General features: G+C 44.3%; 74 protein-coding genes and 8 pseudogenes (1 of these 82 only partly in view). 26 read left to right on the forward strand and 56 right to left on the reverse strand.

The genetic code is table 11. From position 1 onward, the window contains the following. The 9 genes and pseudogenes from V3224_RS23080 to traU (V3224_RS23120) all read left to right on the forward strand — a co-directional run. On the forward strand, positions 1-206 hold a 206-nt coding region (locus tag V3224_RS23080), incomplete at its 5' end, for a hypothetical protein (RefSeq protein ID WP_334472961.1). Between the two features lie 4 nt (positions 207-210). Continuing rightward, positions 211-597: a hypothetical protein gene (locus tag V3224_RS23085; RefSeq protein WP_334472963.1), complete on the forward strand. Its 387-nt coding sequence runs from the start codon at positions 211-213 to the stop codon at positions 595-597. Continuing rightward, positions 591-1,121: a type IV conjugative transfer system lipoprotein TraV gene (gene traV / locus V3224_RS23090; protein ID WP_334472964.1), complete on the forward strand. Its 531-nt coding sequence runs from the start codon at positions 591-593 to the stop codon at positions 1,119-1,121. The genes V3224_RS23085 and traV overlap by 7 nt, the downstream gene beginning before the upstream one ends. Beyond that, the gene (gene traC, locus V3224_RS23095; protein WP_334472965.1) at positions 1,121-3,706 is read left to right on the forward strand and encodes a type IV secretion system protein TraC; all 2,586 of its coding nucleotides are present in this window, start codon (positions 1,121-1,123) and stop codon (positions 3,704-3,706) included. The genes traV and traC overlap by 1 nt, the downstream gene beginning before the upstream one ends. 15 nt (positions 3,707-3,721) lie before the next feature. After that, on the forward strand, positions 3,722-3,886 hold the full coding sequence (locus V3224_RS23100; RefSeq protein WP_334472966.1) for a hypothetical protein: 165 nt from the start codon (positions 3,722-3,724) through the stop codon (positions 3,884-3,886). A gap of 106 nt (positions 3,887-3,992) precedes the next feature. After that, positions 3,993-4,334 (forward strand): TrbI F-type domain-containing protein, encoded by a 342-nt coding sequence (locus V3224_RS23105; protein ID WP_334472967.1) that lies wholly within the window; start codon positions 3,993-3,995, stop codon positions 4,332-4,334. After that, entirely contained in the window at positions 4,327-4,950 is a 624-nt protein-coding gene (gene traW, locus V3224_RS23110; RefSeq protein ID WP_334472968.1) for a type-F conjugative transfer system protein TraW, read from the forward strand. The genes V3224_RS23105 and traW overlap by 8 nt, the downstream gene beginning before the upstream one ends. Before the next feature lie 35 nt (positions 4,951-4,985). Beyond that, positions 4,986-5,630, forward strand: a complete 645-nt coding sequence (locus V3224_RS23115) for a thioredoxin domain-containing protein (RefSeq protein WP_334472970.1) — start codon at positions 4,986-4,988, stop codon at positions 5,628-5,630. Beyond that, positions 5,630-6,379 (forward strand): annotated as a pseudogene (gene traU / locus V3224_RS23120) (conjugal transfer pilus assembly protein TraU); the annotation flags it as partial. The gene V3224_RS23115 and the pseudogene traU (V3224_RS23120), both read left to right, overlap by 1 nt. Before the next feature lie 572 nt (positions 6,380-6,951). Here traU (V3224_RS23120) and V3224_RS23125 read toward each other — a convergent pair. The 3 genes and pseudogenes from V3224_RS23125 to V3224_RS23135 all read right to left on the reverse strand — a co-directional run. Beyond that, on the reverse strand, positions 6,952-7,521 hold the full coding sequence (locus V3224_RS23125; protein WP_334470793.1) for a plasmid pRiA4b ORF-3 family protein: 570 nt from the start codon (positions 7,519-7,521) through the stop codon (positions 6,952-6,954). Between the two features lie 69 nt (positions 7,522-7,590). Further along, positions 7,591-7,779 (reverse strand): annotated as a pseudogene (locus V3224_RS23130) (ATP-binding protein); the annotation flags it as partial. Between the two features lie 2 nt (positions 7,780-7,781). Beyond that, positions 7,782-8,189, reverse strand: a pseudogene (locus V3224_RS23135) (recombinase family protein); the annotation flags it as partial. 164 nt (positions 8,190-8,353) lie between these two features. Here V3224_RS23135 and V3224_RS23140 point away from each other — a divergent pair. Beyond that, on the forward strand, positions 8,354-8,938 hold the full coding sequence (locus tag V3224_RS23140) for a gp53-like domain-containing protein (protein WP_334467938.1): 585 nt from the start codon (positions 8,354-8,356) through the stop codon (positions 8,936-8,938). 10 nt (positions 8,939-8,948) lie between these two features. Here the strand turns inward: V3224_RS23140 and V3224_RS23145 are convergent, their stop codons facing one another. The 5 genes from V3224_RS23145 to V3224_RS23165 are packed head-to-tail and all read right to left on the reverse strand — an operon-like array spanning position 8,949 to position 12,587. Beyond that, positions 8,949-9,962 carry a phage tail protein gene (locus V3224_RS23145; RefSeq protein ID WP_334472972.1) on the reverse strand — a complete coding sequence of 338 codons (1,014 nt, stop codon included), beginning with the start codon at positions 9,960-9,962 and terminating at the stop codon, positions 8,949-8,951. Beyond that, on the reverse strand, positions 9,949-10,539 hold the full coding sequence (locus tag V3224_RS23150; protein WP_334472974.1) for a YmfQ family protein: 591 nt from the start codon (positions 10,537-10,539) through the stop codon (positions 9,949-9,951). Before V3224_RS23150 ends, V3224_RS23145 begins: the two co-directional genes overlap by 14 nt. A 5-nt stretch (positions 10,540-10,544) precedes the next feature. Continuing rightward, on the reverse strand, positions 10,545-11,615 hold the full coding sequence (locus tag V3224_RS23155) for a baseplate J/gp47 family protein (RefSeq protein WP_334472975.1): 1,071 nt from the start codon (positions 11,613-11,615) through the stop codon (positions 10,545-10,547). Next, complete coding sequence (locus V3224_RS23160; RefSeq protein WP_334472977.1) at positions 11,605-12,015, reverse strand: phage GP46 family protein; 411 nt, start codon at positions 12,013-12,015, stop codon at positions 11,605-11,607. Before V3224_RS23160 ends, V3224_RS23155 begins: the two co-directional genes overlap by 11 nt. A gap of 5 nt (positions 12,016-12,020) precedes the next feature. Then, positions 12,021-12,587: a phage baseplate assembly protein V gene (locus V3224_RS23165; RefSeq protein ID WP_334472979.1), complete on the reverse strand. Its 567-nt coding sequence runs from the start codon at positions 12,585-12,587 to the stop codon at positions 12,021-12,023. Between the two features lie 47 nt (positions 12,588-12,634). Between V3224_RS23165 and V3224_RS23170 the strand changes: the two genes are divergently transcribed. Continuing rightward, positions 12,635-13,015, forward strand: a complete 381-nt coding sequence (locus V3224_RS23170; RefSeq protein WP_334472981.1) for a hypothetical protein — start codon at positions 12,635-12,637, stop codon at positions 13,013-13,015. Here V3224_RS23170 and V3224_RS23175 read toward each other — a convergent pair. The 19 genes and pseudogenes from V3224_RS23175 to V3224_RS23265 form a co-directional block, all read right to left on the reverse strand. Further along, positions 13,012-14,074 (reverse strand): annotated as a pseudogene (locus V3224_RS23175) (phage baseplate assembly protein). The gene V3224_RS23170 and the pseudogene V3224_RS23175 sit on opposite strands and share 4 nt — an antisense overlap. Continuing rightward, on the reverse strand, positions 14,071-15,393 hold the full coding sequence (locus tag V3224_RS23180) for a DNA circularization protein (RefSeq protein ID WP_334472982.1): 1,323 nt from the start codon (positions 15,391-15,393) through the stop codon (positions 14,071-14,073). The pseudogene V3224_RS23175 and the gene V3224_RS23180 overlap by 4 nt, the downstream one beginning before the upstream one ends. 52 nt (positions 15,394-15,445) lie before the next feature. After that, positions 15,446-15,697 (reverse strand): hypothetical protein, encoded by a 252-nt coding sequence (locus V3224_RS23185; RefSeq protein ID WP_334472983.1) that lies wholly within the window; start codon positions 15,695-15,697, stop codon positions 15,446-15,448. Positions 15,698-15,702: 5 nt separating this feature from the next. After that, positions 15,703-15,954, reverse strand: coding sequence for a hypothetical protein (locus V3224_RS23190; protein WP_334472984.1), 252 nt, complete (start codon positions 15,952-15,954; stop codon positions 15,703-15,705). A 22-nt stretch (positions 15,955-15,976) separates the two neighbouring features. Further along, positions 15,977-17,860, reverse strand: coding sequence for a phage tail tape measure protein (locus V3224_RS23195; protein ID WP_334472985.1), 1,884 nt, complete (start codon positions 17,858-17,860; stop codon positions 15,977-15,979). An 84-nt stretch (positions 17,861-17,944) separates the two neighbouring features. Further along, positions 17,945-18,268 (reverse strand): phage tail assembly protein, encoded by a 324-nt coding sequence (locus tag V3224_RS23200; protein ID WP_334472987.1) that lies wholly within the window; start codon positions 18,266-18,268, stop codon positions 17,945-17,947. After that, entirely contained in the window at positions 18,265-18,630 is a 366-nt protein-coding gene (locus V3224_RS23205; protein ID WP_041866670.1) for a phage tail tube protein, read from the reverse strand. Before V3224_RS23205 ends, V3224_RS23200 begins: the two co-directional genes overlap by 4 nt. Continuing rightward, positions 18,630-20,129 carry a phage tail sheath subtilisin-like domain-containing protein gene (locus V3224_RS23210; RefSeq protein WP_334472989.1) on the reverse strand — a complete coding sequence of 500 codons (1,500 nt, stop codon included), beginning with the start codon at positions 20,127-20,129 and terminating at the stop codon, positions 18,630-18,632. Before V3224_RS23210 ends, V3224_RS23205 begins: the two co-directional genes overlap by 1 nt. Next, entirely contained in the window at positions 20,126-20,401 is a 276-nt protein-coding gene (locus V3224_RS23215; protein WP_334472990.1) for a DUF2635 domain-containing protein, read from the reverse strand. Before V3224_RS23215 ends, V3224_RS23210 begins: the two co-directional genes overlap by 4 nt. Then, positions 20,398-20,937: a phage tail terminator protein gene (locus tag V3224_RS23220; protein WP_334472991.1), complete on the reverse strand. Its 540-nt coding sequence runs from the start codon at positions 20,935-20,937 to the stop codon at positions 20,398-20,400. The genes V3224_RS23215 and V3224_RS23220 overlap by 4 nt, the downstream gene beginning before the upstream one ends. Next, entirely contained in the window at positions 20,927-21,460 is a 534-nt protein-coding gene (locus V3224_RS23225; protein WP_334472992.1) for a hypothetical protein, read from the reverse strand. Before V3224_RS23225 ends, V3224_RS23220 begins: the two co-directional genes overlap by 11 nt. Next, positions 21,447-21,830, reverse strand: coding sequence for a phage head closure protein (locus V3224_RS23230; protein WP_334472993.1), 384 nt, complete (start codon positions 21,828-21,830; stop codon positions 21,447-21,449). The genes V3224_RS23225 and V3224_RS23230 overlap by 14 nt, the downstream gene beginning before the upstream one ends. After that, positions 21,827-22,144, reverse strand: a complete 318-nt coding sequence (locus tag V3224_RS23235) for a head-tail connector protein (RefSeq protein WP_334472994.1) — start codon at positions 22,142-22,144, stop codon at positions 21,827-21,829. The genes V3224_RS23230 and V3224_RS23235 overlap by 4 nt, the downstream gene beginning before the upstream one ends. A gap of 63 nt (positions 22,145-22,207) precedes the next feature. After that, on the reverse strand, positions 22,208-23,479 hold the full coding sequence (locus V3224_RS23240) for a phage major capsid protein (protein WP_334472995.1): 1,272 nt from the start codon (positions 23,477-23,479) through the stop codon (positions 22,208-22,210). Between the two features lie 12 nt (positions 23,480-23,491). Then, entirely contained in the window at positions 23,492-24,349 is an 858-nt protein-coding gene (locus V3224_RS23245) for a head maturation protease, ClpP-related (RefSeq protein ID WP_334472996.1), read from the reverse strand. Positions 24,350-24,364: 15 nt separating this feature from the next. Beyond that, complete coding sequence (locus tag V3224_RS23250) at positions 24,365-25,693, reverse strand: phage portal protein (protein WP_334472997.1); 1,329 nt, start codon at positions 25,691-25,693, stop codon at positions 24,365-24,367. Then, positions 25,693-27,441: a terminase large subunit gene (locus V3224_RS23255; RefSeq protein WP_334472998.1), complete on the reverse strand. Its 1,749-nt coding sequence runs from the start codon at positions 27,439-27,441 to the stop codon at positions 25,693-25,695. Before V3224_RS23255 ends, V3224_RS23250 begins: the two co-directional genes overlap by 1 nt. After that, a complete protein-coding gene (locus tag V3224_RS23260) occupies positions 27,392-27,859 on the reverse strand; it encodes a phage terminase small subunit P27 family (protein WP_334473000.1) in 468 nt (155 codons plus the stop codon). Before V3224_RS23260 ends, V3224_RS23255 begins: the two co-directional genes overlap by 50 nt. Positions 27,860-28,021: 162 nt before the next feature. Then, on the reverse strand, positions 28,022-28,360 hold the full coding sequence (locus V3224_RS23265) for an HNH endonuclease signature motif containing protein (protein ID WP_334473232.1): 339 nt from the start codon (positions 28,358-28,360) through the stop codon (positions 28,022-28,024). Positions 28,361-28,432: 72 nt separating this feature from the next. On the opposite strand from V3224_RS23265, the gene V3224_RS23270 reads away from it, so the two are divergent. Both V3224_RS23270 and V3224_RS23275 read left to right on the forward strand, forming a co-directional pair. Further along, positions 28,433-28,936: a hypothetical protein gene (locus V3224_RS23270; RefSeq protein WP_334473001.1), complete on the forward strand. Its 504-nt coding sequence runs from the start codon at positions 28,433-28,435 to the stop codon at positions 28,934-28,936. Position 28,937: 1 nt separating this feature from the next. Further along, positions 28,938-29,060, forward strand: a complete 123-nt coding sequence (locus tag V3224_RS23275) for a hypothetical protein (RefSeq protein WP_334473002.1) — start codon at positions 28,938-28,940, stop codon at positions 29,058-29,060. A 2-nt stretch (positions 29,061-29,062) separates the two neighbouring features. Here the strand turns inward: V3224_RS23275 and V3224_RS30290 are convergent. From V3224_RS30290 to V3224_RS23335, 13 genes and pseudogenes are all read right to left on the reverse strand, one after another. Further along, positions 29,063-29,191 (reverse strand): annotated as a pseudogene (locus tag V3224_RS30290) (hypothetical protein); the annotation flags it as partial. 105 nt (positions 29,192-29,296) lie between these two features. After that, positions 29,297-29,698: a hypothetical protein gene (locus V3224_RS23280; protein ID WP_334473003.1), complete on the reverse strand. Its 402-nt coding sequence runs from the start codon at positions 29,696-29,698 to the stop codon at positions 29,297-29,299. A 226-nt stretch (positions 29,699-29,924) separates the two neighbouring features. Beyond that, entirely contained in the window at positions 29,925-30,338 is a 414-nt protein-coding gene (locus tag V3224_RS23285; RefSeq protein ID WP_334473005.1) for a lysis protein, read from the reverse strand. Between the two features lie 41 nt (positions 30,339-30,379). Beyond that, positions 30,380-30,556, reverse strand: coding sequence for a hypothetical protein (locus V3224_RS23290; protein ID WP_334473006.1), 177 nt, complete (start codon positions 30,554-30,556; stop codon positions 30,380-30,382). Between the two features lie 13 nt (positions 30,557-30,569). Next, the gene (locus tag V3224_RS23295; RefSeq protein WP_334473007.1) at positions 30,570-30,707 is read right to left on the reverse strand and encodes a hypothetical protein; all 138 of its coding nucleotides are present in this window, start codon (positions 30,705-30,707) and stop codon (positions 30,570-30,572) included. Positions 30,708-30,753: 46 nt separating this feature from the next. Next, a complete protein-coding gene (locus tag V3224_RS23300) occupies positions 30,754-31,326 on the reverse strand; it encodes a Rha family transcriptional regulator (protein ID WP_334473008.1) in 573 nt (190 codons plus the stop codon). A gap of 211 nt (positions 31,327-31,537) precedes the next feature. Next, positions 31,538-32,035 carry a lysozyme gene (locus V3224_RS23305; RefSeq protein ID WP_334473009.1) on the reverse strand — a complete coding sequence of 166 codons (498 nt, stop codon included), beginning with the start codon at positions 32,033-32,035 and terminating at the stop codon, positions 31,538-31,540. After that, on the reverse strand, positions 32,028-32,219 hold the full coding sequence (locus V3224_RS23310) for a phage holin family protein (RefSeq protein WP_015873861.1): 192 nt from the start codon (positions 32,217-32,219) through the stop codon (positions 32,028-32,030). The genes V3224_RS23305 and V3224_RS23310 overlap by 8 nt, the downstream gene beginning before the upstream one ends. Positions 32,220-32,276: 57 nt before the next feature. Then, on the reverse strand, positions 32,277-32,453 hold the full coding sequence (locus tag V3224_RS23315; protein ID WP_334473010.1) for an ANR family transcriptional regulator: 177 nt from the start codon (positions 32,451-32,453) through the stop codon (positions 32,277-32,279). Further along, positions 32,450-32,827 carry a RusA family crossover junction endodeoxyribonuclease gene (locus V3224_RS23320; protein WP_334473011.1) on the reverse strand — a complete coding sequence of 126 codons (378 nt, stop codon included), beginning with the start codon at positions 32,825-32,827 and terminating at the stop codon, positions 32,450-32,452. The genes V3224_RS23315 and V3224_RS23320 overlap by 4 nt, the downstream gene beginning before the upstream one ends. Before the next feature lie 4 nt (positions 32,828-32,831). Continuing rightward, a complete protein-coding gene (locus tag V3224_RS23325; RefSeq protein ID WP_334473012.1) occupies positions 32,832-33,017 on the reverse strand; it encodes a hypothetical protein in 186 nt (61 codons plus the stop codon). A gap of 3 nt (positions 33,018-33,020) precedes the next feature. After that, entirely contained in the window at positions 33,021-33,527 is a 507-nt protein-coding gene (locus V3224_RS23330; protein ID WP_334473013.1) for a phage N-6-adenine-methyltransferase, read from the reverse strand. Between the two features lie 2 nt (positions 33,528-33,529). After that, complete coding sequence (locus tag V3224_RS23335; RefSeq protein ID WP_334473014.1) at positions 33,530-33,769, reverse strand: hypothetical protein; 240 nt, start codon at positions 33,767-33,769, stop codon at positions 33,530-33,532. A gap of 117 nt (positions 33,770-33,886) precedes the next feature. Between V3224_RS23335 and vapB the strand changes: the two genes are divergently transcribed. Both vapB and V3224_RS23345 read left to right on the forward strand, forming a co-directional pair. Next, a complete protein-coding gene (vapB, locus tag V3224_RS23340; RefSeq protein ID WP_334473015.1) occupies positions 33,887-34,123 on the forward strand; it encodes a type II toxin-antitoxin system VapB family antitoxin in 237 nt (78 codons plus the stop codon). Positions 34,124-34,134: 11 nt separating this feature from the next. Beyond that, positions 34,135-34,521 carry a type II toxin-antitoxin system VapC family toxin gene (locus V3224_RS23345; RefSeq protein ID WP_334473017.1) on the forward strand — a complete coding sequence of 129 codons (387 nt, stop codon included), beginning with the start codon at positions 34,135-34,137 and terminating at the stop codon, positions 34,519-34,521. A 220-nt stretch (positions 34,522-34,741) separates the two neighbouring features. On the opposite strand, the gene V3224_RS23350 is transcribed toward V3224_RS23345, so the two are convergent. The 5 genes from V3224_RS23350 to V3224_RS23370 form a co-directional block, all read right to left on the reverse strand. Continuing rightward, positions 34,742-35,593, reverse strand: a complete 852-nt coding sequence (locus V3224_RS23350; protein WP_334473019.1) for an ATP-binding protein — start codon at positions 35,591-35,593, stop codon at positions 34,742-34,744. Beyond that, positions 35,590-36,486 carry a replication protein gene (locus V3224_RS23355; RefSeq protein ID WP_334473021.1) on the reverse strand — a complete coding sequence of 299 codons (897 nt, stop codon included), beginning with the start codon at positions 36,484-36,486 and terminating at the stop codon, positions 35,590-35,592. The genes V3224_RS23350 and V3224_RS23355 overlap by 4 nt, the downstream gene beginning before the upstream one ends. Before the next feature lie 80 nt (positions 36,487-36,566). Then, positions 36,567-36,794, reverse strand: a complete 228-nt coding sequence (locus tag V3224_RS23360) for a hypothetical protein (RefSeq protein WP_334473023.1) — start codon at positions 36,792-36,794, stop codon at positions 36,567-36,569. 1 nt (position 36,795) lies between these two features. Further along, positions 36,796-37,020 carry a hypothetical protein gene (locus tag V3224_RS23365; RefSeq protein WP_334473024.1) on the reverse strand — a complete coding sequence of 75 codons (225 nt, stop codon included), beginning with the start codon at positions 37,018-37,020 and terminating at the stop codon, positions 36,796-36,798. 248 nt (positions 37,021-37,268) lie between these two features. Beyond that, a complete protein-coding gene (locus tag V3224_RS23370) occupies positions 37,269-38,060 on the reverse strand; it encodes a BRO-N domain-containing protein (protein ID WP_334473026.1) in 792 nt (263 codons plus the stop codon). A 116-nt stretch (positions 38,061-38,176) separates the two neighbouring features. Between V3224_RS23370 and V3224_RS23375 the strand changes: the two genes are divergently transcribed. Beyond that, positions 38,177-38,551, forward strand: a complete 375-nt coding sequence (locus V3224_RS23375) for a DUF1640 domain-containing protein (RefSeq protein WP_334473027.1) — start codon at positions 38,177-38,179, stop codon at positions 38,549-38,551. Positions 38,552-38,556: 5 nt separating this feature from the next. On the opposite strand, the gene V3224_RS23380 is transcribed toward V3224_RS23375, so the two are convergent. Both V3224_RS23380 and V3224_RS23385 read right to left on the reverse strand, forming a co-directional pair. Then, complete coding sequence (locus tag V3224_RS23380) at positions 38,557-39,081, reverse strand: hypothetical protein (protein WP_334473029.1); 525 nt, start codon at positions 39,079-39,081, stop codon at positions 38,557-38,559. A gap of 34 nt (positions 39,082-39,115) precedes the next feature. After that, a complete protein-coding gene (locus tag V3224_RS23385) occupies positions 39,116-39,703 on the reverse strand; it encodes a DUF669 domain-containing protein (RefSeq protein WP_334473031.1) in 588 nt (195 codons plus the stop codon). Between the two features lie 78 nt (positions 39,704-39,781). Between V3224_RS23385 and istA the strand changes: the two genes are divergently transcribed. Continuing rightward, positions 39,782-40,822 (forward strand): IS21 family transposase, encoded by a 1,041-nt coding sequence (gene istA, locus V3224_RS23390; RefSeq protein WP_334471107.1) that lies wholly within the window; start codon positions 39,782-39,784, stop codon positions 40,820-40,822. After that, entirely contained in the window at positions 40,809-41,570 is a 762-nt protein-coding gene (gene istB, locus V3224_RS23395; protein ID WP_334467780.1) for an IS21-like element helper ATPase IstB, read from the forward strand. The genes istA and istB overlap by 14 nt, the downstream gene beginning before the upstream one ends. A 68-nt stretch (positions 41,571-41,638) precedes the next feature. Here istB and V3224_RS23400 read toward each other — a convergent pair whose 3' ends face one another. The 5 genes from V3224_RS23400 to V3224_RS23420 form a co-directional block, all read right to left on the reverse strand. Continuing rightward, positions 41,639-42,268: a YqaJ viral recombinase family protein gene (locus V3224_RS23400; protein ID WP_334473032.1), complete on the reverse strand. Its 630-nt coding sequence runs from the start codon at positions 42,266-42,268 to the stop codon at positions 41,639-41,641. Further along, the gene (locus V3224_RS23405; RefSeq protein ID WP_334473033.1) at positions 42,255-42,761 is read right to left on the reverse strand and encodes a hypothetical protein; all 507 of its coding nucleotides are present in this window, start codon (positions 42,759-42,761) and stop codon (positions 42,255-42,257) included. Before V3224_RS23405 ends, V3224_RS23400 begins: the two co-directional genes overlap by 14 nt. Then, positions 42,761-43,048 carry a hypothetical protein gene (locus tag V3224_RS23410; RefSeq protein WP_334473034.1) on the reverse strand — a complete coding sequence of 96 codons (288 nt, stop codon included), beginning with the start codon at positions 43,046-43,048 and terminating at the stop codon, positions 42,761-42,763. Before V3224_RS23410 ends, V3224_RS23405 begins: the two co-directional genes overlap by 1 nt. Positions 43,049-43,097: 49 nt before the next feature. Beyond that, positions 43,098-43,481, reverse strand: a complete 384-nt coding sequence (locus V3224_RS23415; protein ID WP_334473035.1) for a hypothetical protein — start codon at positions 43,479-43,481, stop codon at positions 43,098-43,100. Between the two features lie 172 nt (positions 43,482-43,653). After that, a complete protein-coding gene (locus V3224_RS23420; RefSeq protein WP_334473036.1) occupies positions 43,654-43,926 on the reverse strand; it encodes a Cox family DNA-binding protein in 273 nt (90 codons plus the stop codon). Positions 43,927-44,139: 213 nt separating this feature from the next. Between V3224_RS23420 and V3224_RS23425 the strand changes: the two genes are divergently transcribed. The 3 genes from V3224_RS23425 to V3224_RS23435 all read left to right on the forward strand — a co-directional run bounded on the left by V3224_RS23425 (position 44,140) and on the right by V3224_RS23435 (position 45,550). Then, a complete protein-coding gene (locus tag V3224_RS23425; protein ID WP_334473037.1) occupies positions 44,140-44,457 on the forward strand; it encodes a helix-turn-helix transcriptional regulator in 318 nt (105 codons plus the stop codon). A gap of 194 nt (positions 44,458-44,651) precedes the next feature. Then, on the forward strand, positions 44,652-45,281 hold the full coding sequence (locus V3224_RS23430; protein WP_334473038.1) for a ParA family protein: 630 nt from the start codon (positions 44,652-44,654) through the stop codon (positions 45,279-45,281). Then, positions 45,278-45,550 carry a hypothetical protein gene (locus V3224_RS23435; RefSeq protein WP_334473039.1) on the forward strand — a complete coding sequence of 91 codons (273 nt, stop codon included), beginning with the start codon at positions 45,278-45,280 and terminating at the stop codon, positions 45,548-45,550. The genes V3224_RS23430 and V3224_RS23435 overlap by 4 nt, the downstream gene beginning before the upstream one ends. A gap of 61 nt (positions 45,551-45,611) precedes the next feature. On the opposite strand, the gene V3224_RS23440 is transcribed toward V3224_RS23435, so the two are convergent. Next, positions 45,612-46,517, reverse strand: a complete 906-nt coding sequence (locus V3224_RS23440; protein WP_334473233.1) for a replication initiator protein A — start codon at positions 46,515-46,517, stop codon at positions 45,612-45,614. An 860-nt stretch (positions 46,518-47,377) separates the two neighbouring features. Between V3224_RS23440 and V3224_RS23445 the strand changes: the two genes are divergently transcribed. After that, positions 47,378-47,845, forward strand: a complete 468-nt coding sequence (locus V3224_RS23445) for a hypothetical protein (protein ID WP_334473040.1) — start codon at positions 47,378-47,380, stop codon at positions 47,843-47,845. Positions 47,846-48,016: 171 nt separating this feature from the next. Here V3224_RS23445 and V3224_RS23450 read toward each other — a convergent pair whose 3' ends face one another. Continuing rightward, positions 48,017-48,568: a recombinase family protein gene (locus tag V3224_RS23450; RefSeq protein WP_334473041.1), complete on the reverse strand. Its 552-nt coding sequence runs from the start codon at positions 48,566-48,568 to the stop codon at positions 48,017-48,019. 164 nt (positions 48,569-48,732) lie between these two features. Between V3224_RS23450 and V3224_RS23455 the strand changes: the two genes are divergently transcribed. Further along, positions 48,733-49,317 carry a gp53-like domain-containing protein gene (locus V3224_RS23455; RefSeq protein ID WP_334467938.1) on the forward strand — a complete coding sequence of 195 codons (585 nt, stop codon included), beginning with the start codon at positions 48,733-48,735 and terminating at the stop codon, positions 49,315-49,317. Between the two features lie 10 nt (positions 49,318-49,327). On the opposite strand, the gene V3224_RS23460 is transcribed toward V3224_RS23455, so the two are convergent. Next, complete coding sequence (locus V3224_RS23460) at positions 49,328-49,840, reverse strand: phage tail protein (RefSeq protein ID WP_334473043.1); 513 nt, start codon at positions 49,838-49,840, stop codon at positions 49,328-49,330. A gap of 167 nt (positions 49,841-50,007) precedes the next feature. On the opposite strand from V3224_RS23460, the pseudogene V3224_RS23465 reads away from it, so the two are divergent. The 3 genes and pseudogenes from V3224_RS23465 to V3224_RS23475 all read left to right on the forward strand — a co-directional run. After that, positions 50,008-50,415: pseudogene (locus V3224_RS23465) on the forward strand (recombinase family protein); the annotation flags it as partial. Between the two features lie 2 nt (positions 50,416-50,417). Further along, positions 50,418-50,606: pseudogene (locus V3224_RS23470) on the forward strand (ATP-binding protein); the annotation flags it as partial. 69 nt (positions 50,607-50,675) lie between these two features. After that, positions 50,676-51,245: a plasmid pRiA4b ORF-3 family protein gene (locus V3224_RS23475; protein WP_334470793.1), complete on the forward strand. Its 570-nt coding sequence runs from the start codon at positions 50,676-50,678 to the stop codon at positions 51,243-51,245. A gap of 572 nt (positions 51,246-51,817) precedes the next feature. Here the strand turns inward: V3224_RS23475 and traU (V3224_RS23480) are convergent. Then, positions 51,818-52,185, reverse strand: a pseudogene (gene traU / locus V3224_RS23480) (conjugal transfer pilus assembly protein TraU); its annotated part runs 382 nt beyond the window's last position; the annotation flags it as partial.

The following is a 52,185-nucleotide window of genomic DNA, read 5'->3' on the forward strand; positions in this document are numbered from 1 at the left end:
TGATGTTTTTTTATGTGGGGCATTTATCAACGGATGAAGTGTTTAAATTTAGCGAAGTAAGCCAGGTGATGGATGCCGGCTGGCAACTGCTTGAACAGGTTTTTCGCTTGTCGCTTTGTATCACGCTGATACTTTGTGTTTTGCAGCTTGCTATCGGTCTTTTTCGTCGAAATTCCGACCGGACGCCATTAACCAAAGAGGAATAACCTGATGAATACGTTAGCGCAGAAACCCATTATCAAACATCCATTCCTTAATGGGGTGAGTACAAAAAACCCCGCGATGCTGCCGATTAAACAAAAGGCGTCAATCGTTAAAAAAATCGCCCTGCATGGCTTGCAACTGATAATGAATGTCAGTTTTTATTTTCCCATGACGTTTATTTGGCTCACGGTGGCGTTTGCATTAAACGGTCATTTTTCAATGACCTATCCCTTTGAACCTGAGGCGGTGGTTTTAACGTTCGATAAGGTCGCCGACCTGCTTTTCCCTGTTTTTCGTCTGTCACTTGCTATCACCTTAATGCTTAGTTTTTTGAGGCTGGCTATCGGGGTTTTTCAAAAAAAATCTAACAAGAAGGACTCAACATTATGTTGAAGTATCGCATAGCGCTTATCAGTAGCATTGTGTTGCTCTCCGGCTGCGCTGGCATGAATAGTGAGTTTGAATTTGGCAAACCTGCCAAAGACTCCGGTTACTGGATGAGCGAGGCGGATGCGATGACCGATACCGCCAGTCACTTAGTCGCCCAATATAAAGGCGAGGTCGTCAAGTCCGCTAAAGGATTTACGCTATCGGCTTATCGTTTAATTCAATTAAACCCGATGCAAACAGCTGTAACATTTTTAACTGAACGACCTCAGAACATAAACAACCCATTACCGTCACCCGCTAAAAATCTTTCTTCACGCTGGCTAACGAATAACGCCCTCACACAGTCCAGTACTGCCTGTCCGGCAAGTCCTTGTCTGTCTGAAATCAGCGCACCGTCTCGGCAGGTGGAGCGGATAACGCGTGCATGGATTGCGCCTTATGTTTCACCGGATGAAGTCGTTCATGCTGGTGAAGTGGTTTATTTCGTGACCACCCCGTCCAGCTGGGCAAATGTGGAGAAGGTGTGATGTTAAAACACGTCAATCCACTCAAAATTATTGAACTGGTGGGCAACGCCTTGATGGAAAAAGACACCACCCGTGAAACGGCAAAAAAGCTCGAGTCGATGGATTATCCGCATTTACGCGATCTGTTGCCCTATCGGGATTATGACAGCGACCATCAGTTGTTTATTAATCAGCACTCACTGGGCTTTTTGCTAGAAGCGCAGCCCCTAATCGGTGCCAATGAAAAACTGGTCGAATCACTCGAAGAACTGGTGAAAAACAATCTACCGCGCGATATGCCACTACAGGTGATTTTACTGTCCAGTCAAACGGTGTATGAAAAATTAGCTAACGGATTGCGTGATTTTAGCTGGCAGGGCAATCGTGCTGATGAATGCAATCAAATCACGCAGGGGTTTTATCTTGATGCGACGCGCCATCAGTTTGCCAATCCCCAAAATCTGCCGTTGACGCTCAGAGATTATCATCTGTTTTTTGCGTTCTGCCAGCCGTGCAAGCGGGTAACGGAAAGGGAAATCATCAAAATCCGTGAAACCCGCCGTAATCTGTTAAGTGCACTTAATGCTTCGGATATTCATGCGGACAATGCGTCAATTACCCGCTTTTTGCAGATGATGCGCGAAATGATTAATTTGGACACAGAAAGATTGAAGCCGTATTTAGCAGAGTGGATAGAAGACAAAGCGATTAATCAGCAGATTGTGCAGAACAATACCTGCTACTGGTTTAAGCCTGGGTATGTCGAAATCACGGGGCGCAATGAAGAAGATAACCCGTTTTCCACCCGAGCCATTCACTTTAATCTCGACAGTAATCCCAGAGAGCACTACCTCTGGCAAAACGGCAACATCATTTCTAATTTACTCAATCCGCAAAACGGCATCCGCTGCCCATTTGTGATGAGTTTTATTATTCAAACTGAAGACCAGTCACGGAGTCAGGGTGAAGCCAATAAGCAGTTTCTGGATTTGGAGCGGAAAGTCTCCTCGTCTTATGCCAAATATATCCCCTCAACCAAACGCCAGCACGCGGAATGGAAGAGTTTGCGCGAAGGCTTGCTGTCCACCGCGACGTCACTGTCCGGTTATTACTTCGGGGTTACGCTCTTTTGTCGTGATGATGAAGAGGAGGCCGCTAAAGAAGCGGAGCGCACCAAAAAAGCGTTTGCCATGCAGGGGCTTAATATGGTCAGAGCGGATTTAATGCAGATGCGTAACTTCCTGGGGCACCTACCTTTTGCGGTAGGCGATAACCCGAAGCTCTGGAAAGACTTCTTAAAAACCGGAGCCATTCAACGAGCCGAATCTTTTCAGGCGGTCAATCTCATGCCGATTATCGCCGATAACAAGCTCAGTCAGGCAGGGATAGTCTTCCCGAGTTACCGCCATCAACTGGCGTTTCTCGATATTTTTGACGCAAGTTTGCCCAATACCAATTTCAACTGGTTTGAATCGGGCACCTCCGGCGCAGGGAAATCGGTGTTGGCACAAACGATTGCCAGACAGGTATTAGATAGCGGCGGTTATTTGTCTATCTTTGATATCGGTGACAGCTACAAGGCGTTTTGCCAGAGTGTGGGGGGCACCTACATTAACGGCGAAACCTTGCGCTTTAATCCGTTTGCCAACATTACCGATATCACCTTGAGCGCTGAGCGCATTCGTGACCAGTTGTGCATTCTGGTAAGCCCCAATGGATTGATGGATGAAGTGCATGAATCACTGATACTCGAAGCCATCACCGAATCCTGGCCTAACAAAAAACAGGATATGCGTATTGATGATGTCGTTAACTATCTAAAAAAACATCGCGGTAAAATCGAGACGGCTAGCCGTATCACCGGTCGCATTGATGAAATTCTGGTACTGCTAAACAAATACACCACCAAGGGGATATACGGCAAATACTTTAATAGCAGTGAGCCGACCTTAAAGCCGGATATGCGCTTTGTGGTCACCGAACTCGGTGGCTTAAAAGCCAATCGGGATTTGCTCATGGCAGTGTTATTTACGCTCATGCTCTGGTCAGAAAACCTGATGTACAACACGCCACGCAGTTTACGCAAGATGAACATCATTGATGAAGGCTGGAAACTGCTGGATGCCAAAAGCCCTAAAGTCCGCGATTTCATCGAAGAAGGTTACCGTACTGCCCGTCGGCATAATGGCTCATTTGGCACTGTAACACAAAGCATCCGCGATAAAAATTTAAGTACGGCAGCGCTGGCCGCTTATGACAACAGCAGCTTTAAATTCACGCTGATGCAGGATGCAAAAGCCTTTACCACCTTCCAGAAAGAAGAACCTTCCACCTTCAACGAAATGGAGTGGGCATTAATTCAAAAGTTTCCCCCTGCCAGCCGTGCCGGATTTAGTGCCGTGCATTTAAGTGTGGGCGGTTACAGCAGTTTTCATCGATTGATGCTCGACCCGTTAAGTAATGAGCTTTTCTCTTCCCGAGGTGACGACTTCACCTATCGGGAAAAACGCCTAAAGGAAGGGGCAAGCATCAATGACATTATTTTTGAAATGGCGCAACAAAAAGACCCTGCGTTATTGGCGAAATTAAAGCAGGTGAAACCATGAGAGAGGTGGTGTGAATTGGACATCATAATCATCATGGCGTTGATAATCATCGCATTGTTGTGTGTGCTTCTCAAGTTACATCCGCAGTCAAGGTGGCGCTGGGTGATTCAGGTGGTGCTGGTAGTTGCGATGACCACTGAGTTTTTCATGATTTCAACAAGTATTCGGGGTATTACCTAGGTATGTCATGGGATAAGGCTTTAGTTAGCGTTTGTCATATCGATTAACTGTTTTTGGAGTACAAATAAATGCAAAAAATAGTCGCATTACTCAAAGGCATAGCCGCATGAAAAAGACCGCCATCATCAATTTTATCACGGGGAGCTTATTAAGTGCTCTGCTGATGATTTCCGTACACCACTGTCTTTGTCCTCGGACGAACATTATCACCTTTGATATGAAAAAGACCCCTGATCGCTTTTTACTGCAGGTCAGCAAACTGGACTTGTCAGATGAGAAAAAAGACCAGCTGATAGAACGATATAACAACACCTTAAAGCGGGTACTAGAAAAAAATAGTAAAAGTAACACTGTAATACTGGTCAATAGTGCGGTGATGGCAGGGGCAGTCGATAAAACCGCTGATATCCAGCAACAAATTGCCGAGGCAATGAAAAACCATGAATAAGTGGCTGCCTTGTATCGGTATTTTGATGAATTTCAGTGCAGGAAGTCTAGCCACTGAAATCGGCACGTTTGGCGATGTTTGGGCGATAGCCGAACAAAATTTGCTGACGGTGATTAAAGAACAGGTGGAAAGTGCCTTTTTAGGCAATGAGGAAAAAATTCAGCAGGAATGGCGGCAACGGGTAACAAAAAATGCCGAGCGACCTGAACCGGTGCAGGGACTCACCAAAGCGGTAAAATATACCACACGAACGTTTGACCCCAGTTTCACCGTCACCAAAGATATTCGTGACCACAACGGCACGGTGTTTGCGCGCAAAGGGCAGAAGATAACCCCCTTTGATATCACCCCTTTTAATGAAACGCTTTATTTCATCGATGGCGATGACGAAAAACAACTTGCCTGGGTCGTGGCGCAAAAACCCAAGACTGCCATCCAAAAAATCATTTTGGTGAACGGAAATATAAAAACCACGGCAAAGACCTTAAATCAGCGTATCTACTTTGACCAAGGTGGCGTTTTGGTTAACCGGTTTGGCATTGAGAAATTACCCAGTGTCGTGGATGAAATGCCAAATCAATCCTTGCTACGGATAACCGAGGTTGCGGTACAATGAAACTCCAAAACACGCAAAATGGAGAAAAGGGAATAATGAACAAACATCTCATTATCGGATCACTACTGGGTGCATTTTTGTTGCCAATCATTTCATTGGCAGAGGAGTTAACAGGGCTAGAAAATCTAAAAATGCTTGGGGAATATTACGACAGTGATAAGGGTGATATTACCCCTGTTGTCAATCCTGCTGGCAAAGTCAGGGTCATGGTGCTTTATCACTATCAATGTGCCGACTGCGCAAAGATGGCGCCGATGATTTTAAAGTTAGCCAAAAACCACCCTGATATTCGATTTGTTTTTAAAAATCTGCCAGATGAGTCAAAACAATCGTTGTTGGCGGCGCAAGCCGAATTGATGGTATGGCTAAATGGTGGCGAAGTAGCATTTTTAAATTATTACGCGGATTTATTTAGTGGCATCAGTATTGATGAGAGCTTTAGAAAAAACGGTGTTCCTTTGCTGGACAAAGAATCTCAACTTAGGGGTTTTCAAAATGCTAACGAAAAACTGGCAACAACGATCGCATTTTTTGCTGAGCAATTTAATATACAAACATTACCCGCGTTAATTATTGCTAGTAGCGAAAACCCCGTTGCACAGAATAATTCAATATTAACCGGTGTGGTCGATGAAAAAACGTTATTAGCTGCTGTTGAAAAAGCGAAGCGAGGCAAATGATGAAAACGCGACGCTTGCACTTATTGTTTGCTTTTTTACTACTCAATCCGATGCTAGCAAAAGCATCGTTGTGTGAGGGTCGCTGGGTTAATCCCATTACCGATATCTGCTGGCGTTGTCTGTTTCCAATCAGCCTTGGTGATATCAGTTTAAATAGCAGTAGTCTACCGGATACGCGTAATCCTTCATCACCGATTCAGCTATGTCCTGCGTCACCGCCGTTATTTCAGCGTATTGGTCTTGCGATAGGTTTCTGGGAGCCGTTTGCCATGACCGATGTGACGCGCTCACCGATGTGTATGGTCAATATGGGTGGTTTCACCATTCCGATAGGACAAATTGGCATGGGAAAAGGCACCAAAGGCGCGAATGAAAATCCAGGCGGCATGTACCACGTTCACTGGTACAAATATCCGCTTATCAGCTGGCTTAATATCTTAACCACCATCGGCTGCATGCAAGGCGGGGAATATGACATTGGCTATCTCTCGGAACTTGACCCGATGTGGATGGACGACAATCTGGCGCTCTTTACCAATCCAGAGGCAATGCTGTTTGGCAACAGTATTGCCCAGTTAGCCTGTGCTGCCGATGCGATTGCCAGCGAAGCCCGCTTGCCACTCGATGCGCTCTTTTGGTGCGCGGGTTCACACGGCTCGATGTATCCGTTTACGGGGACGGTTTATTCCGAAAGCAGTGGCATTAATAGTGCGTTATTACTCACCGAGCGCATGAATTTTAAATTACATTGATGCGGCGTGCGATATTTGAAGCCAAAACGTGCGATAAATGGTGAGCTACTCTTGTTTCCATCAGTGCAACGGAATTACACTGTTATTTTTCATCGGAGGCACTTTGGTCTGTTCTAGTGGTACGATCAACGGGACAATATTTGTAGATGATGGCCGATGAAACTAGATAAAGTAATACAAGCTTTTTTCTACTATGGCAGGACTCAAGTAATTCTTGAGCCTACTGTTCCTATACATAAGATAAATGAGCAAGACCTACCGCCGATACGCTCTCTCTGCTTCTCGCCGCTGTAAGCTCCATTAGCCCCAAAGCGTTCATCACATAAAAGAACGCCCTACTTACGAATAGATGTTGATAGAATCTGTCAAACTATGAAAATGAATCCCTTTATCTTTCAATTCAGAGATTAAACCGATTAAATTCTTGATGCTGTGTCCCAGCGAGGGCAAAATAGCGAATATTTATTAACCAAACTGCTCGTCAATAGAGCACTCATGTTCTCACCTTAGTCTCAGAGGTAGCACTTAAAATGCTACCTTTTGAACTATGGACACTCCATGTGTATATTTCAAGAGTAAAAATTAATCAACCGCTGATTGATAGTTTTAAGGTCATATGCTCGTTCAGCTATGTCGCACATTAGCCACTCGTGTAATTCTTCACGCTCTGGATTATCAACATCTTGAATATCTTTGAGCTTTTGGTAATATCCCCAAAGCCCCCCAGAGTCTTCAGATGGGCAGGCTTCCGCTCCCTTTATACAGATGGGGAGCTGGAGTAATTCCTGATCAGGCAATGATGATTCTTCAAGCAAAATGCAATGATCCCAGTTGTCTCCGAAATCGTATAAGTAAACCATTTTTTCTCCTTTCTTACGAAGGAGTTTGCTCAAAGGCACACCTGTACTATCTTGCAGATATGTTTCTTTAAAATCGTCCATAATCATTCCATATCGCAAATCTCCTTTTTCAAAACTGTACAAATGATCATTTGTACAACCCATAGCTAATTGTATAACCATGTGTAGTTCATCAAGAGGTATTGTCTTCAGAACGATCAAACGTCGCCAAATTAGTGGTTTACTATCAATTAGTGTGATTTTTATTTGATATAAATCCTTTCCCGAAAATTCACTCATTATTATCCCCCTTAAATAAATACAGTCTCTTTAGTCTCACACTCCACTAAATTTTTCAAGTCTTTGCTAACGTTTGGCAATCACATTGAAAAATAGGTTTGCTTCCTCTCGCCCAAACGGTAGATATGCAATCTAATCTATGATCAATAACTTCGGGGCCATCACCGAACGTGATAGATATTGTTTGAGCTTATTTTGTCGTTTTGCAGTTGAGAGTTGCAACATAAGTTCAGCCGTCGTGGTAAAGCGGTTTTTTTTCTTCGTCCTCTGCTTCTCGCTGCAGCCAAACCTGCCTGAGTACGTTCAACAATAAGCTCCCGCTCCATTTGCGCCAAGGCACTCATCACATGAAAGAAAAAACGACCTGCTGACGAAGAGGTGTCGATAGAATCCGTTAAACTATGAAAATGAATGCCTTCATCTTCAAGTTTGGATATTAAAGTAATCAAATGTTTAATGCTGCGACCCAGTCTATCCAGCTTCCAGACCACCAATGTGTCACCCGATTTCAGTGCGTTTAGAGCACGTTTTAATCCGGGTCTCTGGTCTGTTTTTCCGCTGATTTTATCCTCAAAAATCTGTTCACAATTTGCGCAAATCAAGGATTTTTGCTGTAAATCGGTGTTTTGGTCATTTTTTGACACCCTCATATAGCCTATTTTTGCCATTTTAGCCCCTTAACCTTCCTCTAAAAGACTTATTATGCCTGGTTTTGGTCAAAATATTAGCTAAATTCTGAATTCAATAAAACCTTGGTTTAACGGAAACGGTAGATTGTGCAAAAAATGCACTGGATAAACGAACGGGTGGTAGCGTCAATGGCAACCTCCATGTGACCCAATCTGTGCATATCGGCGATAACGATTCAGGATTACGGGCTAATGGCGATGGCAACGTGGCATTTTATGCTAATAATGCAAAAGTAGCTTCCTGGAATAATGATCGATTGCATTGGTTAAAGAGTGTAGAAATTGATGGAACCATCAATACTCATAGCAATTTGCATATCTCATGGGGCGGCAGAACCGCGGTTTATCAAGAAAATGGTGATGTAACTGGCCCTATTTGGGGCGGGGCGTTAAGCAGCTGGCTTAATATGCAGATTAACAATCGAGGAGCAAAAAATACAGCTCACCTCGCTACGAATGGATGGTGGAAATGTGGTGACAGCGGCCTTATCAGACAATGGGGCATCACACCACCACTCAATGCCGGACAGATTTATACGGTATCTTTACCTTGTCCCGTCCCTCATGCCATTTTCTCGGCAAACGCGACGGTAAAATACAAAGGTATTGCTCCCGAGGGCAATTTAGGTACTTATGTCGAAATAGTCGGAAAATCGTTAATTATCAGTGCAGATTATACCAGAACAGGGATTAAAGCGCCGAGAACATGGGAGCTGGTTTGCTACTAACTCAACATTATCAGGCCGCCCTGACAATGTAGTTAAACGCGACATTTCGCGGGTGGGTTTCGCTACCGCCTGCATTAGACGTTGTTTTGTCAATGAATAGAAAAGAATCATTATCTCCATCCGTAGCACGTGAACCTGTATCTGCATTATACCCTACAGGCATTTTTTCTTTATTGTTTGCGTGGCCTAGTGGACCATCATCTTCAACATAATACCTGTCCCGATAACCATGAGCGTGGCTCTCGAGTGATGCAGTTTCAGACGATAAAACCTTACGCCTAGGATTCACGCCTCGCCCAGCATCCCAGCCACGAATAAACTCACCACGTAAATCAGGGAGTTTTCCTGATGGATAGGCGAGTGCTAAAAGCGGGTATTTTTTCTTATCGAATGGCTCACCGTTGCAGATAAACCAACCGGTCGGCGCTCTTTCAGCAGGCCAAGGCAGGGGAATACCTACCGGGATTTCGACACGCAATACTTCGGGTGTAACAGCATGAACATCTGTGGCAGTTAGCTGCACATCCTGAGTGAGAGTTTTGCCGTTAATTTTACGCTGATTGGGTGTGGCATTTTTTGCACAATCTACCGTTTCCGTTAAACCAAGGTTTTTCAGAAAAAGATTCTTGTCTGGGATGTCAGCGCCATTTTGATTTTTTGCTAATTTCTGATTTAATAAATTAATCACTGTTTCCGAAAATTTCGCATCATTACCAAGGGCTTTAGCAAGCTTGTTTAGCGTATTCAAATCTACTGTGGAGCCACCAATCAGCGCGTTTTTTGCTTTATTCGCTTCTACCTCAGATAATTTTTTCACTGCTTGATAAAGCTGGTCATGCTGGCTTTTATTAAGACGAATACCTGAGCGTTCAATAACGGTACACACTTCCTCTTGTAGTGCATCATAAAGATCACTATTCAATTTTGTTGACGGTGTTCCCGTAGTCGGATCGCCGTTGGTAAACCCGTTTTTTCCCTGCCCGAATTTATCTTTTTGGGCGGTAGAGGTATCAATTCGATGCATCATTTTCTCCTTTAATGTAGGCAAAAAGTACTTGGGTATGTGAAGGACACAGGCGCTCAATAACACATTCCACGGCGCTATCTCCCCACGTCCTAATCGACTCATTGCAAGCACTGGTACAGCTAATCCAGCGTATATTCGCTTCAGCAGGAATATTTATCCGCCAGTAATAGCGCCACTTGTCACCCCAAGCCGGATCGGGTGTACTATCAAGATGTTGAAATTGTTCTATTGTTGCTGTTGGATAGCCCAATATTTCCAACTGCTTTTTGAAAAAAGCCGCATTAATACCGCCCACAGTATTAACCTTGGCATCAAGCACTTGTTGCCTTTCTTCTAGTGTTTGCGCTCTATTAGCCAGGCATTTATCCGGCAATCCGCATAATTTTTCGTAACGGTTAATTAATTCAACCGATTGGGCCGGGTTAATTTCAATCATCAGGCTATCAGCATGTTGATGGGCTTGAGCCAGTGAAGGGGCTAGCCCTTTAATGAGCGGATCTTCTTCATCCCATGCGGGGCCGGGCGGTAATAACGTTCGCAACAATTGCGTATATTCGTCGTCCAGATTTGTCATAATGCTCACTCTTTATATTTTGCCCACGTGACCTCACCCAATACCGGCACTTCCGTCTGGGCTAATTCAATATCTGCCGTTGGCGCAATAAGACGATGAGCGATTTCACCTGCTGCAAGACTGATAGCTTCAGCGAGTCTTGAAAGAAAAAGCTTGCTGCCAGGTTCGCCTTCTCGTTGTAAGAAGGCTTTGATTTCTGCGATAACCGCTGCCCGTATTTCTGGCGTATCCGTTGATAAGGCTATCGAAATAGCAACGGTTTTTGCTGTAACGGGGAAAATAGTTAAGCCACTTCCGGCAACAGGAGCAAGGGGTAAGATATGCTCTCTGACTTTGGTTAAGATTTCCTGTGTGGGGGCAGGATGGTCTACATCATCACTCGCCACCATCACCCCAACCGTGCCGATACCGTTTTTATGGCGATGTGTCCATGCGCGACTTATGCCTAAAACTTCTTTCGCCCAGCGAACATAATCACTATCCGCACCGCCTTGTGGCGTATCGTACCAGCGCGCCATGATGCGTTGTCGCCAGCTATCCAAATCTTCAATATCGGCTCCTGTCCTGATGTTATCGGCATAACCGGTAGACGACAGTCCCGTTATCGGGGTTGCAAGACGTAACGCGATACCATCTTCACAATTGCCAGCCTGACCGCTGCTTTTTGCAACGACGGGCACACGAAGTACACCACTGGCTGAGGTTGTTGGGGCTGTTGTGGTGTAGATTTGACCATCATCACGGTGTATTTCAGTGTCAGCGGGCAGCGATAGGGCATTTTGTACCCCCTCCCAGCGAACAAATCCGCTCGCGTTGGGTGCACCTTTGCGGGGACAACGCTTGATATTACCGTGTCGGGTCAACCAGTCTTCATCCGCTAAATCCGGCAAGATATTGCGCGCTAAATAATCGATATAGCCGTATAGAGTATGAATGGCGGCAGCCTGTACTCTTGCGTACACTTCAGCATCGAGACGGCGCAACACGCTATCTTCATTAAATCGTGTTAGCAAATCACCACGAATCGTGTCTATCAGTTGTGGCAGTGTCGGGCGCGAAAAACCGCTATTTTGCATGGATCACGCTCCACAGGTTGTTGATGGTCATCGTTTTTATATTATGGTCAGGTAAGGTCAGGGTGACGGTTGCGGTTAATTTATCGATGCCTGTGCGCACCACGTCGACATCAACCCGAAGCGCGATACCGTCGTCTGTCATCCATGTGAGCGACTGAGCGATATATTCTTTCGCCTTTTGCACTGTCTGGTTAGTTAAAGTGCTACGTTTTAACAAGTGCAATCGAGAGCCAATCCGGTCATTTTGTACGGTCGGCCAGGTATCGCCCCACCACCCAAACGGCGTATCTGTGTTATCATCCGGTTCAGCGCGTCGCCAGGTGAAAAGCGATATCATCACTGCCCGCCTGAGCCGTTCCTGATCGGGTAACGCTGTATTCACTTTTTTATTCATCAGCATATTATTTACATCGGTTGATTGGGCTTGCCTGTTATGCCACCGCTATCACCTTTGTGATCGTGGGTATTGTACTGCGCTCGCATGGTGCTCAATGAGCCGGTTTTGTCCTGTACTTCTGCCTGTGAAACGATGGAGTGTGCCGCCGTGATCTTTCCAGGCGTTTCTACTTGTTGAGTGTTGAGTACCACCTTATTTTTTGCATTGATAACAAAGGTTTCTGTGGTGGCTTCTATCAACCGTCCACGCTTGAGCACGATGCTATCGCCCTCATCGGTATAGATTGCCACCTCACCACTTTTGAGGCTTTTTAATCGAGAACGTCGGTCAGCAACGTTAATCACAATGCCGTGAGAGCGATCCCCCGCGAGGAATAGCGCTATACCTTCTGCACCGGCATGGGCCGTCGAGGTGAAACCGTAAGGCTCCAGGTACTCCATACCGGCTTTCGTTTCGCCTGCCAGTAATGCCACGTCCACGCTCTGGCAAGCTTTACCACTGTCGAGTCGTTGCACTACCCCCCGCGACCATAGACGCGCAAGGCCGCGCTGCAAAGTAGAAAAAATATTTTGCATAATTCACTCATTAATAGGTTAAACTAAGAAAAACAGGAGATTGTGGAATGGGCCAAGTTGCATTTGATACACTACAAGCATCAGAAGAGCTTCAAACCGCTGGACTTACCAGTCAGCAAGCCAAGGCTATCTCGCTTGTCGTACGCAAATCCCATGAGGTTGCTGATGTGGCAACTAAAGCGGATATTGCAGAAGTTAAGCGTGATATATCTGATGTTAGAAAAGAAATAGCCGATGTCCGTAAGGATTTATCTGCTGAAATAGCCGATGTCCGTAAGGATATGGAGCATCGCTTTGAAAAGGTTGAATTACAAATACTAGATGTACGTAAAGATATCAGCATAATAAGCAAAGATTTACTTTTTAAACTGGGTGGGTTGATGGTTACATTGTTTGGCTTGACCATTGCTGCGATGAAGTTTCTTTAAATATCAGTTTCTTCCTCTAGTGCTTTCAATTTCTCAAGTGGTGGAATATAAGCAGCTTCCGGTGCAACACGTAATTCACATAACGTACCACTCTCATCCTGCGTATAAACAACTTCGCTAATGACCAGTTCCCGATTGTTAAAGCCGAGCACGGGATCAAAAACAATAACCCGCTGGTTAGGTTTCCACAGACTGCCGTCACCTTGCCGCCACCCCTGCACCGTATAAGTGGTTTCCTCGGTTCTGGCTGCCCGTTGCTGTGCTTCAAATTGACTCCGAGCGCGACAACTGGCTCCGGTTGCATTGCCGGATTGCTGGATATGTTGCGGACGATAGCGCGTTATCTGGCTATCCCTGGCTCTGGCGCGGAGTGCTGTCAGCGTAGCTTCCCCGAAATCGTCATCATCACCCGATCGTTGACCGGCTACTTGATATTCAGAAAAGCGTTCACGGATACTTTGCTCGGTATCACAGGTAAGAATATTTTCACCCCAGACCAGCGCGGTGGTGGCTTTGTCATTACCAACCAGACCAATTAACAAATTGCCGTCTTCGTCATCCCAGGCGAGCGCCTGTTGGCTTCCTAGCGCCTTGTTTAATACTTCGTGTACTGTTTCGCCGTAATCGGCCTGAAAAGCCTGTAGCGGCGTTTTTGGGGCCTTTTGGCTAATGACCTTAATGCTAAACGGTTTTGCCAGTTCTGACGCGATTTGATGTAAGGTTTTGCCCGTAAAAAGCGTCGTATTCGCCGCACAGTCGATTAAATCTGCTGTCTTACTACGACCACTGATACCAACCTGGATATTTTTAGCGTCATAACGTATCGGGGTGGCTTCAATCCAGCCAGTTAAGACTTTATCCTGACCGATGAGGACTTCGACAGGTTCACCTTTTTTAATTCTGGGCTGTAACGGTACACTGCCAGATTCACCGGGCCACTGGCGGGTGATTTCCACATTGAAATCGCGTGAGAGTCGCTCTATGCCTGCTGAAATCTGTACCCGCGTCCAGCCCCCCCCATTCGCGCCCGTTGACGCGCAATATCACGTGATGACTCATCTTGCGGGTACTCTCAACGGTTTCACTGGCATAAAGCCAGGATGATTAACGGCATTTCGGCGGGTGATATCGGTTTCCCGTGCCGCATTGTCATACCACTTAGCGGCCAGAACCAGCGCCGGTAGCACTGCCTCGGGCGTGCGTGTTACCGTTTTTTCAACTTGCGCCAGTCGTGTTGCAATATCCCGGTTAGCATCGGTTTTCACCTGTTGCAAGGCAAGGAACAGCGCATCATCAAGCGTTAATGCCTGTTCGTGCTCGATAGCCTGATTCAGCGTTTCTCGCACCGTAACCAACGCATCCCACGTTACCGCCGAGAGTCCTTCAATGTGACTGCCTGCCATATGAGAAACCGCGTGTAATGCGGGATGGGAAATATTGACATGTACTTGACGTTTTCCACGTTGATTAACCGGTAACATGGCGGTACGTGGTGGGGGGAGTTGTGTTAATCGCCACGTCGCCTCATGGATGGCCGTGGCACGCAACAAAGCGGCAATACGATTACTGTGCCTACGTTCAGACTGTACGCTTGGCCTGTCGCTTTTCCATACTCCACGCGGCGCTAAATCATTCCCGAGTGTGACACCCGATAGCGTTTTGATTTGCTGTGCCAATGTAGAAGCATCTTGCGCGGTACGCCTGCCAGCACGCCACATCCGCTGTATCGCTTCGCCCAGGTTTTTACCGGATGAGCCGGACTTTAAGATCACCGAAATATCGCCATGCAATAGCCTTGACGCGGCAGTAATGCCGCTATCAATAGTGTCAAAGGCTTTGGTGACGTTGTTAATCATGCTTTTAGTACGTGCTAACACGCCAGCCTGTGCAAAATCCGGTAAGCTTTTTAAGCCTATATGAGCAAAAGCTTCGCCAATGCGATCATTTAGTGCTGAACTGGAAGAAATTAGCGTTTGTCCCGTCGCAATACCTGCTGTTGGGAAAGAAAGCTCACCAGCCTCAACGACGTTAAAGCTGACGCGACACATCCTTCCATCGCGTCCGCTATGGCTTACTCTCACTTCACCGTCAATACAGACAGCTATTTCACCGTAGTAGGGATGTACCAGCGTTCCCGGCCCTGGCGTATCAATAGCCACAATGAGCCGATCTCGGGCCTCGAAGAAATCATCACCAACCAGATAGGCATTGATAGTAAATCGCTGGGTGGCGCGTCCAAGATCTTCGGTATAGGGCTTATCCCGATTCGGGTATTCGTGAACCTGTACACGCCGTCCGAACGTCCCCTCGTCGTCTTCTACCTGAAACGGTACGCCGCGAAAAGACGCTGGACGCAGGTTATCTTTCCAGCTCGTCATCTAACCCTCTATATTTAAATAAATGTGATTTTAATCAACAAATGTTATTGTATTACCAGGGCTTGTTTTTCAGTTCAACGGTGCGAAGTTTTTCCATTACATAATTGAAATAATTATCTGCATCGGATTTATTATCAAAGGAAATTCGCCTTAGATTACCACTTACATCAATCGAAATTTTAAAAGGGGGATTAGGATTTAGTTTATTAGGATAATATTTATCTATAGATCTTAGTTTAGATAGGCTAATAATAATGTCTTCGTTTTTATTATCTTCACGATATTTTATTCTTACAAATTTCATGATTGTCACTCCTTATTATTTTCTTTTGGTGATAAATCAATCACCTCTAATTTACTGGCTATATACTCGAAATAATCATCACGTTCTTTTGTATTTTTAAAAGATTTCCTTTCGGAAAAAATTAATATCTCAGGAAGAGATACACCTTCCCATTTTCTTATTTCTCCTATAGCCTCAAAATTAATCCCTATCGTTTTTGTTGGTTCATAGGCATTACCATTGTCGTAATTATCAACGTCTATTGTTAAAAAACTCATATGACTTCTCCTTTGTTTTTACTTACTGCCTGGAAAATCGGTTATAGCCGACATCGAAACTCAGCCAGGGTAGGGCATTACCAACGGGGGCGACACGCATACCTGGCGGAGTGTTTTCAAAGATAAATCTGACCTCACCGTCTCGTGGCTCAGTTTTGCTGAATGAATCCAAGGTATTTTTGGGTTCTTCCTTAAATTGCCAGTTACCCTTGTCATCTTTAAGCAAATGACTGTTGCCAATCATTGAACGACCAAACTCGCCCCAATCCCGCGCTGTCCGGAGGTTTTGAAACCATTCATTATCACCGAATGCGGCATTGAGACCTTTGTCGACAAGTGGTTCGACGCCCATCGATACCGCACCTATCAACCCGGCTTTTCCCAGTACCCCCTTGATGCCAGATGGACTGTTTTTAGCCAGTATTTTCATCTCACGGGTGACATTGCGAATCGATTTCACCATATTGACAGCCCATTTTGTCGTCACAAAAACCAGAATGCCTGCGAGCACGGTTTCCCAACCGCCTATCGCCTGAATAACGCCATCAATATCTTGCCAGACCGATTTAATAATCGGGCCGATCGTTTCCCAGTTGTCGACAATAAGTCCACCGGCTATGACCATTGACGTGACCAGTTTACCTAGCCTCGACATTTTCATCACACTGTTAAAAATCCGGAAAGCACGGGTGACTACGCCGATAGCGGTTGCGGTTCCCAACAGATAAACGCCCCACTTAGCGAAGGATTTAATCAGTTCTGGATTAGCTTTTACCCAGGTGCGAAATTGTTCAATCAATGGCTGGATTTTCTTTGTCATTTCGACAATAGAGGGTAAAAAAATTGACCCGATGCTGACACTTGCAACATGCATCTGATTTTTAAACAGTTGTATTGCATTTGCGGTAGTGGCGGCCCGAGCAGCATATTCCTTCTGCATAGATCCGCCGTACTTTTGTTTATCGGCGACCCTATCTAGGTTAACTTCCAGTAATTTAAGGTTGGTGAGCAGCGGCGCAATTGATCCCAGAGATTCAGAGCCAAACAAGTCATTTAATAATGCCATCTGATCTTTTTTAGGCAATTGTTCAAGGGCTTTCAGCACCATCAACATGGCGCCTTTCGCATCTTTCTGCATCTGTGCGGCCAGTTTTTTGGGGCTGATTTTTAAGGTGTGTAGCGCTACTTTTTGTGATTTTGTCGCTGATTTCCCTTTGGTTAACGCCAGCATAAAGTTCTTGATGCCGGTTGCCGCCACGTCTGACTCAACACCCATCCCTGCAATGGTTGCGCCAAGTGCTGCAATTTCGCCAGACGCAAGACCGCCAACTTCACCCAACGGGCCAATCCGTGTCACAATTTGAGAGATTTTCGCGGCATTGGCTGGCCCGTTGTTGCCAAGGGTGTTGATTTTATCGGCCAGCGAGACGACATCATTTTGCGTCAACCGGAAGGCGGTACGCCATTGTGCCATCATCTGCCCAGATTGCTCAGCAGTTTGGTCAAAGGCGATACCCATTTTTACGGCAGATTGCGCGAAGGACATTAGTTCTTCTTTTGCTATTCCTGCCTGACCACCTGCGGCCACAATCTGACCAATACCGTCTGCGGCCATCGGCAATGCTGTCGACAGCTTAAGAATATCTTCCGACATCTGTTTAAATTGCTCGGGTGTATCAAAATCAACCACCTTGCGGACATCAGCCATCGTCGACTCAAAGTCTATCGCCTGCTTGATAGGGCCAGCCATTGCGGTAACAACGCCAGCCCCTAATGCAGCAGCCCCTGCCAGTCCTGCGCTAAACTCCTTCTTGAAGGACTTCATTTCACGCCGCATTCCCTTTAACGGGGCAGAGAGCTTATCGACGGCAGTGATGATTGCTTTTAACTCAAAACTATTAGCCACCCTGTCGCTCCTCGTTGATGCGAACAGCCTCCGCTTCCAGATCAAAGAACTGGCTTAGCGGATGCTGGCGTAATTCAAAGGGGTTTATGCGCCAGAACCAGGCAACGTTGTAAAATCGTCGTCTGAGACTACTAAGTTCTGGGCACTGGTAAAAAAACTCACGATGGTCATCGAGGCGACAAATACATCATGTAACGATAACTGTTGCGCTGAAGAGCGTGGGATATTAGCCAGTTCAGGAAGATAAGCGAGTGCTGAGCGCGTATCCAGGCGTGTATCGCCTCGCTCCGAATAACTAAACGGAATACCAAATTTTTCTACCTGATCAAACGTGGGTTCCTGAATTTCCAGTACGGTGACTTTGTTATTGTGTACCTGAATCGGCTTACTTAGTGCTATTGATTTCATTGATAAAATCCTTCATCTCCGTGAAATTCCATCTCGACAGTGCCTTCATCAGCATTATGTGAAGATTCGCCGGATAGCCACGCGCCTGACAACACATAGACCATACCGTTAGCTAATTCAGCGGTAATGGTCATTTCATCTGCTGTCGTGAGTTTTTCTATCGGAAAACTTCGTTCAACTTTAAATTCTGCTTTGATATAAGGGGCACGATGCGTTTCTTTGTAATGCACACTGCCATCAATACCCACCAGATCTTCACGGATAACCGTATTCATCGGTACTTCTACACTGCCATTCAGTGAGAGTTGTTGACCATCTACCTTAAAATAGCAAGTGCCGCCTATTTTTCTTTTGCCTGTCATCACACCACCTCACCCTGGTTATATTGCAGCCTGAATTGATTCGCTAACGCAAATACCCGCAGTTGGTTGATATAATCCGCCGGAAAGACCACATCAATCCGATTAGGATCATTGGCGTTGCGCTCAACGATGAGATGCTGCCGAAAAGCGTCGAAATTTTCGACAATCCCTTCATTTTCCAGTTGGCGATAAACCGCACAGAGTTCGCCTTTAATCACCGCTGGCGTAGCAATCGCTTGCCCTGACCCAAATCGCGTACCATCACTAGCCAGTTTTTGCCGCCCGTATTTGCTGGTTATGACGGATTTTAATCGCCGCAAAACATAGGCACTGGTATAGAGTGTTTCACTGTCCAGATAGCTGTTATCGGCCACGCCGTAACTGTTTTTCTGGTAGGTCGTCACATCGCGCTGAATGCGTAATACGCCGCCTTCGACATTGGCGGTGGCGATACCGTGTGAAAGGAGGGATTGCTGCTCTGTCAGGGTGAAGCGCTTGCCAGACGGTGCGGGTAACACCCCGTTTAACTCGCCCGTGTGGGTCGGTCTCGCCGGGTCATTACGCAAAAATATCGCGCACCGTGCCAGTCGTGCCGCAACCAGTTCATCAAGCGCAGTTTGTGTCGCTTTCTCATAGCCTGCAATGGTGAGATGCGGATCATTAAGCGTGTCGCCAAAAGCGACCAGTTCACCGACCGTCCCTTTTTTGGCCGTATAAACATGGCCGTATAACTGTTGATAAGGACTCCAGCGACCGTTCGTGTCGTTCATCTCCGCACTCATCTTTTGCAAAGAAACAGCATCAGAGAAAGGCAATCCGATAAAATCAAATAATAAGTCACCCATTGCACTGATAACGCTATCCATATCGGGTGAGCCAACGCCACCACTCATGGCAGTAATGGTAATATTAAGACCGTGAGGCGTATTCTCACCGCCTGTCGGGGCATAATAGTTCATCATCAAAGGAATATCGTTACCGGTTAACCCTTTATGTTTCGCCGTTAAGCTGATTTTTTCAGCCGCTATTGTCGCGGTGACGGGTAAGTCCTCGTTATCGTTAATCGCCTTGCCAAGGGCGGTGGCAACCGTATTCGCCGTATCCGATTTCTTGACGGCCGCTAAAATACGTTGATTACCGATATAGAATGTGACGACACCGGAATCGGTTGCAGTGCCACTTATCGCAATCTCACCTTTTGCTTCAGTGCCTGTCGTTTCAGGTACGGCAATGACAAACAGTTCACCGACGGCATCAATCCGGCGATACGCTTGTACCATGCGGTGTAATTGGCTGCCACGACCGGCTAATTGTTGCATCATTTCTGCCGAGGGCATGATCATGGGTAAATTTAAGGTCATTTGTGCAGTGGGTAATGCATGACCAATAAGCAACGCCGGCCCACTGACTTGCATCGTATTGGCAGCACTGTTATCCATTTCGGGATAGAAGCCAGGCACACGCAGATTGGCGTTCACGGTATTAAAGCTAATGGTCATTCCTGCGTCTCCTCTTTAATAATTTTTTTTAATTTAGTTTTTACGGGATCAGTCGTTTCTTGCACGATGGTGGGATTATCAGATTGACTTACTTCTTCAATATCATCGTCCTGTTTCCTTCTGATCCAAAAAAGCGTTTTTTGAACCTGCAAACCTTCTTCGGGCAGATATTCCCCAAAATATTCTTGGGTATCGCGCATATATTGCGGAATAGGCACTTTTCGCCCGTGCTTGGGTTTTATAAAAACAATTTCTGGTTGGGTACCCATCATTTTATCTTCATCTCCAGATGCGATTTTACGTTGCCTGGCTGTTCGTTCAGGTCAATAGCAACGGTATGCAAATCGGGTAAATTGTTCAGGTCAGCATCGTGGCGGGTATCTTCGGCGTTGATGTCTGTTTCAGTATTAAATTTAAACAGGTAGTGATATTCGGCGCGGTTTGAATCGGCTTCCTCTGCACCGGCATAATTAATTGCACCACAACCCGGCTCTGGCTGCCAACCCAGTAATGCCCGCCAGATTTCAGACCTGACTTCATTTAATGTGTCGACAGAGGGATAGTGTCCCTTTTGATTACGGGCATTATTTAAAATCACCACGACATAAAAACTTTCGGTTAATGATTGCCAATAATCCGTTTGTGACCGTTGTTCACCGACAACATCTTCTCCCGGAATAACGTAAGCAGCGGGTAAAGCCAGTTTGCCGCAATCCGGTAAATCCTCATATTGAGAGACACTGCCTACTCTGTTTTCAAAACGGGGACACAAGGTTCGTAATGCCGCAATAATGGGACTAAGTTTCATGATCCTTTCCTTTTCGTCTCTCTGCCCGCAGTGATTGACGCAGTGCTCTCTTTAGCGTGTAGCTCGTCCAGCTTTTCAGCTGCGTTAACGTGGCGACCATGTAATTTTGACGTTTCTCAATACGCCAACCTCCGCGTTGGTGGTGACGTTTTTGTCGTTTGTGCTGTTTAGACATACCGCGAGAAGCGCTACGTACCCCGTAATGCAGAAAAACAGGATAAAAATCGCCTTCAATCGGTTTACTGCCGACACCGCGTTTCTGATTGGGGGCGATCTTAACCATTAACCCGGGTCGGCGTGATGTCGCTTTCGGAACGTAATAACCAATAGATCGCGCTAATCGTCCGGTTTGCCACCGTGGGGTTTCACCGGGTCGTGAACGGCCACCCCGCTTCATCAGTTGACGACGTGCGGCTTTCAGATGCATTTGACCGACTTTCACAAAAGCACGACGGATCCTGGCGCGATTAAAGACAAATTCTTTGGGTTGATGAAAATCAATATGGAGATTATCCAAAATCATTTCCCCTTTCTGGTTGACTGCGCATTTCTTCACAGGAAAAAGACAGAAAACGCCCCGCACTGTGGATATCAATAACGCCCCGTATGAGGTAGACGACACCGTTAATCAGTGCTTGATCACTTGAGTAAAGTGATTGTCTGTATCTCACAATGATTTTATGCGTGATGGTTTTGTTGATTTGAAAAGAATGGAGGCGAAGTGTGTCACTCACGGGGATCAATTTTCCCCAGACGGTATGCTCGTCTAGATTTGCTGTCTGTATCCCGCTGCCGCCTATCGGTTCATCCTGTCGCGTATAAAACAAAACGCGCTTATTTAACTCCCCGGGATCGGGGAAACGGGAATACGGTCTGCTATAATGCAGTTTCATAATCCGCTCAGCCTGTAGTCATCAACTAAAAACTTAAAAAACGGAAAAATAGACCACTGTTCCATATCGGATATACCTCCACGATGCTCATATAACCCGGTCACCAATAGCAACATACCCTGAATAATCGCCGCATTGATAACCAGGCCGTTAGGGTCATTTTTCGGTACGGAGGCTTTGTAGAGATGACGGTTAAGATGTGCGATGGTTTTTTGCTCTACGGCGGCGATATAACTATCAAGCAGCACATCTTCACTGTTATCGTTTAATTCAATCCTGCATTGTCGTTTGACCTGTTCTTTGTCAATAAACATGTTGGTTTATTTCCAGTAAAAAAATGGCCTACATGGGTAGGCCATCGAGTTTAATGTTGATGACTAGCCACCACTACCTGATTGACCGCCTTTCCCAGCCCCCCCTGCATTTGACGGTGCGGCAGGCGACACCGCTATTTTGGTTAAATCCCCTTTGATAAAGGCTTCGGGGCGGTAAACCGCGAGTGCCAGACGCTCTTCACAACGAATCGAGATCATGTTCTTCTCAAAATCATCGGTATTTTCGGTGCTAATCACCACGTTGGCTTCTTCACGGTCAAACAGTTGAGCACCTAAACTAAACGAACCCACCAGGAATTTATCTTTAAACTCAGTGGCTTCTGTGACAACAACGGGTAAGCCCCACAACGTCGGTGTCGTCAGGGCTGCCGGATTGGAGAGGAGATAACGCCCCAGCGTATCCTTGATAAGTTCAATCTGTGCCCAGTTAGTAAAGTGCAACACATGGCCTGTCGCCGGGATCCGTGCCAGTTGCGCTTGTAGCATGGCAAGCCGCAGATCATCAATCGCGGTGCGATGTGCCGGTGTTAATTCCGCTTTGAATGCTGTGGCCTGAGTAAAGATCCCGTTCAGGTTTAAACTGGTACCGTCACCGAAGAGAATTTGCTGCTCTTCAACGTATTTCAGGCCATAACGTAGCTCCATATCGATAAGGGAGGCCAGTTGCGAAAAGTCATCCAGAATTTGCTTGGAGGCTTTAAACATATGGGCAATCGTGCGAACGGGGACTGTTGCCTCTTCAAATTCAATCGTGCTATAGGGCTTCGCGGTATTTTCCGCGACAGTCTTGGCATTATTGGTAAATCCTTTCTGCTTCACGTAATAAATCGTGTTACTTTGCGTCTTTCCACTGGCAATCAAATCACGAATAAACAACCGTTGCTTCGGCTTGGTCAAGATGTCTGATTGACGGTCGGGGGCGACAATCGTTCCGGTGACATCCGATGAAATAAGTGCGGCGTTAATCGGCGCGACTATCCGTTTGCTGGATTCCATGCCCGATCCTAAAGCCTGCACGACCTCCATACCAACCACCTGTTGACCGATAGAACTCACCACGTTCAACGCATTGGCGACGGGCATTTGGGCAATATGTTGTTCAACTTCGCCTACCTGGGCTTTCAGGGTTTTTTCTGCTTCGCGTAAGGCGTTTAATTCGACCGCCATTTTATCAACGGCCGCCTTGGTTTCTGCGGAAATTTCACCGGATTTTTGCGCTTCTTTCAGGGCTTTCTCTGCCTGGGCGCTATATTTGCTGCTGGCTTCTTCAATAGAAGCCGTTACTTTCTTAAACATTTCATTAATATCAGACATATTGTCTCCAGTTTAATGGGGTATCGACACCAGACGACGCAAGGCATTATCCAGTTGTGTCACGGTCTCGGAAGAAACATCAGGGGTAGCGGACAGCGTACCGTGATAGGGCGTGATAGCGCTCGGCATATCACCCCGTAAAGCTTTAAATAATCGTCGCCGTTCAGCGCGAGGTGTATTGGTTTTCGCCAACAGAGCATCCAGTTTTCTCAGTGCGGTGGTAGGCGAATCGTTATCCTGTTGTGTGCTATCAGCGGGCAGGAAGGCATCCGCAAACCCTTTCTCCACCGCTTCGCCGCCATTAATCCAGGTTTCACTATCCATCATCGCGGTGATCGTTTTTTCATCCATCCCGGTTCTGGCGACGTAAATATCCCGCATGGCAAAATCAAAGGGGGTCATTTTTTCGGCAATGTCGGCAAAGTCATGGCGATTACCGACGGCCATACCCCAGGTGTTGTGGATCATCAGAAAAGCACTGCGCCCGATTTGTATCTCATCGCCTGACATGGCAATGATTGAAGCCGCAGAAGCCGCTAATCCCAATATTTTTACGGTCACTTTGCCCGCATATTCACGGAGTTGATTGAAGATAGTCAGCCCTTCAAACAGATCGCCACCCGGCGAATTGATATTGACGGTGACATCTTGACCTTCCAGTGAACGCAATATTGCGCCAATCCGTTTAGCGGTGATCCCTTCGCCTGCCCAATCCTGCCCAATCGTCTCAAATATCGATAGCGTATTATCATCCTGGCTTGATGCCCTGATGCTGCTGTTCCATTTTTCCAATGCTGACGGTGAAATTTCACTGGTCATTTTTGGACAGGGAAAAACCGCCGGTAATCCCGGAAGTGCATTTTTTTTCATCGGGAAAAACTCCAGTTATTCTGTTTCTTGCTGGTTGCCAGTCGGGTGATGAGAAGGGTTTTTTTCAGGGAATAACCAAGCACTTAGCGCGGCTCGTGCTTTTTCGCCGTCATTTTCCTGCCCCAGTTGATTGAGGGGCGTCAGGTTCAACTGAACGGTATACAGGTCTCCGCCATCAATCGGCGGCAGATTTTCCAGTCTCCGCACATCATTGCGATTCATCCAGCCATTTTGTAGCGCGGTCGTGTAATAAGCCGCTCTACCACTACTGTCGGTTCTGAGCAGTCCTTCAACAGAAAATTCCGCAAAATAATCCTCGTCATTATCCAGCAGACAGCGGGCGATTTCCTGTTCAATATTGACCAGTAAGGGCCGTAAGGTATTGGTCAGGAAAATCAGGTTCATCCCTTCCACGCTCGAAGCCCAACTGCTTTGTTTTGTAATATGACCGACCATAAACGGCGGAACGCGACACCAGCGGCAGATTTCTTCGACGCTATGATCGCGGCTTTCCAGCATTTGCGAGGTTTGTGGATCGAGGGTGATACCATTAAATTTCATTCCAGCTTCCAGCAGCATCACTTTGCCGGTATTTTCTGACCCTGAAAATCGTTCAAGTTCTTTATTAAACGTTTCTCGTTGCTCCTTGCTGAGTAATTTGTCGAAAGTGACAAAACCGGATGCCGACATGCCTTTCTGGAAATACCGCGCTGCCGTTGTTTCGAGTGACATCGCGGAGCCAAATACCTCACGACCGGTTTTTAACGGCATCATGCCGCAAATGCCGTCTAATCCGAACCCCCGTATGTGCATCATGTCATTATCTGCAATCACTCGCGGTTTTAATGAGGAATAACCGGGCTTGCTGTCGTGGGTATAATGGTATTCCAGTCGCCCGTTATCACGCCGTTTAACAATGATATTTTGGGGTAATAGTGGGACGAGGGAGACCAGACGCTGACCGACCTTCTTTTTTTCAACAAAGGCATTACCGCGTAAACACAAGCTGGCAACAATCATTTGGATAAAACGCGACGGTGTCATTTCCAGGTTGGGACGACGACACAGGACAGGATAAGCAGGGTGTTGCTGTGCGAGGCTGCGTGAACCATCCGACTCACGGTGATAGAGTTTGAGCGGTAACGTGGATATCGATTCACTCAGCAGACGCACACAAGCCCAAACCGCAGAAAGTTGCAGGGCTTTATCCGTTGTCACCACTTGTCCGCTCTTACTCTGGCTATAGTCATGAAACGATGACAGCGTATCCGTTAAATTCTGTGGCACCCCTAGCCAGTTGAGCACCGCGCTTTTAATTTTACCCGGAGATTGATGTTTTTTCACTACAGTCCTACCATAATCGGATTGGTTAAAAAGCCATCCAGATCGCCGCTTTCTTCCTCAACAACCTCGGCGGCCCCGATGGCCATCGCCAGTGCTACCACACCGTCAATACGTCCGTTGCTACGGCGTTTGCTAAAAACACGATTGCCGTTTTTATCTTCTTCAATAACCGTATTCGCGGCGTTCCAGCGTAGACAGGGGTTGAAATCAATACGTAATTCGCCACCGAGAAGATGCTGCTCAAACAATTCAATGGATCGCGGCATCCAAAGTCTGGATTGTTTTGATTTGCCGAAGCCTTGTCCGTGCGGCGTTAATAGCGTATTCACCCCTTCGTTTTCCAGTTCTGGCCGTAAATAATCAATATGATACGCATCGTAGGCAATACGATTGAGGGTATAGCGTGCGGATAATTCGGCTATCCGTTGGGCAACAAAGCTCAGATTAATCGCATTCCCTGGCGGGGCGTTAAGATAACCCGCTCGCAACCAGGCATCGTAAGGCACTCTGTCGACCCTGGCACGCTCCAGTAAGGTGTCTTTCGGTGTCCAGAACTCGACATAAGCCACTTTTTCTTCCGGCCAATAAAGCGCCAGCGCCGTTAAATCCTGCTTGCCGGATAAATCCAGGCCACCGTAGCAGGGGGAGTTTGCCAGCGCCGCTAAATCCAGCGAGGTCTCCTCACACGCTATCCAGCTATCACTATTAATCCAGGGATTCTCAGCATCGACCCACTGACAGAAATTGAGACGACGAACCAGGCTCTCTTTGGCGGGCATCCCACGGGCTTGCGTGACTTGCTCCTGTAAATAGCGTTCGCTGAACGTATGCCCTAATGAGGGATTCGCTTTTTTCCAACAACCGCTATCTTTAAAGGGGTCATCGCCTTCGTCCAGCGAACAGATAAATGCGAAAAAGCTATCATCTTCAATGCTGCCCTCTGCCACTTTACGTCCGTATTCGTGATAGTCGTAACACACACTGGTTTTGTTGTGGCCGCTATTGGTGATCATGAAAATCAATGCCTGTTGGCGGCCTTTTGTGCCTGCCCGCATCATTTCAACGACCTGATTACTTTTGTGTTCGTGAATTTCGTCAATCAAGGCACAGTGAGGACGCGGGCCGGATTGCCCATCATCGGCACTGATAGGCCGAAAAAAAGCACGGGCTTGTAAGAATGCCAGATTCCATTCCTTACCCGCCCCACCGGATTTCTGGATACGTTCGGCCAGCTTTGGCGATTGGTCTACCATCGCGACGGCGTCACGAAACAGGATCATCGCCTGGTCTTTTTTGGTGGCAGCGGCGTAGACTTCGGCTCGCGCTTCATTATCGGCAACCAGGCAATATAGCCCTATCCCCGCCGCCAGCGGCGATTTTCCTGATCCTTTTCCGGCTTCAACGTAGGCCATACGAAAACGGCGTTGTCCTTCGTTGTTTCGCCAGCCAAAAAGGGAGCCAACGATAAAACACTGCCAGGGGAGTAAATTAAACGGTTTGCCTTCATAGATACCGCCGTTCAATTTCAATACGTTGGAAAAAAAACGGATGGCACGCTGTGCGGATCCGACATCCCACAACAGACCCCGCGTATTACCCGTCGATAAATCCCGCAAGTGACGTTGACAGGCATGACGAATATCGGGGCCAGCAAGCTCCTGACCTGAAACCACCAAGGTGGCATAGTCGGTAGCTAAATCAGTGAGCGAAGAATTCGTCGAGTTCTTCGGGGTCTTTTTCTTTGTCATGTGTCCTCACCTTGGTTCTTGCCGCGGGTGTTAAGCCAAATTCAACCAGATAGCTTTTAAAGCGTTTATCGGCATCTGACAGCATCGAAACGGCGGGATTCGCCTTGATTAATACGCCGTTTTGAGAATGCACCTCAAACGTTTCACCGTTGGTCTCTATCAAGGTGCGATACCGCAGGATCTCAGCGTAAATATCACACAGCCTTTCCAGCGCAAAAGCATCGGCGATCGTTAATACGCCCATGCCATTTAGCAGCAGTGTTAGCCGTTCCCAGGTTTTTTTTGCCGTATTGGATAAGTGTTTTGGGGGAGGGGCTGAATAGGATGGTGGGGTAGGCTCTGCGCTATTGAGCGGTCGTCTACCCGGATTACCGGCGATTATTTTACAGGCAGTCGGTTTAGGTCGTCTTCCTGCCATAAATACGTCCTTTTTTGTTAAATAAAACCATCAATTTTAAAATATATTTATTTTCAATAAGATAAGGCGCGATCAAAAAAAGTTTTCATTTCGCGACTGTGCGTACAGAGGGGGCCCTCAGGTCAGTAAGCTTTATTTACTGGAACTTTTAACCCACCCTCCCTATTTATTCTGTTGATACCAGTGACTATTGGGATTACTCGGCATCCCGTTTTCATCACAGCCAAAGCCCTTGTTACCTTTTTCCATCCGTTGCTTGGTTGTGTTGTGATGCTGAACACAGAGTGGTTGCCAGTTCTTTTCATCCCAGAATAGTTTTTGGGCTATCTTCAATTCTTCTGTCGTCTTAGCCACGCGCAGACGATGCGGTATGATATGATCAACCACGGTTGCCGGATTGATGAAATTATTGGCTTGACACATGGCACATAAAGGATGTTTGGCAAGAAATGCCCGCCGCGCTTTATCCCAGCGAGAATTGTACAGTTGGGTTTTCTTCATAAGGACAGCCATGTTTTAGAGGAAGGTCTAGGAATTTGGCTGGGCATATTCCATCATCCGTGTTGATGTTTCATGCAGGATGGCATCTGTTATATCCCAACAACAAAAGGAATAATCAAAGTGATAACTGAATTCTCTGCGGCTATGGTCGCTCTTAAAGAAACTATTAGTCTTGCGAAAACCATAAGTGAAGCTAAAACTGATGCGGACGTTAAAGCAACCACTTTTGAACTACAAGGAAAACTTTTTAATCTTCAATCTGACTGCTTAGGTCTCGGTGAGGTGATCCAATCGCAAAAAGAACAAATAGCGCATCTCAAAGCAAAAATTACCGAGTTTGAAAACTTTGCACGCGAGGCTGAAGGTTATATTTTGAATCAACTTGAAACAGGTACATTTGTTTATTCTAAAAAGCAAACTGTGAATGATGCGGAAGTAAGTGTGCATCTTTGCCCATATTGCTTCACAAAGAAGATAATATCTATACTTCAACCAGACCTGAAGGCCTATTGTAATTCTCATTGTCCCTCCTGTAAAAATAATTACGAGATGCAAAAAAGAGAGATAGGTCTCTAATATGAAATGGTATCCAATTATTAAAAAGCTAAGCACCATTATGAACGCTTTTGTGATTTATTCACTTGGCGTCTCAGGTAACGGCATCCAATGGCTGGCTGTGCACGTTTTCTGGATACCTTGACAACAATCTGCATGGTGAAAGTGGTAATTACCAAGATAAATACCGACCAGACATTCTTTTCTATCCTTGCGATAAATAAGTACTTTATTGTTTATCTCTGGCATACGTATACAACAATCAATCCAGTTCATTCATTCTTCGCTTCCTGTTGATGAGACAAGACGACTTGCCGCACATAGTCTTGCAAGCCGTTTATTTGCTGCTCGGCAATCTCAATTCTATGTCGGAGGATGAAATCAACAAAAAGCCCGAACATTGTCGGGCTTCCGTACTCTGCGTATTGCAAGATGCTTAGTTAGCGCATCTTCTGGTTCCATTACTCTTAATCTTGCTGCTAGGCACCCCATGCTTAATCCGTACATTTTTGCCGTATCTTTAAAACAAAGGGTTTTACCAAAGGCAGTGATAAATCTATTTGTTCGCTTGTTCCTTGCTTGCTCATGCGCCGTGGCCCATCGGCAGTTGGCAGGACCATATCCTTGGTTATTATCTATTCTCTCAATGGTTGTACCATATGGCCTGCGCCCCATATCAGATAAAAAATTCTCAAATTGAAGCCACCTCTCATCAATCATTATCCCTCTGCCACCATAAGAAGGGTAATTGACATTTTCGGGGTTGCAGCAGCGGCTTTTCATGTCTTCCCAGGTGAAATATTCAGGAGTTTTCTTTCCGGCTCGAGCATGTCCGTGTTTTATCTTTAGGCATCCACAAGAACGAGTATTACCACTAGTGAGATTACTGTGTCGGACAACAGTTTCGTTACCACACTCGCAGAGACACAGCCACATTTGTTGATTATGCTTATTTTTACCTGCGGAGCAAACCACTGTTAAACGCTCAAATACCTCTCCCGCCAATAAATTATTTCTTATTAGTCTCATCAATAATTCGCCTTATGTAATCCTGAAGGTATTTTATTTTTGCTTGGTCGCTGATGATTCCAGATCTAATATCGAGAACGTTTCGTCCAGCAATTGAAGAGAGTTCGATGGTTCCTGCATGGCCCAGGCTGCTGGGGCTGGTAGTACTGATTGGACAGTTACCTTTGACGAGCACCCGCCCGCCGCTATTAAGCTTACGACGCAAATCATCATTCTTAGCTTGCACATCGGCTAATTCCTTAGTGTGTCTGGCATCCAACGCTGAGATGGTCTGCATTTGATGGTTTAACTGCTCAAATGCAACTTGCTGTTTTTCCCTATCCGATACAGCAATCTTTCGTGCTTTCTCAGCATCATAATACAGTGTCCGGTAATACAGGGTTGCGCCTAGCATTGAGGTCAGTAGCAAAGCGATAATAAGAGGAATTTTCCAGTTCATTTTTCTACACAATACGCTATACCGTTAATCGCCCTTGCGGTTTCAAAATTTAACTCAAATATGGCTTTCGCTTTTTCGCACCGCTCTTTTGATGAAAATTCCTGACTACTCACTGAGGCAAAATCAGTCTCTGCAAAAGGGGCTGCATACATAGCAAAAATTAATATCCACATGGAGTACTCCTCGTTATCTTTTGATTTGAGGCTGATACCTTCCAGCCCAGACTTTGGCAACATGTAGGCAATCGGCAAAAATCTTACCCTTTGCGCTAGCTGCATTACGGCGATAATGTTCTAGTGCCACGTCTGCACTAATTCGTGCCACTGATTGCTCGTACCCCTGCTTAACGAGTTCAGTTACTACGTGTTTCTCAATGAATTCGATATAGTTCTTCATGCGGTTTTTTCTCCTCATCTATATCAGGAAAATCACCCAAGTCGCAGAGCTTGAATTGAATAAGGTCTTTCACCAGTTGTTCAGCTTTTTTAATTGATTTTTTCTCTTTCTGGCGTAGCGTCATCAGATTGCTACCTTTTTGGCCGTGCTCCGTGAAAGAATACTTTTCAGCCAGTGCGACCCGATCTTGCATCTGCTTAATGGTGAGTTCTGTTAAACCGGACAAGTCGAGAAGGTTAATATCTTGACCACCTTCTAACTCAGTCATCCTGTCGAACACGGTGGCCTGTAGTTCGTAACTGTAGCTCATAGCCATCAAACAGGCTTCACGCTTGGGGAAGCGGTAGCAAGGAAGATCACGACCGGTGCTGTCTTTGTACTGAGCAAAAAATTTTGCTGAGTGCTCGCCTAACACTTTCGGTACTTTTGTTAAAAAGCTTCTGTGTTGTAATTGTCTGTATTTCTTGCAAGGGAACGCCAATCCTTCACTTTTTGCTTTTGATGCACGGTCAGCGTTAATGTAGTCGATCATTTCAAGGCTACTCATGGTAGGTTTTCTTGATACAGGTAGTACTATAACATTTGAATATTGCATTGCGTTTTCCTTTTGAAATGAACCTTTGCCGCACAGGAAATCAGTCCATCGAGGCTCGCCAGCACTAACCGACTTCCTCAAAGGCTCATTTCAAATGGTTCAGGTTCGATGTGATTCTTTACGCAGCGGGGCGTATAGAAAAGCCTTGAACGATAACCAAGGCTCATTGAGTTGGATTGATTAGTGCATTTGGATTTAAACAAAGTTCCCGTTCTACCTCCCGGCGTTTAATTAGCCCGTTTGATAGCTTTCCTTCATCGTATTTCCATCGTCGCATCTGGTCACAAGCGCCTTGAATATCTCCGGCATTCAACTTTTTGAGTAGCGTTGAATTGGTAAATGCTCCACTGCCGATGTTATAAACAAATGAAGTCAAGGCGGCTTTTTGTAAATCGGTGAGCGGCACAGTAACATAACGTTCAACGGTAGAGTGTGCTACCTGCAAATCCTGCTTCATCAAATCGTTGCATTCTTCTTCGCTATAAATTTCCCCGAGCGTAACGTCCTTTCCGGTATGACCGTGACAGACGGTGAGCACACCGCCACTATCACGATAAGGTTTATAGCGCTTACCTTCGTGCCACTGCACCAGGACGGCAGCCAGTGCTAGTACACCTCCTGCCGTTGCCGCCAGAAGGCGTTTTTTAAGTTGGCTATTCATTAAGATTTCTCGTTCGATAACGATATTCCTTGTGTCGGTAATACCAGTTCAGTCCAACAGTCAGCACTGAACAGATAATACCCGTCACCAGCGCCCATTCACTAAGCGATAGCGCACCGCATAGAAACGTCGTCGCGCTGGCACCATAGGCAGTGCCCGTTGTGTATTTTTCAATGTTATTCATAACAGATGTGCTTATTTTAAAATGCTTGAGTGATAAAGGTATATTTCTGTGAAGGGGTTAAAATGACCGCTTCGGATAGCCAGAGCAACGCTTAATGGCGGCAATGCAAGCTTCCTGCTTTTTTTCTGAATCCGCTATAAATGCAGCCTTGCGCCATTGTGTTACGGCGCGACGGAAGAAGCCTATTTTCTCGAGATTTTTCGCTGTTTCTGTCAGTTTTTTATATTCTGTCATAATGATCCCTCACAATACTCATCAATAATCACCACACACTTCCCGCCCTTGGTACCGCCGTTATCATCAATTTTCTTTACCGTCATCACGCGAACCTGGCTATCATCGTCCCAAATATCCGCCCCAGTTAAAGAATCGAGTACGCCTTTGGAGTAATTGTCCACATCACGCTTTATCTTGTTCGGCAGATAGAGCTGCATCAATACAGAGACCTCACCTTCAAATTTTTGAAGACCGGATTTCTGGCGCATCTCATTGACAATTTTTGCCGTTGTTGCTTTAAATGCTTTAGCTTTATCACTTAAGTAGGGGCGTTTTGAATTATGTCGCCAATAAGTATTAACGCTGGGCGGGAAAGGGAGTTCGATTATCATGTTTTCATTCAAACCTTACTGGGAAATATTTATCTAAAAACTTTTGGATTGATGAAATTATGTCCTCAGCTTTGCTTTCCCAGCTATTAGCATTCTCATTCACATACCGTAGTGCGCCAAGATACAAAATGACTGGGAGGGTTGGAATAATAAATAAAAACCGGATAAAAATGTTGATATAGTTACTCATGCTTCACGCTCTTTTTAATAGTTTTTTTCTTTGGACATATGTCATTCTGCACCCAAGCCTTCTCCACGGTCGCCAGATAAACAACACGCTGCCCTTGCTGTTGCCCGCCTTTCCTTCCTTGCCTGTTTCGGCAGAGATAAATGAGAGTCGCCCCTCGGTGATAAATCGCGCTTCATGAGAGGTTTTTATCGCTTCCTGAAACCATGCCGTAGACGTATCGGAAGGGAGTAACATCACTATCGTTTGATTCTGCCTTCGGTATTGTTCGGCGGCTTTCTTAACCCAAGGCATAATCTTGCTATAGGGGGGATTGCAGAAAATGGCCCCGTCGCTATTCCAATCGCATCTCAGTGCGTCTTGCTGTTCAGTTAAAAATTCTTTGCATAGCGCGTTACTTTCATCGGCAGCAACATCCAGCTTAAAACCAAATTCAGCATCCAGTGTTTTAAAAACGTCAACAGGTGTTCGCCATCTGTCTTTGAATGACTTTGGTGTATTACTGATTAGCATATTTAAACCACGGTAGGATTTTTATATAACGGAGAATTCCAGACTTTGTTAATCATGCAGCGTGGCGTGGGTTTATTTTTACGGCTTTCTTCAAGTTTCACCGAAACATCCCACAGTTTTTTATCGATATTTAGTGTTTTTTCAACATGAAATCCTTTCTCAGTATATTGCTTAACCAGCCTATTGGCTTGTCGTGTGCTAATGGCTTCGTATCGAAACCAGCTTTTTCGTAAATATGTCATAGTCTTATTTGATAATTTGTGTGAAAATTTTAAATAGAGATAGGTATGTACTTTAGTGTGTACATTTTATTGGAGTTGAGTTAATGTATATCCATGTACACATATGGAGCATTAAGAATGCAAACAACAAAGATATTCAAAAATGGCAATTCACAAGCCGTCAGAATCCCTGCTGGGCTTGCTTTTGAAAATACAGATATGGAGCTTGAAATCGAACGCATTGGCGATGAAATCCGGATTCGGCCCGCTCGTCAGTCCCTAGAAAATGTGATGGATATATTTGCTAACTTCTCATCTGATTTTATGTCTGAAGGTCGTGACACCCATGAACAAGTAGACAGGGATACCATCTGATGCCTCGCTACATGCTGGATACAAACATGTGTATTTACCTCATCAAAAACCAGCCAAAACAGGTAGCAAAGCGTTTCGCAAATTGCTTTGTTGGCGATGTTGTTATGTCGGCGATTACCTTTGCTGAATTAGACTACGGAGTAGCGGTATCCAAAGATCAAGAACGAGAGCAAAATAACCTTAATCGACTCGTAAAACTAATAAATGTAATACCATTTGATGTCAATGCTGCTCGTGCCTATGGTGCAGTTCGCATGGCCACAAGAGAGCGGAAGAAAGACCATCTAGACAAGCTAATAGCTTCACATGCTATTGCATTAAACATCATACTAGTAACTAACAATGAACGTGATTTCATCGCTTATCCCGGTCTTCAAATCGAAAATTGGATAACATAGACGCAAACAATTTGTCAAGCCATAGCGGTTTTTTGATAGCATCTAATGCTGAAAACGCCGCTCGTGCTTCTTAGCCGCCTTAAAATCGACTTCCGAGTATCACTCAACGCCAAAACCTCTTATAAGCCTCTCTACGGCGTTCAAACTCAAAATCGCTAGGGGTTGGTTGCCTATATCGAGAAAACTCCTTATAGAGAGTTTTAGGCCGCTTAAAATCGATTTATGCAGCCATCCGTGAACGGTAACTTCCCCACGTGAACGTCAATGTACAACCGCCCCCGTCGTTCATACGGTCGATAACACGCTCCCCGATAAATCCGGCCAGTTCGTTCAATGCCAGATTGCTGATGATTATCGTTGGCTTCATGCTCTCGTAGCGCGTGTTAATGACCTCGAATAAGATCATTTTTTCCGCCTCGCTACCAAACTGAACGCCTACCTCGTCGATGATGAGCAAGTCAGGTTGCGTATAGCGCTTGATAACATCAGCTTCTGAACATTCTGCGTTTTTGCTCCAGGTTGATTTAAATTCGCGGGCAATTCGCAAAACTGTCGTGAATAGCGCTGAATTTTGGTGTTCGTTGATAACGTGCTTGGCAATCGACAGGGCAAGGTGATTCTTGCCGGTTCCTGGCTTACCGCACATCACCAAGCCGCCACCACGCTTAAGGCGTTCAGGCCAATGGGTGGCATAGGCATTGCAGAATTTTAAGCAACGCGCCGCATCAGGATTCACTGGCTCGTAGTTATCCAGGGTCACATTGGCAAAGCGTTCCGGCAGGTTCAGGTTATCCATGAGCGTTTTAATTTTTGAGCGCTTGCGGTGTTTTTCCTGCTCGGCTTCGGCTTGCTCCAACTGGGTTAATTTTTCGGTCAGGCAAGCAGGGCATTCACTTCTTGTTTCAATCCCTTTGCCGTGCAGTGCCATCCTGCGGCAACGTTGTTTGAATAAGCCGTGCCTGTCACAGATGGCCTCCTTCTCCTCGTAAACCGTGTGCTCTAGTGGCTTGGGTGGCGCATTCAGGTCTGCCAGTTTTTGGCGTACGGCGGTAATTTCTGTGTTGTAGTTCATAGACCCTCCCTCGACAAACACTCCCTCGCCCAATCGGGTAGCCGCGGTTCCCCATAGTCCTTGTCAGCAAAGCTATCTGCGACAGAGTGGGCCTTGGCCTGCTGGGTTCGTGCGAGCTGCTGAGGCTCGAAGAGTCCTTGCCAACCGTTGGCGATACTGGCGTTGATAATCTCTTCCGGCTGATGCCCATTGTCTCGGCACTTGCCTAGCAGCTTGATAGCCTGAGTCACCGTCTGCTGGGATTTGATCGGCTTTTTGATTTCCTTGCGGTACTGCACCCAGGAATCCCAAACTGGTTTGGGTAGCCAAGTGGGAAGTTCTGCCGAGCTTGGGTCAAACGATTTTGATTTTGCCGAAGGAGGGGTTTGGGGTGGTTTATATATATTGTCTTTTTTGTCTTTTGTAATAGTGTCTTTTGTGTTTCCCTGTTTTGGGGAAGAGCTATTACCCATTTTGGGGAAGGTTTTATTCCCTGTTTCGGGGAATGTTTCCCCCTTTTGGGTATTACCTTTTTTAGGGAATGATTCCTTCCCCTTTTCGGGTAAGTTTTCCCTGTTTTGGGTATTACCCTTTTCGGGTAAACTTTGCCACTCAGAAACAACTTTGTTAACCCCTATGCAATTTCTATCCATAAAAAGAAATTTACGTGCCAGAAGTTGGTTTTTTGCAGTACAAACCCGCGTCTCTGGAATGCCTGTTATTTTAGCTATCTGGGAATTAGTGATACGGTCAACTTTTTTATTAAAGCCGTAAGTTTTACGAATAATCGCAAGCATTACTTTTTGTTGATGAAGTGTAATATTTGCCATTAACAAGGCATCAAGAAGCGTATTCGCTAACTTTACATACCCTTCTTCCAATTCAGCAGCATGAGGCTCTTTGTTCTCGTTCACAGTGCCAAAATCCGCATAAGCAACGTTAGTCATAGCAGACTCCTATAATTATTTTAAATCGATGTGGAATAACTTATGGTTCAGCTGTACTTATCAATTTCATGTAAAATGCAATCGATATCCGCACATAAGTAATCCATTATTTCAGGGAGCCAAGGATTCGGTTTGCTGTAACATTCATCCGCATCAAAGTACTTGTAAATGTTAGCGGCGACTTCTCTTGCTCTAATTAATCTGCTATGACTTTCGTGGCTAATTTCCAGCTTTATTTTTTCCTGTTGGGCAGGCGAGATATCAACAATTCTCATGTTAATTGCCTCCCATGCCAGCGTGTACAGGTTGACGACCAGCCCAGATAAGGCGGCTGTCTTTGAATAGGGCGGTGAAGGTACGGAAATCCCTATGCGTGAATGACACTTTGCCGTAGGGAACAGCTGAATTTAGAGGAATAATCCAGTAAGTATCGGTAAATTTAGGATGAGTTTGGATTGGGGTAGTAACCATAGCGGTTGCCTCTCTACTAAGTTCTTTCAAACCTCACCAACCTGAGTTCAAGCAGGGTGGCGAGACGTAACGGGATTGAACTACCGGTAGTAGAGAACCCGGCGAGCCTTACGGCTCCCCCGCTACGCCTCACCATTATAGGAGCGCAACGCTGGTTATGACGGACGTAAAAAAACCGCATACTGCGGCTTATATCCGCTCTACAATTCGGGAGTTCAAACCCGGCACCCGTTTTGTTAAGGTGCTGGGTACAATATAGCTCATTTTTGTTCTTGCCGTCAAACGAGTTCGCTTGCCGTTGCTTCCTGCTCAGCAATAAGTATGTCGTTGAATTTTTTCAGCGCTTTATCGTTATAACGAAAGGATTCAACCTGTTTAGTGCTATAGCGTGACTTGTCCAGATAGTACTCACCGTATGAATGGGTCTTCATATTGTTGTCATTGGCGATACGGCCAATCTTGTTCGCTGAAACATTGAACATCTTGCCAATTTGCGTTGCGGTATAGCTCTTCTCTTCAAGCACAGGAAGAGGGATAACTTCACTGCCTGCTATAGGATTAATCAGTCCAGCAATAACGGCTTGACGGGCGGTGTCGGAAAGACCTGTGGCCCACTGGAAGGTCTTTTCGGCTATCTCCATCTGGATTTGCATCGCTCGTGCCTTACGGTACTCCGGTAAGCCGCTACCTTCGTCACGGTGTACTGTTTTCATGCTGTAGCTGCCCTGCTGGCGTAATGCAGGTAACACCTCTTCGCATACCCAATCTTGTACACGTTCAGCAGAGGGAAGTTTGCTTTTCAGTATCAGCCGGTAGAGAGCGGATTCTGGCGCAAGTGCTACGCCCTTGGGATAAACACCTAAATTCAATTCTAACGATTCGTTATAATCAAGCCTTATCAGATGCTTACAGTGATCAGCTAGTGCTTTGGAAGGATTTGTGTAGCCCAGCGCCTTCGCCAGTTCGACCGCAAAGAACACAGGCTTTCCTTGGTAAAGCGTCCCTTGTAATTCAATATCTGCATCAGCAGACTTAAAGAGCATGAGTTGTGTTTTGGTGATTTTGGTCATAATAATTTCTTCACTATTAAATGAATTTCGTAAAAGTCTATTACCGAGCTACTTGTAAAATTTTGCTTGTTGACCCTAAAAGGGTTTAAACTAAAGAAAAAATAGGAGATTCCTAAATGGGCCAAGTTGCATTTGATACTCAAGAATTTGTTGAGACACTAGAAAACGCTGGATTGCCAAAAGATCAGGCCAGAGCGATCTCTATCGCTGTTCGCAAGTCACACGAAGTGGCAGACGTAGCTACCCGGCGTGACCTTGAGGACGCGCGGAAAGATATTGATGCCAGATTCGATAAAACGGATGCCAAAATTGCGGATGTCCGTAAGGACATGGAGCATCGCTTTGAAAAAGTTGAGGCTCAGATTGCCGATGTTCGTAAAGATATGGAAAATCGATTTGACAAACTGGGTTTACAATTAACAGTCAGATTAGGGGGTATGTTAATTTTGGCAATCGGTGCGCTTACAGCCATTTTAAAACTTGTTCACTAGACGAATTAAATCCGCGTTGGCATAACGATAACGAATGTCTTTTTGTTTAATTCGGCAATTGCAGCATTGTCATTACCGTTAAGTTTAATCTTTATTGATTTGTATTTGGGGTTATAAATTTTTGCGGCCTTCTCGATATCCGCAAGATAGCTAGCATTGAAGCCAATTTCTGAAACGGGCCTGTTTTCCTTGGGTATTATTCGACTAATATCAGGGTATACCCCATCAATAACCTCACAAATTGCTACACCAACCCTTATACCGAAACAATCAAGATAAGTGATAATGCCCAATTCGGTGTCTATTTTTGCCTTATCAAATTTGACGAACTTAGGCCCTTTGATAGCAACGATAACGTTTTCTTTCAGATCTTCGGATTCATGCTCACCGAGAAAAGCACGATGACCGTCAGTCGAATAAAGTTTTTTCTCAGGCGCAAAACAAATGCCGTTTAAATAATATCTTTCATCACATTTAGCCTGAAAAATCATCGCACTAAGAAGCGCCTGCTTACTAACAGTTAGAATCATTTTTATCCTCGATAAGCCTATTGAACTTTATAATTTATTCACTAAAAAACACATCATCACCGGGATATTCTGATTGATATTGCTGATAGCCTTTTTCTGCAATTTTCCGCTCGTCTTTATCCTGTAGTGTGGCAAGCTTCTTATCGATTGTTTGAGCGGGTAGCCCATTAATCTGTTCATCTAATGTTTGTTTTGTTTGAGCGATGAAGGGTAAGAGAATATCGAAGCTATAAGTATCCTGTCCGTTCGATTTTGTCTTTAGTGTTTTTTGCAGCACCAGTCCAACACGCTTATTGGTAAGTTCCGGCGCTATATGGGTATGGGCATTAATCATTTTGGTTGTTAACTGCTGAACGCCAGCACAGCCCATAATAGCGTTAATCATATTGACACCGAATTTATTTGGCGTACCGTCTTTTTTCTTCGTGTATACATTCAGATAATTTGCTTTTTTGCCATCATCTGCTTCAACCGAAAATTCAATTGATTCAGCGCCGCCGCTACTGGTCATATATTTTGCTTCCTGAATCGTGACAATATAAGCGCCTGATTCATTGATAAAAGCACTTTGACCGGCAGCTAAGGCGGCTTCTTGATTGTACGTAAAGGTGATATTGTTCAAGATACGTCTCCTTAATGTCACCGATCATGCAAAACTGATCCACTTGGTATTATTCGCACATTTTTGTACGGATAATTTATGTTAACCAAGGAGATATTTGTGGATATTCATGTTCGCTTTGCACAAGGACAAAGCCTTCGAAAAATTGCCCGTGAATTGGGCATATCCCGTAACACCGTAAAACATCATTTACAACAACAGACAATGCCAACTTATGCTAAAAGAAGTCAACAACCGACTAAATTAGCACCCTTTAAACCTTATTTGCTTCATCGAATTGAACTGGCTAAACCTGATTGGATCCCTGCAACAGTCTTATTTGATGAAGTAGTTGAAAGCGGCTATCAAGGCGGTATTGCTCAATTACGCCGATTTGTTTGTCAATTTAAACCAAGCATTGTTCCCGAAGCTGTCGTCCGTTTTGAAACACAGCCAGGTCAACAAATGCAAATCGACTTCACCAGCATCCGGCGAGGTAAAAAATCACTAAAAGCGTTTGTTGCAACGCTAGGCTATTCGCGTGCGAGTTATGTAAAGTTCTTTGACAATGAACGAGCAGAATCGTGGCAACAAGGTTTACGAGAAGCTTTCGACTATTTTGGTGGTGTACCACAGGAAATATTGTGTGATAACGCAAAATCCCTCATCATCGAACGGGATGCTTATGCAGAAGGTGAACATAAATTACATGTCGAAATGCTTCAAATGTCGAAAGATTACGGGTTTAAATTGTGTGCTTGCAAGCCCTACAGGGCAAAAACTAAAGGGAAAGTAGAGCGCTTTAACCACTATTTAAAAAACAGCTTTATCGTACCATTAAATACCGACCTTCGTGCTCATAATCTTGAACTGGATATTGAGATAGCTAATGCAAGAGTGGGGCCCTGGTTACAACGCGTTGCCCATCAGCGGATTCATGGAACAACGTTAGAGAAGCCAGCAGATAGACTAGCTAAGGAAGTTAAGTATCTTCTACCCTTACCAGCAAGGGTTTGCCAATCTATCCCGCAGACTGATACGCTTAATATCCGTATCGTACCGCCCCTTGAATCTGTCAGTTTGCAACACTCAATCAGCGTATACGAAGCATTGCTGGGAGGTGAACATGTTATTGCATGAACAAATTGAACACCTGTGTGAGTCATTGAAATTAAATTCTATTCCGACTCATTGGTCATCACTTGCCGAACAATGCATTGCCCAAGACAAAAGCTACGGAGAGTTTTTACTGTCCCTATTAAAATGTGAGCAACAACAACGAGATGAACGAACCCGTAATCTTTTGAGTCGGATGGCAGGATTCCCAGCACATAAAGAACTTAATACGTTCGATTTTAAGTTTGCAACGGGGATCCCCAAACAACACATACAGGAATTAAGCGCATTAACGTTTATTGAACGTAATGAAAATGTCGTGTTGCTTGGCCCAAGCGGTGTAGGCAAAACGCATTTAGCTATTGGGTTAGGATTAAAAGCAGTACAGGCCAAGAAGAAAACCCGCTTTACCACGGCAGCTGAACTGATGTTGCAACTCTCAACTGCCAAACGACAAAATAAGCTCAAACAATATCTATCACGTTCGGTGATGGCCCCGAAATTGTTGATTATCGATGAGATTGGATACCTGCCGTTTGGGCGAGAAGAAGCAAACCTGTTTTTCAATGTGATTGCCAAGCGTTATGAGCATGGCAGTGTCATATTGACGAGTAACTTATCATTTGGGCAATGGCCAAATGCTTTTGCTGATGACGCAACATTAACTGCCGCTATGCTTGATCGTTTACTTCATCATTCGCATGTACTGCAATTAAGCGGTGAAAGCTATCGATTGAAAGATAAGCGGCGCTCAGGAGCAATGACTGAGTAAAAGTGGATCAATTTTGATTGATCGGATTTAGCTAAAAAGTGGATCAGTTTTCGGTGATCGTTGACACCTTAAGATGCAATAGTCTGTTTTATTCTATTTTTGGTGGATTGGATAAAGTCAAGAAACTGAGTGCGGCGCATTTTAAGTTGATTAATATCTTCCCCATGATTTTTTCTATACAACCTGTTTACAATTAACTGTCCTCCCTCTGGGAAATCAGAACAGTAGCTGACAAAATCAACCCAATCACGTCCTGTACAATCAAGGTGGCCTATAAGTTGCCATTTGTATGCAGGGTCAAAAGATTCACGTTGCAAAGTGGCATAATGCACGGGTGCGGTAACTGACTTAATTTCAATAACACCATCATTTCCAACTAATCCGTCTGGGCTATCGCCATAATCACCACAATCAAAAAATCCGCCATTGGTTACATCAAAAAAATTTGTTTCTTCGTATAGCCTTCTGGCGATTGGCTCCTGTTCGTGTCCGCGTAACATGTGGTCATTAGTGAAACTAAATTCTGATTTTTTCTCTGTTATAATTTCTAGCGCAATTTGTAACGCATATCGCTTTGCCGGTTCGCCAAAAGCTTTTCCCTGGTTGGCCATAAAACAGTTAAATTGCGATACAGTAACTTTTCCTAAACGAAGCGCATCCCACACTTCCGTATTTTGCTGCACATCATGCCATTGCATTAGCGCACTCCTTCGTGAGACGTTCCTGGTCTTCCGGCGACATCTCAACATGTGCTAATACTTTTTCTAGCGAGCCAGTATTCAGATAACTTTGTTTGGCTCTTTCCCATGATTCTACTTTGCTTGGCGTTAATATTTTTTTCTTGATGATAGCGGGGTATATTCTTAAACCATCGACATATTCCTGTCGATTTTTTACCCGCTCAACGCAAATCATGACTTTCACATTTTGCCAATCTTCAAGAAACGGCGAACCGGTTATTTGTCTAACCATTTTGCTATTAGTCGCATTGAGAATCATTGGCTTAACTGCCTCGTCGGGTCTAATTTCTTTCTCTTTAAAATAAGCCGTGTTAAAAACATATTTTGTTCTTCTGGTCTTATCCGGTTCAAATAAAACCTCAGAGATGGTTAATACTGTTGGTTCAACAATATCGGCGCTGCTCAAATAAGGTGAATCGAACGCCTTTCTATAATGCGTTTTTTCTGTCATTAAGCTGGCACCTCGTAGTAAGCATCACGGCATCGCATCAGATATAAAATTTGTTCAACTTTCTGGGTAACGTCGTACAAGACTTCATCGAATCCGTCGGTAGTTTCCAGTGCCAGTAACCATGCGTCGTATTCATCTCCTTTATCTGCATCGGCGAGTTTTTGAGCAAGATAAGCGTTGGTTAAACTTTCGTATAAATACTCGCCGCCCGGCTGACAGAATTCTGCTTCTTCAAACGTTAATTTTTTCAGCGCCCGAAGAATTTCATTTTCAATTTGAATGTCCATGCTGCTTCCTTCTTCGGCGATAGTGGTTATTAATCCTAGCTTACATTGCTTATTCAGCTACTTTGTAGCTTATGTCATCATTTCTCATGACATATTCGTATTGTGCAGCTAAATTCACTAACTCGAATGGTAATAACTTAAGATTAGAGTATTTTTCTAATGCCAATTTCCATGCTTGATATCGACAGCCCATAGTTTTTTGAGTAAGTAATTTTGCAACATCACCGTCACGCAAAGATTCGTACAAATCTTCCGCATCTTCGATACAAATTTCTTTTTCTTCTACAGATAACTTATCTACAGCATTAAATATCGAATTTTTTGTTAATGTTTCCATTATTGAACCTTTGAGTTGGTGTATGAAAATATTTGTAATGAATGCACCTCTATCTATAAGAAGTGCATTGGTTATAAATATTTTATAGTGCATCATTGCCGCCCATCCTAGGCCCGCCGAGCACCCGACGCAGGGTTTAAAGTCGCGCCGTTCGACTATATTTAAAAAATTACCTGTACACCTATCGGTGTACGCTAGTTCAATTTGTTAAAGAGCAGTTCCGCAGCAAACGCTGGCTATGGATTTTTATTCAAATTTCTTGCTTGGTTCACAACCCAAGCCATTTAAGCCAAGCGTCACGTTCTTCTGCGGGACGATTAAAGTAGGCTTCTCGGACTATGCGATTGAATTCAGCGAGGTATATCCACGTTTCGCTTACCCGTGAATTAGGTTTGTTAGGGTCTTGAAAATCCACCACAGGTAATTTTTCTCGTTTAATCATCACTCTCACGGCTTCATCTGTCTTACCGATCAACTCGGCAAACTTTTCTATCGTTACCGCATCAACGGGATATTGCCCTGTGTAGTCACTCTTAATCATTCGTGCCTCATATATTTCAGACCCTTCTAGACCGCTGTAGACCGTTCCTGACCTTTTAAACATCAAAAAATAGAGCTTTAATCTGTTATGCTTAAACTGGGTGCATTTGCTTGAATTGACCTAATTTGTGGTGGATTTCTCGGCATTTGCTTAAGGTTCTTAAATAAGAAGCTTCTTTTTTTAGAAGCTAAGGTTGCTTCTTGTATGAGAAGCATGTCAAGAGATTATGCAAAAAAACTTTTTCAAATTAGAAAAGCTGAAGGAATGACTCAAAAAGCTTTTTCTGAATTAACAGGAGTCTCATTGGGGACAATTCAAAAATATGAAACAGGGCATCAACAGGCGCGGGCTGAAATCATGGAGCGTGTATTAGATGTTGAACAATTTGAAAAATATTCATTATGGTTGACTATCAATAAAGTCGCGCCATCAGCCGGACAAATTGAACCGGCTTTCTCTCTCAGTGGCTCAGAGGTCTCGGAGAAGAAGGATCAAAGAAAATCGTTCCATACGAAGGAGAATGGATGTTAGCACTACATGATTTTTGGATGGTGAGTGAAACAATAGTTATCTAACTAAAAGGGATTTTTTCGCCTCATATAGCTATTAATTACAGATAGTTATAATAGATATCAAGATATCACATTATCATTATATCTTGATATCTAAATTCTATCTTGATATAGTGATATCTTTATATAAGGATAGCTAAGGTAGAAGTTCTTATGATTTATGCTGTAGTTAATACAAAAGGTGGAGTAGGGAAAACAACTACCGCAGTTCATTTAGCTACAATGCTATCCCGAAACGGTAAAGTCCTACTGATTGATGGTGATCCACAAGCAAGCGCCGCTAGTTGGGCAGCTTGGCGTAGGGATAACCCAATCTATACTCCTAGCCCCACAACTACTTGTCTTACAGGAAAAGCCATACTTAATGAAGGAAAAGCATTAGCTTTGAATTTCGATCATACCGTTGTTGATGTTGGAGGGCGTGACGCTTCGGGATTACGCTCTGCTTTATTGCTAGCTGATATGGCTATTATACCTATTGGGGCTTCTAATCTCGACGCAGCAGCGATGGCAGATATGTTAGAAATTTTAGAATTAGCGAAAGATTACAATCCTAACTTAGACGTGCGAGTGTTGCTGACTCGCGTAGATCCAAGAACGAAAGATACAAAAGAGATGTTAGATTTTTTAACTGAGCAAAACATTACGGTACTTAAAAGTTATGTTTGTGAGCGTGTAGCTTTTCGTAGAGCAATCGGAGATGGAGCAACAGTATTTGAATTTGGAAAAGACAGCGCGGCGATAAAAGATATTGAATCATTTTTCGCGGAGGTTAAAAAATGAAAAAGAAACCGGATTTAAAGCTGTTTAAAGATCCTGAAAATTTTCTGAATGGAGGTGCAGCTGATATAGCTGAAAAGGATTACACGGTTAAATATAAAGGTAAAATTTCAGAAAAAAAATCAACACAACAAAAGATATTTCGGTTATCAGTTGAAGTTTCAAATGCTCTTAAGCTTTATATTGCTCAATCTCAAGCAAATACAGGAATTAGGATGACAGAAACAGAAATAGTAGAAAAACTATTAAGAGAGTATTTAAATTTAAAATGATATCAAGTTATCTAACTATCTTGATATCAAGATATCTAATTTAAAATCAATTAATTATTTTTTAAGAAATTAATTTACTTAACAATGTTTTTTTAAGCTTATAGACCTCTTTCTTCCCTTTTTCTCTCTTACGGGAAGCTTCAGCTTGTGGGGTGTTTTGATTACGGTTTTTGAAAGTGACTTTGTCTGTAGAATTATCTAGAAAGATTTCATAATCTGGAAGGTCATTTGTTACACATAGATTTTTAACTAATCTTTTAAATTCTCTTTTATTTGATGAGCTACCTGTTTTTAAATGAAGTTTTTCTAAACTAATTAAAAATTCAGACTGACTACCACAATGTTTACGTGCTATTTCGTACAATCGCCTATCTATTGCTTTACGGATACGAAAATAATCAGGACTAATTTTTAACACTTTAGTTTTAGTGATTGCTTGATAGAGCCAATCAGGTAAAGTTACCTCTACCATACCTATATCTAATTTACCTTTTTTTTCTTCTAAAATTCTAGCTTTTTCAATCAATCCAAAGATAACAGTTTCTTCTTTATCTTCTGAATATATTATATTAGTTTCAATAGTAGTACCTCTCAGCCTTAGCAAGGCTTTTTTTAATTCTCGATAACCAATACCACTAGTACTTCGATTAGTAGTTACAAAAAAATCATAGGGAGTAAAAGTAATAGTACGACTAATCGGCAATCCGCTATTGATAGCTTCTTGCAATTTTGAAATAACATAAATCCAAATATCCTTATCAAAAACAGTGGCTAATCCATCAGATGTGGGTTTTATTTTTACAGTAACATTTTCATTTTTATACTCTCTTGTTTTTGTGTCTCCTCCCTTTAACGCAAAAAATGGATGCTCCATGCTTGCTACTTCATCTCTAAAGCTGCAAATACCTACCTCATCTGCAATAAAAAATTGCAATTCCTTGTGTTTATGTGGACGTAATGTCTTCATTTTATTTGTATAATTAGCCACAGCCTTGATCCTGTCATAGTTAGGATTATTGGTTAGAGCTTATTAAGTGATAGCACACCTAATAAGCTCGTCATAAAAATCTTTTCGTAACTTACACACACGCATTATATAGTAATTTACACACAAAGACACGTAATTTACACACAAAAACGCTTTATCTGACAAAAAAATTGGGGATAACTAAAATTCTATTCGTAATTTACACACATTCTATTCGTAACTTACACACAAAGACACGTAATTTACACACAAAGACACGTAATTTACACACAGATGGTCGATAAAAAATAACCATATATCATATACTTAAACCTATCTTTTTTTCTCTTAACTGTTTTAACTTATACATAACTATATTTAACTACGCGCGCGCGAAGCTTGACTGTGGATAACTTTTCTTGGCGATCGACACAGGAGGGTTTGGTGTGAACGTGCTAAATGTAACATCTGATGCTCTTCCGCTTCCTCGCCAAGACAGACTCGCTTTGCTCGCTAATCTTGGCTTGCGGCGAGCGGTGAGGGTTAAAATGAAATGACTATCGGAAATCCTAGCTTAAAATCGATTTTAAGCAGCCTAGAACGCTCTGTACGACGTTTTCACCTTCAAGACAAACAAAACCCACCACTTCAACCATCGCGCTGTAACCTCTTTTTGTCTTCGACCGTCGCACACCTGTGTTGCTGCAAAGCCCGTTAAAACCAAAACCCGTCTATCAGGGCGGCGCAAGCGCCTTAAGGTCAACAACAGTCGCAGTTCGCACTGCTCACTGCTCCAACCCACAGCTTTGTATTGCTTAAGAAAATCAGTTACAATTAACAAAAAATGAGGAACATCACTTATGGCCCAAGTTGCATTTGATACACAAGAGTTCGTCGAGACATTAGAGAACGCAGGCATTACGAAAGAACATGCTAGGGCTATCTCTCTTGCTGTACGGAAATCTCACGAGGTAGCCGATGTAGCAACGAAAGCTGATATTGTTGAGTTGAAACATGAAATTGCAGAAGTAAATCGGAATGTTGCAGATGTTCGCAAAGATTTATCTGTTGAAATTGCAGATGTTCGCAAAGATTTATCTGTTGAAATTGCAGATGTACGCAAGGACATGGAGCATCGCTTTGAGAAAGTTGAAACACAAATAACTGATGCAAGGAAGGAAGCCGCGGCTCGTGCTGATAAAACTGATGCAAAGATAGCCCTGTTGCACAAAGATATTGAAAGTATATCAAACAAGCTAATCATTAAAATGGCTAGTATTATGGCTGCTATTGTCGGGCTTGCAACAGCCATCATTAAACTGGTTTAAATTGATTAATACTAAAACCGCCTGTAAGACTTTCTGCGGCATTTAAATTCAAAAGTGCTACATTGGGTTACCTATATCAAAAAAACACCGTAGAGGGCTTTATAGGTGCCTTAAAATCGATTCCTGATGCCTACTCGAAGTCAAATCTGGCACTGAACGCGATAACACTCATCAGTTAACTGGAAAATATTTGTATATACTAGCCAGTGAAACTCCATACAGTAATGCCAACTGTTTTCTAGTATTGCCGGCCTCAAGTAATTTTTTAGCCTGCTGTTGCTGTGCCGAAGATAATGAGCAAGGTCTACCGCCGATGCGCCCTTTGCTTCTCGCTGCGGCCAAACCTGCCTTAGTACGCTCAACAATTAGCTCGCGCTCCATTTGTGCCAACGCACTCATCACGTGAAAGAAAAAACGACCTGCTGACGAAGAGGTGTCGATAGAATCCGTCAAGCTGTGAAAATGAATGCCTTTATCTTCCAGTTCAGAGATTAAGCCGATTAAATGTTTGATGCTGCGCCCCAGCCTATCGAGTTTCCAAACAACTAAGGTATCGCCCGTTTTTAAGCAATTTAAAGCGCGTTTTAATCCGGGTCTCTGGTCTGTTTTTCCGCTGATTTTATCCTCAAAAATCTGTTCACAATTTGTACAAATAAGTGATTTTCGCTGTAAATCGGTGTTTTGGTCATTTTTTGACACCCTCATATAGCCTATTTTTGCCATTTTATCCCCGTATAATCCCTCTTAAAGCCTTGTCATCGCTGGTTTTGGGCAAAATATTAGCTAAATTCCCGATTTAATAAAACCTTGGTTTAACGGAAACGGTAGATTGTGCAAAAAATGCACTGGATAAACGAACGGGTGGTAGCGTCAATGGCAACCTCCATGTGACCCAATCTGTGCATATCGGCGATAACGATTCAGGATTACGGGCTAATGGCGATGGCAACGTGGCATTTTATGCTAATAATGCAAAAGTAGCTTCCTGGAATAATGATCGATTGCATTGGTTAAAGAGTGTAGAAATTGATGGAACCATCAATACTCATAGCAATTTGCATATCTCATGGGGCGGCAGAACCGCGGTTTATCAAGAAAATGGTGATGTAACTGGCCCTATTTGGGGCGGGGCGTTAAGCAGCTGGCTTAATATGCAGATTAACAATCGAGGAGCAAAAAATACAGCTCACCTCGCTACGAATGGATGGTGGAAATGTGGTGACAGCGGCCTTATCAGACAATGGGGCATCACACCACCACTCAATGCCGGACAGATTTATACGGTATCTTTACCTTGTCCCGTCCCTCATGCCATTTTCTCGGCAAACGCGACGGTAAAATACAAAGGTATTGCTCCCGAGGGCAATTTAGGTACTTATGTCGAAATAGTCGGAAAATCGTTAATTATCAGTGCAGATTATACCAGAACAGGGATTAAAGCGCCGAGAACATGGGAGCTGGTTTGCTACTAACTCAACATTATCAGGCCGCCCTGACAATGTAGTTAAACGCGACATTTCGCGGGCGGGTTTCGCTACCGCCTGCATTAGACGTTGTTTTGTCAATGAATAGAAAAGAATCATTATCTCCATCCGTAGCACGTGAACCTGTATCTGCATTATACCCTACAGGCATTTTTTCTTTATTGTTTGCGTGGCCTAGTGGACCATCATCTTCAACATAATACCTGTCCCGATAACCATGAGCGTGGCGCTCGAGTGATGCAGTTTCAGACGATAAAACCTTACGCCTAGGATTCACGCCTCGCCCAGCATCCCAGCCACGAATAAACTCACCACGTAAATCAGGGAGTTTTCCTGATGGATAGGCGAGTGCTAAAAGCGGGTATTTTTTCTTATCGAATGGCTCACCGTTGCAGATAAACCAACCGGTCGGCGCTCTTTCAGCAGGCCAAGGCAGGGGAATACCTACCGGGATTTCGACACGCAATACTTCGGGTGTAACAGCATGAACATCTGTGGCAGTTAGCTGCACATCCTGAGTGAGAGTTTTGCCGTTAATTTTACGCTGATTGGGTGTGGCATTTTTTGCACAATCTACCGTTTCCGTTAAACCAAGGTTTTATTGAATTCAGAATTTAGCTAATATTTTGACCAAAACCAGGCATAATAAGTCTTTTAGAGGAAGGTTAAGGGGCTAAAATGGCAAAAATAGGCTATATGAGGGTGTCAAAAAATGACCAAAACACCGATTTACAGCAAAAATCCTTGATTTGCGCAAATTGTGAACAGATTTTTGAGGATAAAATCAGCGGAAAAACAGACCAGAGACCCGGATTAAAACGTGCTCTAAACGCACTGAAATCGGGTGACACATTGGTGGTCTGGAAGCTGGATAGACTGGGTCGCAGCATTAAACATTTGATTACTTTAATATCCAAACTTGAAGATGAAGGCATTCATTTTCATAGTTTAACGGATTCTATCGACACCTCTTCGTCAGCAGGTCGTTTTTTCTTTCATGTGATGAGTGCCTTGGCGCAAATGGAGCGGGAGCTTATTGTTGAACGTACTCAGGCAGGTTTGGCTGCAGCGAGAAGCAGAGGACGAAGAAAAAAAACCGCTTTACCACGACGGCTGAACTTATGTTGCAACTCTCAACTGCAAAACGACAAAATAAGCTCAAACAATATCTATCACGTTCGGTGATGGCCCCGAAGTTATTGATCATAGATTAGATTGCATATCTACCGTTTGGGCGAGAGGAAGCAAACCTATTTTTCAATGTGATTGCCAAACGTTAGCAAAGACTTGAAAAATTTAGTGGAGTGTGAGACTAAAGAGACTGTATTTATTTAAGGGGGATAATAATGAGTGAATTTTCGGGAAAGGATTTATATCAAATAAAAATCACACTAATTGATAGTAAACCACTAATTTGGCGACGTTTGATCGTTCTGAAGACAATACCTCTTGATGAACTACACATGGTTATACAATTAGCTATGGGTTGTACAAATGATCATTTGTACAGTTTTGAAAAAGGAGATTTGCGATATGGAATGATTATGGACGATTTTAAAGAAACATATCTGCAAGATAGTACAGGTGTGCCTTTGAGCAAACTCCTTCGTAAGAAAGGAGAAAAAATGGTTTACTTATACGATTTCGGAGACAACTGGGATCATTGCATTTTGCTTGAAGAATCATCATTGCCTGATCAGGAATTACTCCAGCTCCCCATCTGTATAAAGGGAGCGGAAGCCTGCCCATCTGAAGACTCTGGGGGGCTTTGGGGATATTACCAAAAGCTCAAAGATATTCAAGATGTTGATAATCCAGAGCGTGAAGAATTACACGAGTGGCTAATGTGCGACATAGCTGAACGAGCATATGACCTTAAAACTATCAATCAGCGGTTGATTAATTTTTACTCTTGAAATATACACATGGAGTGTCCATAGTTCAAAAGGTAGCATTTTAAGTGCTACCTCTGAGACTAAGGTGAGAACATGAGTGCTCTATTGACGAGCAGTTTGGTTAATAAATATTCGCTATTTTGCCCTCGCTGGGACACAGCATCAAGAATTTAATCGGTTTAATCTCTGAATTGAAAGATAAAGGGATTCATTTTCATAGTTTGACAGATTCTATCAACATCTATTCGTAAGTAGGGCGTTCTTTTATGTGATGAACGCTTTGGGGCTAATGGAGCTTACAGCGGCGAGAAGCAGAGAGAGCGTATCGGCGGTAGGTCTTGCTCATTTATCTTATGTATAGGAACAGTAGGCTCAAGAATTACTTGAGTCCTGCCATAGTAGAAAAAAGCTTGTATTACTTTATCTAGTTTCATCGGCCATCATCTACAAATATTGTCCCGTTGATCGTACCACTAGAACAGACCAAAGTGCCTCCGATGAAAAATAACAGTGTAATTCCGTTGCACTGATGGAAACAAGAGTAGCTCACCATTTATCGCACGTTTTGGCTTCAAATATCGCACGCCGCATCAATGTAATTTAAAATTCATGCGCTCGGTGAGTAATAACGCACTATTAATGCCACTGCTTTCGGAATAAACCGTCCCCGTAAACGGATACATCGAGCCGTGTGAACCCGCGCACCAAAAGAGCGCATCGAGTGGCAAGCGGGCTTCGCTGGCAATCGCATCGGCAGCACAGGCTAACTGGGCAATACTGTTGCCAAACAGCATTGCCTCTGGATTGGTAAAGAGCGCCAGATTGTCGTCCATCCACATCGGGTCAAGTTCCGAGAGATAGCCAATGTCATATTCCCCGCCTTGCATGCAGCCGATGGTGGTTAAGATATTAAGCCAGCTGATAAGCGGATATTTGTACCAGTGAACGTGGTACATGCCGC

Source organism: Arsenophonus sp. PmNCSU2021_1, from assembly GCF_036919435.1.
Taxonomy (GTDB): domain Bacteria; phylum Pseudomonadota; class Gammaproteobacteria; order Enterobacterales; family Enterobacteriaceae; genus Arsenophonus; species Arsenophonus nilaparvatae.

Excerpts from the sequence above, each read along its gene's own strand:
- V3224_RS23085 (WP_334472963.1), top strand. The coding sequence starts at position 211 with ATGAATACGTTAGCGCAGAAACCCATTATCAAACATCCATTCCTTAAT.
- traV (WP_334472964.1), top strand. The coding sequence starts at position 591 with ATGTTGAAGTATCGCATAGCGCTTATCAGTAGCATTGTGTTGCTCTCC.
- traC (WP_334472965.1), top strand. The coding sequence starts at position 1,121 with ATGTTAAAACACGTCAATCCACTCAAAATTATTGAACTGGTGGGCAAC.
- V3224_RS23105 (WP_334472967.1), top strand. The coding sequence starts at position 3,993 with ATGAAAAAGACCGCCATCATCAATTTTATCACGGGGAGCTTATTAAGT.
- traW (WP_334472968.1), top strand. The coding sequence starts at position 4,327 with ATGAATAAGTGGCTGCCTTGTATCGGTATTTTGATGAATTTCAGTGCA.
- V3224_RS23115 (WP_334472970.1), top strand. The coding sequence starts at position 4,986 with ATGAACAAACATCTCATTATCGGATCACTACTGGGTGCATTTTTGTTG.
- V3224_RS23125 (WP_334470793.1), bottom strand. The coding sequence starts at position 7,521 with ATGAGTGAATTTTCGGGAAAGGATTTATATCAAATAAAAATCACACTA.
- V3224_RS23145 (WP_334472972.1), bottom strand. The coding sequence starts at position 9,962 with ATGCATCGAATTGATACCTCTACCGCCCAAAAAGATAAATTCGGGCAG.
- V3224_RS23150 (WP_334472974.1), bottom strand. The coding sequence starts at position 10,539 with ATGACAAATCTGGACGACGAATATACGCAATTGTTGCGAACGTTATTA.
- V3224_RS23155 (WP_334472975.1), bottom strand. The coding sequence starts at position 11,615 with ATGCAAAATAGCGGTTTTTCGCGCCCGACACTGCCACAACTGATAGAC.
- V3224_RS23160 (WP_334472977.1), bottom strand. The coding sequence starts at position 12,015 with ATGCTGATGAATAAAAAAGTGAATACAGCGTTACCCGATCAGGAACGG.
- V3224_RS23165 (WP_334472979.1), bottom strand. The coding sequence starts at position 12,587 with ATGCAAAATATTTTTTCTACTTTGCAGCGCGGCCTTGCGCGTCTATGG.
- V3224_RS23170 (WP_334472981.1), top strand. The coding sequence starts at position 12,635 with ATGGGCCAAGTTGCATTTGATACACTACAAGCATCAGAAGAGCTTCAA.
- V3224_RS23180 (WP_334472982.1), bottom strand. The coding sequence starts at position 15,393 with ATGACGAGCTGGAAAGATAACCTGCGTCCAGCGTCTTTTCGCGGCGTA.
- V3224_RS23185 (WP_334472983.1), bottom strand. The coding sequence starts at position 15,697 with ATGAAATTTGTAAGAATAAAATATCGTGAAGATAATAAAAACGAAGAC.
- V3224_RS23190 (WP_334472984.1), bottom strand. The coding sequence starts at position 15,954 with ATGAGTTTTTTAACAATAGACGTTGATAATTACGACAATGGTAATGCC.
- V3224_RS23200 (WP_334472987.1), bottom strand. The coding sequence starts at position 18,268 with ATGAAATCAATAGCACTAAGTAAGCCGATTCAGGTACACAATAACAAA.
- V3224_RS23205 (WP_041866670.1), bottom strand. The coding sequence starts at position 18,630 with ATGACAGGCAAAAGAAAAATAGGCGGCACTTGCTATTTTAAGGTAGAT.
- V3224_RS23210 (WP_334472989.1), bottom strand. The coding sequence starts at position 20,129 with ATGACCATTAGCTTTAATACCGTGAACGCCAATCTGCGTGTGCCTGGC.
- V3224_RS23215 (WP_334472990.1), bottom strand. The coding sequence starts at position 20,401 with ATGATGGGTACCCAACCAGAAATTGTTTTTATAAAACCCAAGCACGGG.
- V3224_RS23220 (WP_334472991.1), bottom strand. The coding sequence starts at position 20,937 with ATGAAACTTAGTCCCATTATTGCGGCATTACGAACCTTGTGTCCCCGT.
- V3224_RS23225 (WP_334472992.1), bottom strand. The coding sequence starts at position 21,460 with ATGATTTTGGATAATCTCCATATTGATTTTCATCAACCCAAAGAATTT.
- V3224_RS23230 (WP_334472993.1), bottom strand. The coding sequence starts at position 21,830 with ATGAAACTGCATTATAGCAGACCGTATTCCCGTTTCCCCGATCCCGGG.
- V3224_RS23235 (WP_334472994.1), bottom strand. The coding sequence starts at position 22,144 with ATGTTTATTGACAAAGAACAGGTCAAACGACAATGCAGGATTGAATTA.
- V3224_RS23240 (WP_334472995.1), bottom strand. The coding sequence starts at position 23,479 with ATGTCTGATATTAATGAAATGTTTAAGAAAGTAACGGCTTCTATTGAA.
- V3224_RS23245 (WP_334472996.1), bottom strand. The coding sequence starts at position 24,349 with ATGAAAAAAAATGCACTTCCGGGATTACCGGCGGTTTTTCCCTGTCCA.
- V3224_RS23255 (WP_334472998.1), bottom strand. The coding sequence starts at position 27,441 with ATGACAAAGAAAAAGACCCCGAAGAACTCGACGAATTCTTCGCTCACT.
- V3224_RS23260 (WP_334473000.1), bottom strand. The coding sequence starts at position 27,859 with ATGGCAGGAAGACGACCTAAACCGACTGCCTGTAAAATAATCGCCGGT.
- V3224_RS23265 (WP_334473232.1), bottom strand. The coding sequence starts at position 28,360 with ATGAAGAAAACCCAACTGTACAATTCTCGCTGGGATAAAGCGCGGCGG.
- V3224_RS23270 (WP_334473001.1), top strand. The coding sequence starts at position 28,433 with ATGCAGGATGGCATCTGTTATATCCCAACAACAAAAGGAATAATCAAA.
- V3224_RS23275 (WP_334473002.1), top strand. The coding sequence starts at position 28,938 with ATGAAATGGTATCCAATTATTAAAAAGCTAAGCACCATTATGAACGCT.
- V3224_RS23280 (WP_334473003.1), bottom strand. The coding sequence starts at position 29,698 with ATGAAAAGCCGCTGCTGCAACCCCGAAAATGTCAATTACCCTTCTTAT.
- V3224_RS23285 (WP_334473005.1), bottom strand. The coding sequence starts at position 30,338 with ATGCTAGGCGCAACCCTGTATTACCGGACACTGTATTATGATGCTGAG.
- V3224_RS23290 (WP_334473006.1), bottom strand. The coding sequence starts at position 30,556 with ATGTGGATATTAATTTTTGCTATGTATGCAGCCCCTTTTGCAGAGACT.
- V3224_RS23300 (WP_334473008.1), bottom strand. The coding sequence starts at position 31,326 with ATGAGTAGCCTTGAAATGATCGACTACATTAACGCTGACCGTGCATCA.
- V3224_RS23305 (WP_334473009.1), bottom strand. The coding sequence starts at position 32,035 with ATGAATAGCCAACTTAAAAAACGCCTTCTGGCGGCAACGGCAGGAGGT.
- V3224_RS23310 (WP_015873861.1), bottom strand. The coding sequence starts at position 32,219 with ATGAATAACATTGAAAAATACACAACGGGCACTGCCTATGGTGCCAGC.
- V3224_RS23315 (WP_334473010.1), bottom strand. The coding sequence starts at position 32,453 with ATGACAGAATATAAAAAACTGACAGAAACAGCGAAAAATCTCGAGAAA.
- V3224_RS23320 (WP_334473011.1), bottom strand. The coding sequence starts at position 32,827 with ATGATAATCGAACTCCCTTTCCCGCCCAGCGTTAATACTTATTGGCGA.
- V3224_RS23325 (WP_334473012.1), bottom strand. The coding sequence starts at position 33,017 with ATGAGTAACTATATCAACATTTTTATCCGGTTTTTATTTATTATTCCA.
- V3224_RS23330 (WP_334473013.1), bottom strand. The coding sequence starts at position 33,527 with ATGCTAATCAGTAATACACCAAAGTCATTCAAAGACAGATGGCGAACA.
- V3224_RS23335 (WP_334473014.1), bottom strand. The coding sequence starts at position 33,769 with ATGACATATTTACGAAAAAGCTGGTTTCGATACGAAGCCATTAGCACA.
- vapB (WP_334473015.1), top strand. The coding sequence starts at position 33,887 with ATGCAAACAACAAAGATATTCAAAAATGGCAATTCACAAGCCGTCAGA.
- V3224_RS23345 (WP_334473017.1), top strand. The coding sequence starts at position 34,135 with ATGCTGGATACAAACATGTGTATTTACCTCATCAAAAACCAGCCAAAA.
- V3224_RS23350 (WP_334473019.1), bottom strand. The coding sequence starts at position 35,593 with ATGAACTACAACACAGAAATTACCGCCGTACGCCAAAAACTGGCAGAC.
- V3224_RS23360 (WP_334473023.1), bottom strand. The coding sequence starts at position 36,794 with ATGAGAATTGTTGATATCTCGCCTGCCCAACAGGAAAAAATAAAGCTG.
- V3224_RS23370 (WP_334473026.1), bottom strand. The coding sequence starts at position 38,060 with ATGACCAAAATCACCAAAACACAACTCATGCTCTTTAAGTCTGCTGAT.
- V3224_RS23375 (WP_334473027.1), top strand. The coding sequence starts at position 38,177 with ATGGGCCAAGTTGCATTTGATACTCAAGAATTTGTTGAGACACTAGAA.
- V3224_RS23380 (WP_334473029.1), bottom strand. The coding sequence starts at position 39,081 with ATGATTCTAACTGTTAGTAAGCAGGCGCTTCTTAGTGCGATGATTTTT.
- istA (WP_334471107.1), top strand. The coding sequence starts at position 39,782 with ATGTTAACCAAGGAGATATTTGTGGATATTCATGTTCGCTTTGCACAA.
- istB (WP_334467780.1), top strand. The coding sequence starts at position 40,809 with ATGTTATTGCATGAACAAATTGAACACCTGTGTGAGTCATTGAAATTA.
- V3224_RS23400 (WP_334473032.1), bottom strand. The coding sequence starts at position 42,268 with ATGCAATGGCATGATGTGCAGCAAAATACGGAAGTGTGGGATGCGCTT.
- V3224_RS23405 (WP_334473033.1), bottom strand. The coding sequence starts at position 42,761 with ATGACAGAAAAAACGCATTATAGAAAGGCGTTCGATTCACCTTATTTG.
- V3224_RS23410 (WP_334473034.1), bottom strand. The coding sequence starts at position 43,048 with ATGGACATTCAAATTGAAAATGAAATTCTTCGGGCGCTGAAAAAATTA.
- V3224_RS23415 (WP_334473035.1), bottom strand. The coding sequence starts at position 43,481 with ATGATGCACTATAAAATATTTATAACCAATGCACTTCTTATAGATAGA.
- V3224_RS23420 (WP_334473036.1), bottom strand. The coding sequence starts at position 43,926 with ATGATTAAGAGTGACTACACAGGGCAATATCCCGTTGATGCGGTAACG.
- V3224_RS23425 (WP_334473037.1), top strand. The coding sequence starts at position 44,140 with ATGTCAAGAGATTATGCAAAAAAACTTTTTCAAATTAGAAAAGCTGAA.
- V3224_RS23430 (WP_334473038.1), top strand. The coding sequence starts at position 44,652 with ATGATTTATGCTGTAGTTAATACAAAAGGTGGAGTAGGGAAAACAACT.
- V3224_RS23435 (WP_334473039.1), top strand. The coding sequence starts at position 45,278 with ATGAAAAAGAAACCGGATTTAAAGCTGTTTAAAGATCCTGAAAATTTT.
- V3224_RS23440 (WP_334473233.1), bottom strand. The coding sequence starts at position 46,517 with ATGAAGACATTACGTCCACATAAACACAAGGAATTGCAATTTTTTATT.
- V3224_RS23445 (WP_334473040.1), top strand. The coding sequence starts at position 47,378 with ATGGCCCAAGTTGCATTTGATACACAAGAGTTCGTCGAGACATTAGAG.
- V3224_RS23450 (WP_334473041.1), bottom strand. The coding sequence starts at position 48,568 with ATGGCAAAAATAGGCTATATGAGGGTGTCAAAAAATGACCAAAACACC.
- V3224_RS23475 (WP_334470793.1), top strand. The coding sequence starts at position 50,676 with ATGAGTGAATTTTCGGGAAAGGATTTATATCAAATAAAAATCACACTA.